This window comes from Micromonospora sp. NPDC047620, from assembly GCF_043205005.1.
Lineage (GTDB): Bacteria > Actinomycetota > Actinomycetes > Mycobacteriales > Micromonosporaceae > Micromonospora.
On record NZ_JBIDDG010000010.1, the window covers coordinates 227,992 to 268,550 of the forward strand.

General features: G+C 74.9%; 38 protein-coding genes and 1 pseudogene (1 of these 39 running past the window's edge). 20 read left to right on the top strand and 19 right to left on the bottom strand.

Annotation, left to right across the window (positions count from 1 at the left end; all coding sequences use genetic code 11):
* The 3 genes from ACGF5C_RS14955 to ACGF5C_RS14965 all read right to left on the bottom strand — a co-directional run.
* Positions 1-1,407 carry the 5' portion of a DNA polymerase Y family protein gene (locus tag ACGF5C_RS14955; RefSeq protein ID WP_393301573.1) on the bottom strand. 303 nt of this gene lie to the left of the window's left edge, so 1,407 of the gene's 1,710 nt are visible here — the first part of the coding sequence; its start codon is at positions 1,405-1,407; its stop codon lies beyond the left edge, outside the window.
* On the bottom strand, positions 1,404-2,243 hold the full coding sequence (locus tag ACGF5C_RS14960; protein WP_393301576.1) for a hypothetical protein: 840 nt from the start codon (positions 2,241-2,243) through the stop codon (positions 1,404-1,406). The genes ACGF5C_RS14955 and ACGF5C_RS14960 overlap by 4 nt, the downstream gene beginning before the upstream one ends.
* Before the next feature lie 91 nt (positions 2,244-2,334).
* Positions 2,335-2,784: an SAV_6107 family HEPN domain-containing protein gene (locus ACGF5C_RS14965; RefSeq protein ID WP_350712116.1), complete on the bottom strand. Its 450-nt coding sequence runs from the start codon at positions 2,782-2,784 to the stop codon at positions 2,335-2,337.
* Positions 2,785-3,385: 601 nt separating this feature from the next.
* Between ACGF5C_RS14965 and ACGF5C_RS14970 the strand changes: the two genes are divergently transcribed.
* The 7 genes from ACGF5C_RS14970 (at position 3,386) to ACGF5C_RS15000 (ending at position 10,079) form a co-directional block, all read left to right on the top strand.
* Positions 3,386-4,354 (top strand): DMT family transporter, encoded by a 969-nt coding sequence (locus tag ACGF5C_RS14970; RefSeq protein ID WP_393301579.1) that lies wholly within the window; start codon positions 3,386-3,388, stop codon positions 4,352-4,354.
* 212 nt (positions 4,355-4,566) lie between these two features.
* Entirely contained in the window at positions 4,567-5,055 is a 489-nt protein-coding gene (locus tag ACGF5C_RS14975) for a YbaK/EbsC family protein (RefSeq protein ID WP_393301582.1), read from the top strand.
* A 180-nt stretch (positions 5,056-5,235) separates the two neighbouring features.
* Positions 5,236-6,000 (top strand): monooxygenase, encoded by a 765-nt coding sequence (locus tag ACGF5C_RS14980; RefSeq protein ID WP_393301689.1) that lies wholly within the window; start codon positions 5,236-5,238, stop codon positions 5,998-6,000.
* A complete protein-coding gene (locus tag ACGF5C_RS14985; RefSeq protein ID WP_393301585.1) occupies positions 5,997-6,581 on the top strand; it encodes a GNAT family N-acetyltransferase in 585 nt (194 codons plus the stop codon). The genes ACGF5C_RS14980 and ACGF5C_RS14985 overlap by 4 nt, the downstream gene beginning before the upstream one ends.
* Positions 6,578-7,456, top strand: coding sequence for a carotenoid biosynthesis protein (locus tag ACGF5C_RS14990; RefSeq protein ID WP_393301589.1), 879 nt, complete (start codon positions 6,578-6,580; stop codon positions 7,454-7,456). The genes ACGF5C_RS14985 and ACGF5C_RS14990 overlap by 4 nt, the downstream gene beginning before the upstream one ends.
* Complete coding sequence (locus ACGF5C_RS14995; RefSeq protein ID WP_393301592.1) at positions 7,453-8,580, top strand: glycosyltransferase; 1,128 nt, start codon at positions 7,453-7,455, stop codon at positions 8,578-8,580. The genes ACGF5C_RS14990 and ACGF5C_RS14995 overlap by 4 nt, the downstream gene beginning before the upstream one ends.
* An 11-nt stretch (positions 8,581-8,591) precedes the next feature.
* A complete protein-coding gene (locus ACGF5C_RS15000) occupies positions 8,592-10,079 on the top strand; it encodes a phytoene desaturase family protein (protein ID WP_393301595.1) in 1,488 nt (495 codons plus the stop codon).
* Positions 10,080-10,189: 110 nt separating this feature from the next.
* Here ACGF5C_RS15000 and ACGF5C_RS15005 read toward each other — a convergent pair whose 3' ends face one another.
* The gene (locus tag ACGF5C_RS15005) at positions 10,190-10,879 is read right to left on the bottom strand and encodes a CDP-alcohol phosphatidyltransferase family protein (protein ID WP_350685695.1); all 690 of its coding nucleotides are present in this window, start codon (positions 10,877-10,879) and stop codon (positions 10,190-10,192) included.
* A gap of 44 nt (positions 10,880-10,923) precedes the next feature.
* Positions 10,924-11,841 (bottom strand): methylenetetrahydrofolate reductase [NAD(P)H], encoded by a 918-nt coding sequence (metF, locus tag ACGF5C_RS15010; RefSeq protein WP_357451360.1) that lies wholly within the window; start codon positions 11,839-11,841, stop codon positions 10,924-10,926.
* A gap of 425 nt (positions 11,842-12,266) precedes the next feature.
* Between metF and ACGF5C_RS15015 the strand changes: the two genes are divergently transcribed.
* Together ACGF5C_RS15015 and ACGF5C_RS15020 are read left to right on the top strand one after the other, a co-directional pair.
* Positions 12,267-13,754, top strand: a complete 1,488-nt coding sequence (locus tag ACGF5C_RS15015) for a transcriptional regulator (protein ID WP_393301599.1) — start codon at positions 12,267-12,269, stop codon at positions 13,752-13,754.
* 24 nt (positions 13,755-13,778) lie between these two features.
* Entirely contained in the window at positions 13,779-14,861 is a 1,083-nt protein-coding gene (locus tag ACGF5C_RS15020) for a polyprenyl synthetase family protein (RefSeq protein ID WP_393301602.1), read from the top strand.
* A 182-nt stretch (positions 14,862-15,043) separates the two neighbouring features.
* Here ACGF5C_RS15020 and ACGF5C_RS15025 read toward each other — a convergent pair whose 3' ends face one another.
* The gene (locus ACGF5C_RS15025) at positions 15,044-15,436 is read right to left on the bottom strand and encodes an Rv2175c family DNA-binding protein (RefSeq protein ID WP_393301605.1); all 393 of its coding nucleotides are present in this window, start codon (positions 15,434-15,436) and stop codon (positions 15,044-15,046) included.
* A gap of 164 nt (positions 15,437-15,600) precedes the next feature.
* Between ACGF5C_RS15025 and pknB the strand changes: the two genes are divergently transcribed.
* Together pknB and ACGF5C_RS15035 are read left to right on the top strand one after the other, a co-directional pair.
* Complete coding sequence (gene pknB / locus ACGF5C_RS15030) at positions 15,601-17,592, top strand: Stk1 family PASTA domain-containing Ser/Thr kinase (RefSeq protein ID WP_393301608.1); 1,992 nt, start codon at positions 15,601-15,603, stop codon at positions 17,590-17,592.
* A gap of 20 nt (positions 17,593-17,612) precedes the next feature.
* Complete coding sequence (locus ACGF5C_RS15035) at positions 17,613-18,527, top strand: deoxyribonuclease IV (RefSeq protein WP_393301692.1); 915 nt, start codon at positions 17,613-17,615, stop codon at positions 18,525-18,527.
* 151 nt (positions 18,528-18,678) lie between these two features.
* Here ACGF5C_RS15035 and ACGF5C_RS15040 read toward each other — a convergent pair whose 3' ends face one another.
* The 4 genes from ACGF5C_RS15040 to ACGF5C_RS15055 all read right to left on the bottom strand — a co-directional run bounded on the left by ACGF5C_RS15040 (position 18,679) and on the right by ACGF5C_RS15055 (position 23,538).
* Positions 18,679-19,710, bottom strand: coding sequence for a threonine aldolase family protein (locus ACGF5C_RS15040; protein ID WP_393301611.1), 1,032 nt, complete (start codon positions 19,708-19,710; stop codon positions 18,679-18,681).
* Complete coding sequence (locus ACGF5C_RS15045; RefSeq protein ID WP_393301614.1) at positions 19,703-21,109, bottom strand: class II 3-deoxy-7-phosphoheptulonate synthase; 1,407 nt, start codon at positions 21,107-21,109, stop codon at positions 19,703-19,705. The genes ACGF5C_RS15040 and ACGF5C_RS15045 overlap by 8 nt, the downstream gene beginning before the upstream one ends.
* 87 nt (positions 21,110-21,196) lie before the next feature.
* Positions 21,197-21,679, bottom strand: coding sequence for a hypothetical protein (locus tag ACGF5C_RS15050; RefSeq protein WP_357693233.1), 483 nt, complete (start codon positions 21,677-21,679; stop codon positions 21,197-21,199).
* A 236-nt stretch (positions 21,680-21,915) separates the two neighbouring features.
* Positions 21,916-23,538, bottom strand: coding sequence for a glycosyl hydrolase family 18 protein (locus ACGF5C_RS15055; protein ID WP_393301618.1), 1,623 nt, complete (start codon positions 23,536-23,538; stop codon positions 21,916-21,918).
* A gap of 233 nt (positions 23,539-23,771) precedes the next feature.
* Here ACGF5C_RS15055 and ACGF5C_RS15060 point away from each other — a divergent pair, with 233 nt between their 5' ends.
* The 3 genes and pseudogenes from ACGF5C_RS15060 to ACGF5C_RS15070 all read left to right on the top strand — a co-directional run.
* A complete protein-coding gene (locus ACGF5C_RS15060; protein WP_393301621.1) occupies positions 23,772-24,266 on the top strand; it encodes a glutathione peroxidase in 495 nt (164 codons plus the stop codon).
* Positions 24,267-24,470: 204 nt separating this feature from the next.
* Positions 24,471-25,145, top strand: coding sequence for an NADPH-dependent F420 reductase (locus ACGF5C_RS15065; RefSeq protein ID WP_393262834.1), 675 nt, complete (start codon positions 24,471-24,473; stop codon positions 25,143-25,145).
* Between the two features lie 123 nt (positions 25,146-25,268).
* A pseudogene (locus ACGF5C_RS15070) lies at positions 25,269-25,322 on the top strand (hypothetical protein); the annotation flags it as partial.
* 113 nt (positions 25,323-25,435) lie between these two features.
* Here ACGF5C_RS15070 and ACGF5C_RS15075 read toward each other — a convergent pair.
* On the bottom strand, positions 25,436-25,663 hold the full coding sequence (locus ACGF5C_RS15075; RefSeq protein WP_393301701.1) for a hypothetical protein: 228 nt from the start codon (positions 25,661-25,663) through the stop codon (positions 25,436-25,438).
* A gap of 68 nt (positions 25,664-25,731) precedes the next feature.
* Here ACGF5C_RS15075 and ACGF5C_RS15080 point away from each other — a divergent pair, with 68 nt between their 5' ends.
* On the top strand, positions 25,732-27,024 hold the full coding sequence (locus ACGF5C_RS15080; protein WP_393301624.1) for an exo-beta-N-acetylmuramidase NamZ domain-containing protein: 1,293 nt from the start codon (positions 25,732-25,734) through the stop codon (positions 27,022-27,024).
* Between the two features lie 244 nt (positions 27,025-27,268).
* The gene (locus ACGF5C_RS15085; RefSeq protein ID WP_393301627.1) at positions 27,269-27,865 is read left to right on the top strand and encodes a flavoprotein; all 597 of its coding nucleotides are present in this window, start codon (positions 27,269-27,271) and stop codon (positions 27,863-27,865) included.
* Positions 27,866-27,932: 67 nt separating this feature from the next.
* Here the strand turns inward: ACGF5C_RS15085 and ACGF5C_RS15090 are convergent, their stop codons facing one another.
* Positions 27,933-28,892, bottom strand: a complete 960-nt coding sequence (locus ACGF5C_RS15090; RefSeq protein WP_393301630.1) for a helix-turn-helix transcriptional regulator — start codon at positions 28,890-28,892, stop codon at positions 27,933-27,935.
* 61 nt (positions 28,893-28,953) lie between these two features.
* Between ACGF5C_RS15090 and ACGF5C_RS15095 the strand changes: the two genes are divergently transcribed.
* Positions 28,954-29,538, top strand: a complete 585-nt coding sequence (locus tag ACGF5C_RS15095; RefSeq protein WP_393301633.1) for a DinB family protein — start codon at positions 28,954-28,956, stop codon at positions 29,536-29,538.
* A 1-nt stretch (position 29,539) separates the two neighbouring features.
* The gene (locus ACGF5C_RS15100; protein WP_393301635.1) at positions 29,540-29,977 is read left to right on the top strand and encodes a VOC family protein; all 438 of its coding nucleotides are present in this window, start codon (positions 29,540-29,542) and stop codon (positions 29,975-29,977) included.
* Positions 29,978-30,096: 119 nt separating this feature from the next.
* On the opposite strand, the gene proC is transcribed toward ACGF5C_RS15100, so the two are convergent.
* From proC to ACGF5C_RS15120, 4 genes are all read right to left on the bottom strand, one after another.
* On the bottom strand, positions 30,097-30,915 hold the full coding sequence (gene proC / locus ACGF5C_RS15105) for a pyrroline-5-carboxylate reductase (RefSeq protein ID WP_350683692.1): 819 nt from the start codon (positions 30,913-30,915) through the stop codon (positions 30,097-30,099).
* Between the two features lie 73 nt (positions 30,916-30,988).
* Positions 30,989-32,017, bottom strand: a complete 1,029-nt coding sequence (locus ACGF5C_RS15110; RefSeq protein WP_393301695.1) for a 6-phosphofructokinase — start codon at positions 32,015-32,017, stop codon at positions 30,989-30,991.
* Between the two features lie 99 nt (positions 32,018-32,116).
* Positions 32,117-32,512 (bottom strand): pyridoxamine 5'-phosphate oxidase family protein, encoded by a 396-nt coding sequence (locus ACGF5C_RS15115; protein ID WP_393301638.1) that lies wholly within the window; start codon positions 32,510-32,512, stop codon positions 32,117-32,119.
* A gap of 121 nt (positions 32,513-32,633) precedes the next feature.
* Positions 32,634-33,128, bottom strand: a complete 495-nt coding sequence (locus tag ACGF5C_RS15120; protein WP_393301698.1) for a polyadenylate-specific 3'-exoribonuclease AS — start codon at positions 33,126-33,128, stop codon at positions 32,634-32,636.
* A 384-nt stretch (positions 33,129-33,512) separates the two neighbouring features.
* Here ACGF5C_RS15120 and ACGF5C_RS15125 point away from each other — a divergent pair, with 384 nt between their 5' ends.
* On the top strand, positions 33,513-34,205 hold the full coding sequence (locus tag ACGF5C_RS15125; protein WP_350707996.1) for a Crp/Fnr family transcriptional regulator: 693 nt from the start codon (positions 33,513-33,515) through the stop codon (positions 34,203-34,205).
* 88 nt (positions 34,206-34,293) lie between these two features.
* Here the strand turns inward: ACGF5C_RS15125 and ACGF5C_RS15130 are convergent, their stop codons facing one another.
* Positions 34,294-34,497, bottom strand: coding sequence for a hypothetical protein (locus ACGF5C_RS15130; protein ID WP_393301641.1), 204 nt, complete (start codon positions 34,495-34,497; stop codon positions 34,294-34,296).
* A gap of 176 nt (positions 34,498-34,673) precedes the next feature.
* On the opposite strand from ACGF5C_RS15130, the gene ACGF5C_RS15135 reads away from it, so the two are divergent.
* Positions 34,674-38,225, top strand: coding sequence for an ATP-binding protein (locus ACGF5C_RS15135; RefSeq protein WP_393301644.1), 3,552 nt, complete (start codon positions 34,674-34,676; stop codon positions 38,223-38,225).
* Between the two features lie 25 nt (positions 38,226-38,250).
* Here the strand turns inward: ACGF5C_RS15135 and ACGF5C_RS15140 are convergent, their stop codons facing one another.
* Both ACGF5C_RS15140 and ACGF5C_RS15145 read right to left on the bottom strand, forming a co-directional pair.
* A complete protein-coding gene (locus tag ACGF5C_RS15140) occupies positions 38,251-38,958 on the bottom strand; it encodes a lysophospholipid acyltransferase family protein (RefSeq protein ID WP_393301646.1) in 708 nt (235 codons plus the stop codon).
* 345 nt (positions 38,959-39,303) lie between these two features.
* Complete coding sequence (locus tag ACGF5C_RS15145; protein ID WP_393301649.1) at positions 39,304-40,368, bottom strand: hypothetical protein; 1,065 nt, start codon at positions 40,366-40,368, stop codon at positions 39,304-39,306.
* Positions 40,369-40,559: the final 191 nt, after the last annotated feature.

Sequence of the window (40,559 nt, forward strand, 5' to 3'; positions counted from 1 at the left end):
CGGCAGCCGGCCCGGCCACGGCGGCTCGCCCGACCGCGCCGACGGCCGGCCCGACAGCGGCGACCGGCCCGACAGAGGCGACGGCCGGTCCGGCAGGGAGTCGGCGGTTTGCGGTTCCACGACCTGCGACGACTGACCCGGCCGGTCCGACGGCCCGTCCGGCAGGGGCGGTGGGCCGGGGCGGGCCGGCAGGCGTTCGTCCCCCCACGGCACCAGGCGCACCTGGTCGGCGGGCGAACGGCCGCCGCCGAGCACCGCGGTGACCACGGCCTCGGGGCCGAGAATGCCCTGCACCCTGCTCAACGCCCGGTGCGCCCGCTCCCGCTCCTCGCCGGCCTCCCCCCACAGGCCGGGTTGCAGGCCGGCCTGGGCGATCACCCCGGCGGGGACCAACCGCAGCCGGATGATGCCCGCCGTCGGCCGGGCCGGGCGGGCGCCGCCCCGGCCGGCGCCACCGGACAGCCAGCCGTCGAGCTGCCAACGCACCCGGTCCGCGATGGCGGCCGAGCTGAGCAGCCCGTCGTGCCGCCAGACCCGGTGCAGCTCCTGGCCGTGCGCGGTGACTGCCTCGATGCCGAGTCGGGTGCAGGCCAGCCCGTGCGCGGCGAGCCGGTCGTGCAGCCGCTCGGCCAGCGCCCGGGCGGCGAAGGCCGCCGTGTCGACCCGGTCGAGCGGCTCGTCGTGGTCGGCGGTGACCGCGAGGTCGGCCGGGGGCTGCCGGACGGCGAGCGGACGGTGGTCCCGCCCGGCGGCCAGCCGGTGGGCGAGCGCGCCGTCGAAGCCGAACCGGGCCAGCACGTCGCCGGCGGGCAGCGCGGCGAAGTCGCCCAGAGTGCGTACGCCGAGCCGGCGCAGCAGGTCGGTCAGGGCCGGCCGGCCGAGCGCCTCGACCGGCAGGTCGGCGAGGAACCGCGGTGTCGCGCCGGGCGGGACGACCTGCCCGGCGCGGGCGGCCAGCCCGGCGGCGAAGACCCCGTCGGCGATGCCGACCTGGCTCTCCACCGCGCACGCCTGGGCGACGTGCTCGACGATCCGCTCGGCGGCCGTCTCCTCTCCCCCCAGGTAGCGGCTCGGCCCCCGGGCCGCCACCGCACACGCGCCGGGACGCACCACCTCGACGCCCGCGACCAGCTCCTCGACCGCGGCGACCACCGGCTCGAACGCCCGGGCGTCCCGCCCCGGGTCGTACTCGACGACGGTGAGCTGCGGGCAGCGCCCCTGCGCCTCCCGTTTGCGCAGCCCCCGGCGCACCCCCTCGGCGCGCGCCCGTTCCGAGCAGGCGACCACCCGGTTGGCGTGCAGCACGGCGACCGGGCCGGTGGCGGGCACCCCGTCGACGATCTCGGCGGCGAGCACCGGCCAGTCCGGGCACCAGAGCAGCAGGGTCCGTACCGGCGCACCGGTCATGCCGGACCGACCAGGGTGAGCGGGCCGCGCCGGGAGGTGTCGGCGGACGAGACGGCCGGCGGGGCGGACGCGGCGGCCGGCGGGGCGGACACGGTGGACGCGGTGACCGGGCGGAGCCGGCCGGCGGCCGACCGGCCGGTGACGGACCCGGCGGCAGAGCCGGGGGCGGAGCGGGGAATGACCCGGGTGAGCCCGTCCCCGGGCAGCCACATCTTGATCTCCTTGGGGCGGGCGGCGGCCCCGCGCCCACGCGCCGAGACGGTGACCTCGCGGCGGCGCAGCCGGCCCCGGCCCGTCCCGAGCCCCTCCCAGGCTCCCCGGACCACCTGGAGGGTCACGTCCGCGCCGTCCCACCGCCCGTACGGGACGAGGACGCTGCCCCGTTGCCGGGCCCGGGCGGCCAGCCGGTTGGCGACCGAGGCGGAGACCGTCGCCGGCACGGCGGTGACCACGACGTCCACCCCGTCGATCAGCGCGGCGATGACGGTGGCCCACTCCGGGCCCGGGTGGGGCACCAGGGCGAGCCGGTCCAGGGCGATGCCGAGCTCGGCGGCCGCGCCCGCCCCGAACGTCGGCACCCCCACCACGGCGCACCACGAACCGGCCCGGGACGCCTCGGCGAGCAGCGCCAGGAGCAGGGAGGTGCCACCGCTGCGCCGGGGTTGACCGGTGGCGACCGCGATCGTGCTGCCGCGCCGCAGCCCCCGGTTGGGCAGCAGCCCGGTCAGCTCCGGGGCCACCGGCAGCACCCGGTGACCGCCCGCCGGATCAGGCGCGCTCGCCGGACGCACCAGGGCGGCCAGTGCGGTGGAACCGACCACCATCCGGCCCGCCATCGGACCTACCCCCCGTCGTGCTGTCGATCGGATGTGCGCGTGGCGACCGGGCCGCCCGGCTCCCCCCGCCGGGCGGCCCGGTCGCCACGGATCAGGCGGCGAGGCCGTCGAGCGCCGGTTGGTGGGCCACGCCGAGCGCGGCCTCCACCACCGCGACGAACTGTTCGGCGGCGCGCAGCAGGTCGTCGGCCTCCCGGGCGGTCACGACCCGCGGGATGCCGGCCTCGGCGGCGGCACGCTTGCCGGCGCCGAGAGCGAAGAACCGGGCCCACTCGTCGAGCTCGGGGGCGACACCGGAGAGCAGGACCCAGACGCTGGTGATCCGGTTGCGCCGGGCCGGGGCGGGACGCGCCCGGGCGGCGAGCAGGGCCGCCGCCGCGCGCAGCGCGGCCAGGTGGGCGGCCGCGTAGCGGAGGCCGTCGGGGCGGGTCTGAGCGGCCTCGGCCAGCCCGTGGCGAGCCACCGCGAGAAGCTGGGCGGGGGTGCGGTGCGGCAGCACGTGCGCCGGCACCGTCGGTGCCTGAGCCGGGTTGGTCGGCATGGACTGTCTCCTCCACGTGGCCGAGCCGCCCCTGAGGGCGGAGCTGGTCCGCCGGCGGGACGCCGGGTCGAGTGGTGCGGAGGAAGACGCACCGGATGGGGGCCGGCCGGGTGTGGACGCTTCCCCACACCACACCCGGCCGGCACAACCGGCGGGTTCGTCGCCCGCCGCCCGGGGGTCGTGGGCGGCGGGCGACGCTCCTGCCTGACGGGCCGGGCTCGCGACTGCCCGGGACCCAGGTGCGGCCCGCGGAGCCGCACCGCCCGGGACCGGCGCCGCGAAACACCACCCCGGGCTGTTTGGAACGGGCGTTCGAGGCAATCGAACACTCGTTCTAACTACTGCTGACAGTACACCCTCCCTCCGACGAAAATGCAACGTGTGACGCGCGGGAGTCGGCCGGCGCCCCCCACGCGCCACACCCTGTCGACGGCAGCTCCCGGCGCCCGCCGGCGCGGCCACGGCGGCGTACCACGCCAAGCCGGGCGGGGCGACCGAGGATCCGGGGCACGCCGGCCGAGCGGCGCACCGGCGGCGATGCGACCGACGTAACGACCGGTGACCCTTACGGCCCTGACGAGGGCGGCGGTAGCCTCCGCTCGTGACAACCCCCCGCCCCGCCCTCGGGGTCGCCATGGTGCTCGGCTCGGGAGCGCTGTTCGCCGTCAACGGCACGGTCTCCAAGCTGGTGCTCCGCGCCGGCCTGGACGCACCGCAGCTCACCCTGCTGCGCGCCGTCGGCGCCGTCACCGGGCTGCTGGCCCTGAGCCTGCTGCTGCGCCCGGGGGCGCGCCGGCTCCGGGTCACCCCCCGCCAACTGCCGCTGCTGATCGGGTACGGGCTGACCGGCTTCTTCGCCGTGCCGATGCTCTACTTCGTCGCCATCTCCCGGCTGCCGGTCGGGATCGGGCTGCTGTTCGAGTACACCGCCCCGCTGCTGGTCGCCCTCTGGGCCCGGTTCGGCCAGCGCCACCGCGTACGCCCGCGGCTCTGGGCCGGCCTGGCGCTGAGCCTGCTCGGCCTCGGCTGCGTGGCCGAGGTGTGGGGCGAGCTGAAGCTGGACGGCCTCGGCGTGCTCGCCGGTCTCGGCGCCGCGGTCTTCCTCGCCGGCTACTACGTGCTCGGCTCGCACGGCGTGACGCGACGGGACACGCTGTCGCTGTGCACCTGGGCCTTCGGCGCCTCCGCCGTGGCGGGACTGCTCACCCGCGCCGTCACCGTGGGCGCCGGCGGCTGGGAGCCGCTGACCGCCGACACCGACCGGGGCGTGCCGGTGGCGCTGCTCTGCGGGTACGTGGTGGTGCTCGGCTCGATCGTGCCGTACCTGCTGGTCGCCGGGGCGATGCGGCACCTCCCGGCGACCAGCGTCGGGATCGTCGGCATGGTCGAGCCGGTGATCGCCTCGGCGGTCGCCTGGGTCGTCCTCGGCGCCGGCGAGGCGCTCAACACCGCCCAGCTCGCCGGCGGGCTCCTGGTGCTGGTCGGCGTCGCGCTGGCCGAGACGGCCCGGGTCGCCGCGCCCCGGGCCACCGCGCCGCCCGCGCCGGACGCCGTCGCCGTCCCCCGCTGAGCCGACCGGAGCGGCCGGCCCGCCATCCCGGCCGACACCGACCGGAGCGGCCGGCCAACGACCCCGGCCGGCCAACGACCCCGGCCGGCCAACGACCCTGGCCGGCCCGCGACCCCGGCCGGCCCGCGACGCCGTGCCGGCCGCGCCCCTGCGCGAAGGGAGTCGGCGTGGCCGGGTGAGCCGGCGGCGGGCGCACCGGGAAGAATGGCGGCATGCAGCCACACCCGAACGTACGGGCGGTGCAGGACGTGCTCGACGCCGCAGGCGCGCGGGACGGGTCCGGCGCGCCGAGCGCCGTCCGCCTGCTGCCCGACGCGGTCCACACCGCCGCAGCCGCCGCCGAGTCGCTCGGCGTCGGGGTCGGCCAGATCGCCAACTCACTCGTCTTCGAGGCGGACGGCGCGCCGCTGCTGGTGCTCACCTCCGGCGCACACCGGGTGGACACCGCCGGCCTGGCCGCGTCCATCGGGATCACCCGGCTGCGCCGAGCCACCCCGGACTTCGTCCGCGCGCACACCGGGCAGGTGATCGGCGGGGTCGCCCCGGTCGGCCACCCGCACCCACTGCGCACCCTGGTCGACACCGCCCTCGAGCGGTACGACGAGATCTGGGCGGCCGGTGGCGTCCCGCAGGCGGTCTTCCCCACCACGTACCGGGAACTGCTGCGGGTCACCGGCGGTACGCCGGCCGAGGTGGCGTGAGCGAGCGGAGCGAGCGAACCATCGGGCTCAGCAGCGTGGCGCCTCGCGCCGCCGGCGAGCGGAGCGAGGCGGTGGCGTGAGCGAGCGGAGCGAGCGAACCATCGGGCTCAGCAGCGTGGCGCCTCGCGCCGCCGGCGAGCGGAGCGAGGCGGTGGCGTGAGCGAGCGGAGCGAGCGAACCATCGGGCCCAGCAGCGGCACCGACGGCGTGGACGGCGTCCCGGGGCTGGTCACCCTGCACGTGTGGCGCACCTCCCGCGCCGCGCTGCCCCGGGCGCTGACCCGGATGGCGGTCGACCCCCGCCGACTGCGCGCGCTGCCCGGCGTACGGTTCGGCAAGCTGCTCGGCACCGGGACCGGCACCGGCTTCGGACCAGGCGACGCCGACCTGACCCGGTGGGCGGCGCTGACCGTGTGGGACTCCCGCGCCGCGTCCGCCCGCTTCGACGACTCGCCGGTGGGGCGCGCCTGGGCGCGTCTGTCCCGCGCGGCCGTCCGGGTCGACCTGCGCCCGCTGAGCAGCCGGGGCGAGTGGTCGGGCCGCCGGCCGTTCGGGGAGCCGCCCGGCGGCCGGGTCACCGGCCCGGTGCTGGCCCTGACCCGGGCCCGGCTGCGCCCCCGGCGGGCGGTCACCTTCTGGCGGGCGATCCCCCCGGTGGCCGCCGCGTTGCACGCCGCGCCCGGCCTGCTGGCCCGGTTCGGCGTCGGCGAGGCCCCGCTGGGCTGGCAGGGCACGGTGAGCGTGTGGCGTGACCCGGCGGACCTCGTGGCGTTCGCGTACCGTCACCCGGAGCACCGCGCCGCGATCATGCGGACCCCCACCGAGGGGTGGTACGCGGAGGAACTCTTCGCACGGTTCGAGGTGCGCGACGTGGTCGGTGACCGGGCGGTGCTGGGGTGGGTCGCGGACGGCGGCCCGGGAGCGGTGGAGGGTGCACGGTCATGAGGTTGGTGCGGTGGACGCCGGACGATCTCGTCCGACGACTGGACGACGTGGTGGCCGTCTACGGCGAGGCGATGGGGTACCGCACCGACCTGCTGGAGGCGCGGCGCGGCTACATCGCCACCCACGTACGCCGGCCCGGCTTCCGCGCCGTCGCCAGTCTGACCAGCGAGGGTCACCTGGCCGGCTTCGGCTACGGCTACCTCGGCGCCCCCGGGCAGTGGTGGCACGACCAGGTGTGGCGGGCGCTGCACACCCCGGCCCGGCAGCGCTGGCTGACCGACTGCTTCGAGGTGGTGGAGCTGCACGTCCGGCCGCCCGCGCAGGGGCACGGTCTGGGTGCGGGGCAGCTACGGGCCCTGCTCACCCTGGCGGAGGGGACGACCACCCTGCTCTCCACGCCGGAGGCCGACGAGCAGCGGTCCCGGGCCTGGCGGCTGTACCGCCGGTTCGGCTTCGTCGACGTCCTGCGCCACTTCCACTTCCCCGGCGACGAGCGCCCGTTCGGCGTGCTCGGCCGGGACCTGCCGCTGGAGCCGCCGGCGCCCGCCCCGCCCGGCCGGGCCGGTCGGGCCGCACCGTGACCCGGCGGCTGTCCTGGGCGCTGCTGGCCGTGCTGGTGCTGGCGCAGATCTGCTACCCGCTGACCACCGGGGAGACCCGGGCCCGGCTGACCGTCGCCACCGTCGTGCTCGGCTACCTGCTCTCGGTCGGCCACGCGCTGCTCAGCCGGGGCCCCCGTACGGCGGCGGCGCTGGTCGTGGTGGCCACCGTCGGCGGATTCGCCATCGAGGCGCTCGGCGTGGCCACCGGCTTCCCGTTCGGCAGCTACGACTACTCCGGCGAGCTGGGGCCGAAGCTGGCCGGCGTGCCGCTGATCATCCCGCTGGCCTGGACGTGGATGGCCTGGCCGGCCTGGCTGGCCGCCACCCGGCTGACCGGCGGCGACGCCGGAGACCTGCCAGGGCACCGGGGTGACGCCGGGGGCCGACCAAGACGCCGGGGCGACCGCTTCCCCGTCCGGCGGATCGCGCTGGCCGCCGTCGGGCTGGCCGCCTGGGACCTCTTCCTCGACCCGCAGATGGTGGCCGAGGGGTACTGGGTCTGGCGGGACGCCACCCCCGCGCTGCCCGGCCTGCCCGGCATCCCGGTGAGCAACCACCTGGGCTGGCTGCTCTTCGCCGTGCTGATGATGGGCGCGCTGCGCCCGCTGGCCGGGCCCGCCGTCGCCGGCACCGACGGGCGGGACCACCCGATGTTCGCGCTCTGGCTGTGGACGTACTTCTCCAGCGTGCTGGCCCACGCGGTCTTCCTCGACCTGCCCGCCTCGGCGCTGTGGGGGGCGGCCGGCATGTCGGTGGCCGCCGTGCCGCTGGCGGTGACGCTGGTCCGCTCCCGCCGCGACGACCGGATTCAGCCCTGTCAGCCGCAGCGTTCCGGCGTCGACGCGACGGCATGACCGCCGTCCTCGCGCTGCTGCTCGGCGTCGCCGCGTTGACCGCGCACACCCTGGTCAACGCCGGCCGCTGGCTGCGCCGCCCGCCCGACCGGCCGGCGCCGGTCACCGAGCCCGTGGCGGTGCTGCTGCCGCTGCGCGACGAGGCCGGGCGGGTCGCCCCCTGCCTGCGCGCGCTACTCGCCCAGCGGGGCGTGCCGGCGCTGCGCGTCGTGGTGCTCGACGACGGGTCGACCGACGGCACGGCGGAGGTGGTCCGCGCGGTGGCCGGTGACGATCCCCGGGTCACCCTGCTCGACGGGGTCGCACCGCCGCCGGGCTGGCTGGGCAAGCCGCACGCCTGCTGGCAGCTGGCCGCCCGCGCCGACCCCGCGGCGACCGTCCTGGTCTTCGTCGACGCCGACGTGGTGCTCGCCCCGGACGCGGTCGCGGCGGCGGTCACCGAGCTGCGCGCCGCGCGGGTGACGCTGCTGTCTCCGTACCCCCGGATCCTGGTGGCGACGGCGGCCGACCGGCTGGTCCAGCCGCTGCTGCAGTGGCTGTGGCTGACCTTCCTGCCGCTGCGGGCGATGGAGCGCTCGCCGCGGCCGTCGCTGGCCGCCGCGGGCGGGCAGTTCCTGGTGGTGGACCGGGCGGGCTACGACGCGGCCGGAGGGCACGCCGCAGTCGCGGACAGGATCCTGGAGGACATCGAGCTGGCCCGCGCGGTCAAGCGGGCCGGCGGCCGGATCGCCCTCGCCGACGGCTCCCGGCTGGCCGCCTGCCGCATGTACGAGGACTGGCCGCAGCTGCGCGACGGCTACACGAAGTCGCTCTGGGCGACCTTCGGCCATCCGGGGGCCGCCGCCGCGGTGGTGGTCCTGCTGCTCCTGCTCTACACCGCTCCCCCGCTGCTGGCGGCGGGCGCCCTGGCCGCCGGCACGCCGGCGGTGGCCGCCGCGGCGCTGGGCGCCTACCTGCTCGGGGTGGCCGGGCGGGTGGTCAGCGCCCGGGCGACCGGCGGGCGGTGGTGGCCCGACGCGCTGGCACACCCCGTGTCGGTCGTGGTCCTCGGCTGGCTGACCCTGCGGTCGTACCATCTGCGGAAGCGGCGACGCCTGTCCTGGCGCGGCCGCCCCGTCACCTAGGGAGGCGCGGCATGGCGCGGATCGTGGTCGTCGGCGCCGGGGTGGGCGGGCTGGCCACCGCCGCCCGGCTGGCCGCCACCGGGCACCAGGTCACCGTGCTCGAACGCGCGGACACGGTGGGCGGCAAGCTCGGCCGGTACGTCCACGACACCCCGGCCGGCCCGTTCCACTTCGACACCGGGCCGAGCCTGCTCACCCTGCCCGACGTCTTCCACGACCTGTTCGAGGCGACCGGCGCGAAGCTCGACGAGTACCTGGACCTGGTGCCGGTGGACCCGATCGTGCGGCACGTCTTCCCCGGCGGCGGCCCGGCCCTCGACTCGTGCGCCGACCCGGCCGAGTTCGCCGCCCGGATCGGCGCGGCCTTCGGCGACCGGGCCGCGGCGGACTGGCAGCGGCTGTGGCGCCGGGCCGCGCGGGTCTGGCAGGCGTCGCACCAGGACATCCTGCGCCGCCCGATCGGCTCCCCGCTGGACCTGGCCGCGCTGGCCTGGCGGCTGGGCGACCTGGCCGCCATCGGCCCCGGCCGGACGCTGCGCGGGCTGGGCCGGCGGCACCTGTCCGACCCCCGGCTGCGGATGCTGCTCGACCGGTACGCCACCTACACCGGCGCCGACCCGCGCCGCGCGCCGGCCGCGCTGGTCGCCGTGCCGTACGCCGAACTGGCCTTCGGCGGCTGGTACCTGCGTGGCGGGCTGGGCACGCTCGCCGACGCGCTGCTGACCCGCTGCCTGGACCTCGGCGTGGTCGTGCAGACCGGCGCCACGGTCACCCGGATCGACGCGGCGGGCGGCCGGGTGCACGGCGTACGCCTGCGCGGCGTCACCGCGCCGGTCCCCGCCGACGTGGTGGTGGCCAACGTCGACGCGCTGACCCTCTACCGGGACCTGCTGCCCAGCCCGCGCCGGCTGGCCGGGCTGACCGACCGCAGCCTGGCCGGTTTCGTGCTGCTGCTCGGCGTCGCCGGGGGCTCGGGTCTGGCCCACCACAACGTGTTCTTCCCCCGCGACTACGACGCCGAGTTCGACGCGGTCTTCGGCCATCCGGGGCGCGGCGTGCGCGCCCGACCGGCGGCGGACCCCACCGTCTTCGTCACCGTGGCCGACGACCCGATGGTCCGGCCGGCCGGCCACGAGGCGTGGTTCGTGCTGGTCAACGCGCCCCGGCACGGCACCGCCGCCGGCGCGGTCGACTGGCGCCGGTCCGGCCTCGCCGAGGCGTACGCCGACCGGGTCCTCGACGTGCTGGCCGAGCGCGGCGTCGACGTGCGGGACCGGCTGGTGTTCCGGGAGGTCCGCACCCCGGCCGACCTGGCCGACGCGACGGGCGCCCCGGGCGGGTCGATCTACGGCACCGCCGGCGGCCTGCTCCGCCCGGCCAACCGGGGCCCGGCGCACGGGCTGTGGCTGGTCGGCGGCTCCAGCCACCCCGGGGGCGGCCTGCCGATGGTGACGCTCTCCGCCCAGATCGTCGCCGACGAGATCGGCCCCGCCTGGTAACCGGCCGCTGGTGTAAGGAAGGGCACCTTGTTAACGCCTGAGGTAGAGGAAGGGGCCCTTCCTAACGCTCCGGGTGGCCGGTCCAGTCCTGTACACGGGTTGGCGCACGGTCAGCCGGCGTCGATCAGGGCGCGGCGGACGGCGGAGAGGAGCTGGCCCAGCCCGAAGCCGGCCAGCAACACCCAGACGGCGGTCGCCATGGTGATGGTGCCGGCCGCCAGGTCCGGCTCGATCAGCCCGGTCAGCCCGGCCAGCAGCAGCCCGACCAGGGCGACCGAGACCCGGGTGGGGCGCTCCCCCACGGTCACCGCGCCGATCTCCCGCATGCCGGCGGAGACCGCGCGGGCGCGCACGTACTCGTGCAGCCAGGAGAGCGCGCCAGCGGTCGCGACGAGCGCCCCGGGCGCCCCGATCAGCCAGAACGCGGCCAGCCAGGCGACCTCGCCGAGCCGGTCGGCCAGCGAGTCGTAGACGTAGCCGAGCCGGGTGGTGCGGTTCGTGGCCACCGCCACCGCGCCGTCGACGCTGTCCGCCACCGCGGCGAGCAGCACGAACAGCGCCCCGAGGAAGGGGCCGTCCTGCGGCCGTACGGCGAACAGCGGCACGCAGGCGCAGAGCAGCACGCCGACCACGGTGACCGGCGTCGGGCCGACCCGCAGCCGGCCCAGCACGAACCCGACGTGGTAGGCGAACCGCAGCCAGGCGCGGACGACCGGGGCCGCCGCCCGCGGGTCGAAGCCCCCGTGCAGCCGGGCCCAGGCCGTGGCGTACTCGTCCCAGTTCAGCTGTGTGCCCACCACCGATCAACCGTCGCAGCGGCGCTCAGGTGTCGCGGCATGTGCGGTCACACCCGCGCGCCGACCTGGAGGTTGTGCCAGACCTCGCGGGTCGCCGTGGAGCGGTTGAGGGTGATGAAGTGGATCCCCGGCACGCCCTCGTCGAGCAGCCGCCGGCACATCTCGCTGGCCTGCTCGATGCCGAGCCGGCGCACCGCCTCCGGGTCGTCGGCGATCGCCGAGAACCGCTCGGCCAGGGCCGGTGGGAAGGGCGCCCCGGAGAGCTGCACGGAACGCTCGATCGTGCCGATCTGGGTCACCGGCATCACGCCGGCCAGGATCGGGGTGTCGCAGCCGGCCGCAGCGACCCGGTCGCGCAGCCGCAGGTAGTCGTCGGCGTCGAAGAACATCTGGGTGATCGCGAACTCGGCGCCGGCCCGGCACTTGCGGACGAAGTGCTCCGTGTCGCTGGCCACGTCGGGCGAGCGCGGGTGCTTGTACGGGAACGCCGCCACCCCCACGCTGAAGTCGCCGGCGTCGCGCACCAGGCGGACCAGGTCCTCGGCGTAGAGCACGCCCTCGGGGTGGCGGACCCACTCGCCGCCCGGGTTGCCCGGCGGGTCGCCCCGCACGGCGAGCACGTTGCGCACCCCGACCCCGGCGAGCCGGCCGATGACGTGGCGTAGCTCGGCGACGGAGTGGTCGACCGCGGTCAGGTGGGCCATCGGCAGCAGGGTGGTCTCGGTGGCGATCCGCTCGGTGACCGCGACCGTGGTGTCGCGGGTCGACCCGCCCGCGCCGTAGGTGATCGAGACGAACGAGGGACGCAGCGACTCCAGCTCGCGGATCGCCTGCCACAGCAGCCGCTCGCCCTGCTCGGTCTTGGGCGGGAAGAACTCGAACGAGAAGGTCGGCTGGTGGTCACGGATCAGCTCCCCGATCGCCGGCTGCGGATTGGGGAGGACCGAAGGAAGACCGAGCGCCACCCCACGACTCTAGCGGGCGGGGCACGCCGCGCCGGAGACCTTCCCACAGCGGGGGATGCCGGCGGCGCGCGGGTCGACGCGCCCCCACCGCACCGGGACCGAGCGGCCGGCGCCGGTCGACGCCCCGCCCTGCGGCTCGGGGGCCGAACGGTCCGCGCGGGGGCGGTGCCCGAGCCGCAGGGCGCCGACTACGTCCCGGACCCGCCTGCCGGGAGACAGGTCGCCGGCGCGGGGCGGACCCGGGTCCGCCCGGCCGGGGCCGGAAAGCGTCGTACCCCCGGAGTAGTCATGGTGCAGCGCGGGGCGGGCCGGCCGGAGGTCGACCTGTCGGGGGCACGCGCGGGGGTCAGCCTTCCACCGGTGACGCACGGGTCCCGTCCGGGGCCTGCGCCGCCGCCCGCGCCGACGCCCCGCCCGGAGGACCGATGACGCCGTCCCCACCCACTCCGCAGCTGCTCGGGCCGCTGCTCGCCCAGCTCCGGCTGGCCCGGGGCTGGAGCCAGTTGCGGCTCGCGGTCGAGCTCTGCGCCGCCTCCGGGGTGCCGACGCTCAGCCGGCACGAGGTCTCCCGGTGGGAACGGCAGCTGCGCGTCCCCGGCGAGTTCTGGCTCGGCTGGCTCGCCGTCGTCCTCGCGGTGCCGCTCGGCCTGCTGGCCGACGCCGCGGCCCGCACCCGGCGCCTCGGTCCGCCGCCGTCCTTCGGCGGGTCCCGGTCCCGGGCGGCGCTGCTCGCCCTGGCCCAGCGCTGGCTGGTCGACCCGCGCGCCGCGCTGCTGCCCGGCGCGCCCGCCCGACCGACCGACGACCCGGGCGACGCCGAGACCTGCCCGGCCGACTCCGGGCAGCCGACCGACGACCGGGACCCCCCGGTCGGGTCCGGCGCACCGCCTCGGGTCCCGGCCCGGCCGGCGGCTCCGGTGGTGGCCGACCGTCCCTGGCCCCACCCGGCCCGACCGCCTGCCCGGCCGGTGCGGCTGGCGGAGCTGCGCCGGCTCGACGACCTCGCCGGCGGGGCCGACCTGGCCGGGCTCGGGGCGTACCGGCTGGGGCGGGCGGTGCGGGCGCTGGCGGGGTGCGGGCCGGCCGCGCGCCGCCGGCTGCTGCCCGAGCTGGCCGAGTCGGCCCAGCTCGCCGGCTGGCTCGCCGCCGATGCCGGGGACGCGGCCGGCGCGCTGGACGCCTACCGGTTGGCGTTGCGCGCCGCCGCGACCGCCGGTGACCCGGCGCTCGCCGGGCACGTGCTCGGCTCGGCCAGCCACCTGCTCGCCGGCGTGGGCGACCCGGAGGGCGCACTGGTGCTGGCCCGCACGGCGTACGCCGGGGCGCGGCCGTGGGCCACCCCCGGCCTGCGTGCCCTGCTGCTGCACCGGGTGGCGCTGGCCGCGGCGACCGGGGGTCGGGCCGGGGCGGCGCGGCAGGCGCTCGAGGCGGCCCGCCGCGTGACCGGCGCGCCGGAGCCGGGTCGGGAGCCGCCGTGGCTCTACTGGCTCGACGGCCTGGAGCTGGCGGCGATGGCCGGGCGCACTCTGGTCGCGCTGGGCCGGCCGCGCCCGGCCGAGGCGCCGCTGCACGCCGTCCGGCAGCCCGGTCGCCCGCGCACCTCGGCGATCTACGGCGGCTGGCTGGCCCGCGGCTATCTCCAGCTCGGCGAGGTGGAACGGGCCTGCGCCGTGGCCGGCGAGGCGCTGCTCGACGCGGTCCGCGCCGGGTCGCCCCGGGCGCTGGGCAACCTGGCCGAGGTGCGGCGGCGGCTGGCCGGGCACGGCGACGAGCCGGCCGTCCGGCGCTACCGGGCGCTGGTCGCGACGGCCGGCCCGTACCTGCCCCGCCCTGGGTCGCCGCCCGGACCGGGCGGCCGGCGGGGTCCGGCGACGCGCTCGGCGCGCCGGGCCCCCGGCGGTGCGGCGGGGTAGAGCCCGACCGGCTAGCGTCGTGGGGTGACCCACGCTGCTCCCGTTTCCCCGGTCGACCGTGCCGGGCTGCGTCAACGGATCGACAAGGCCCTGGCCGAGTTCCTGGCCGGCCAGCGCACCTGGATGACCGGCGTCGACGACGCCCTGATGCCGCTCGCCGAGGCGATCGAGGCGTTCGTGCTGGGCGGCGGCAAGCGGCTGCGGCCGGCGTTCGCCTACTGGGGCTACCGGGGCGCCGGCGGGGTGGACTCCGACCAGGTCGTCACCGCTCTCGCGGCGCTGGAGTTCGTGCAGGCCAGCGCGCTGATTCACGACGACCTGATGGACCGCTCCGACACCCGGCGCGGGGAGCCGGCGGTGCACCGCCGGTTCGCGGCCCGGCACCAGGCGGCCGGCTGGGGCGGCGACGCGAACGGCTTCGGCGACGCCGCGGCCATCCTGCTGGGCGATCTCTGCCTGGTCTGGTCGGACGAGCTGCTGCACTCCTCCGGGCTGGACCCGCGCACGGTCGCCCGCGCACGGCCCGTCTTCGACGAGATGCGCACGGAGGTCACCGTCGGCCAGTACCTCGACGTGCTGACCCAGGCCACGGGCGACACCTCGCTGGAGCGGGCCGGCAAGGTCGCCCGCTACAAGTCGGCGAAGTACACGGTCGAGCGGCCGGTGCTGCTCGGCGCCGCGCTGGCCGACGCGCCGGCCCAGGTCCTGGCGGCGTACTCCGGGTACGGGCTGCCGTTGGGCGAGGCGTTCCAGCTCCGCGACGACGTGCTGGGGGTGTTCGGCGACCCGGCCCAGACCGGCAAACCCGCCGGCGACGACCTGCGCGAGGGCAAGCGGACCTATCTGGTGGCGGCGGCCCTGGAGGCGACGGACGAGGCGGGGCGCGAGCTGCTGCTCGGCGGGCTCGGCGATCCCGGGCTGGACGAGACCGGGGTCGCCCGGCTGCGAGAGATGATCAGCGACAGCGGCGCGCTGGCGCGTACCGAGCAGCGGATCGCCGCGCTGACCGACACCGCGCTGGCCGCGCTGGCCACGGTCGACCTGGAGACCGAGGCCCGGCAGTCCCTGGTCGACCTGGCTATCGCCGCCACCCGCCGCACAGACTGACCACGCCCCACCCACCCACGCCACCCACCCCGCCCCCGGCCCACCCCGCGCCGCGATCTTGCACGTTCGGTCCGCGCTTTATCCCGTGTGCCCAGAAATGCCGGGGCACAAAGTGCAAGATCGCGGGGATGAAGGGCGGGGAGGGGGGCGGGAGGGGCGGGGAGGGCGGGAAGAGGGAGGGGTTAGAAGCCGAGGGCTTGGGCGCGGCGCTTGATCTCGCGGGCCTGGTCGCCGGCGAGCGCCTTCGCCGGGTTGGCGCCGGGGAGGGTCTCGTCCGGCTCGTAGAGCCAGCGCAGCGCGGCCTCGTCGTCGTAGCCGGCGTCGGCCAACAGGTTGAGCACGCCGGGCAGGTGCTTGAGCACGGTCTTGTTGGCCACCAGGTCGGTCGGGATCCGGCGGACGCCGTCGCGGCGCACTGCGATCAGCTCACGGTCCCGGATCATCTGGTGGACCTTGCTGATCGACACGTCGAGGCGCTCGGCCACGTCCGGCAGGGTCAGCCAGTCGGCGGCGTCGGCGGGGCCGGCGGTCTCGGGGGCGGGCACGGCCCGGTCGGCGGGTACGGAGTCGGTCACCCGACCACCCTGCCATGCCCCGGCTGGCCGGGACCAACGGCACCCCGATGAGGCGGCTGAGCAGGTCGGACGGGCGGCGCGAGCGCGACGGGAAGGCTTCCGTCGTGGCCCGGCTGTACCATCCTGTTCAACCTTCACCCTCCGGGCACATAGACTCCCTGCCGATGGACACACAGGTCGCCGACACGTTGCTGGGCTCGCTGATCGACGGGCGCTACCGCATCCGCGGTCGCGTGGCTCGTGGCGGCATGGCGACCGTGTACACCGCCACCGACGAGCGCCTCGAGCGCACCGTGGCGGTCAAGATCATTCATCCGTCCCAGGCGCCCGATACCCAGGCCCGGGCGGCGGGCTTCGTGGAGCGGTTCACCGACGAGGCGAAGACGATCGCCCGGCTGACCCACCCGAACGTGGTCGCGGTCTACGACCAGGGCACCCACGCCGGCCTGCCCTACCTGGTGATGGAGTACGTCCGCGGCCGTACCCTGCGCGACGTGCTCGCCGAGCGGCGCCGGCTCGACGCCGACGAGGCGCTTGCCATCGCCGAGCAGATGCTCGCCGCGATCGCCGCCGCGCACCGGGCCGGGCTGGTGCACCGCGACGTGAAGCCGGAGAACGTGCTGGTCGCCGAGGCACCCACCGGCAGCACGGGCAACCTCGTCGACAGCGTGGTCAAGGTCGCCGACTTCGGGCTGGCCCGGGCCGTCGAGGCGAGCGCCGACGACGAGAACGGCAACCAACTGATGGCCACGGTCGCGTACGTCGCCCCGGAGCTGGTCACCGAGGGGCACGCCGACCCCCGCACCGACGTCTACTCCGCCGGCATCGTGCTGTTCGAGATGCTCACCGGCCGGGTGCCGTACGACGGGGACCGGCCGGTCGACGTCGCCTGGCAGCACGTCGACCGGGACGTCCCGGCGCCGTCGACGCTGGTGCCCGGCCTGCCCAAGGTGCTGGACGACCTGGTCGCCCGGGCCACCCGACGTGATCCGGGCGCCCGGCCGACCGACGCGGGCGCGCTGCTGGCCGAGGTGCAGGTGGCCCGGGACGACCTGGGCAACGCGAACACGCGTACCGCCGTGTTGCGCCGGGTGACCGACGAGCCGGCGGTGGCCCAGCCGACGATGGTGGTCGCGGCGGTCCAGCCGGCCGAGCGGCCGGCCTGGGCCCGGCTGCCCGAGGGCGGCGCTCCGCGGGCGGGCCGTCGCCGGGCCGCGGCCGAGGAGGGCGAGAGCACGTGGTCGCGGCTGTCCGCGCTGCGCGCCCGGATGATGGGCGACCCGCGGGGCCGGATGGCGGTCATCGCCGCCGTGGTGGTGCTGGGCCTGGTGGCCGCCGGGGGCGGCTGGTGGTTCGGAGTCGGCCGCTACACGGTGGCGCCGCAGCTGGTGACCCTGAGCAAGGCCGACGCGGAGGCGCAGGCCGCCCGCGCCGGCTTCACCCTCGCCTACGCCGAGCCGCGCTACGACGAGAAGGTCCCGAAGGACGCGGTCCTGGCGCAGGATCCGGTCTCCGCCGCCCGCATCGTCAAGGGCGGCACGATCACGCTGACCCTCTCGCTGGGGCCGGAGCGTTTCCCGGTGCCCGACGTGGTCGGCAAGGAGTTCGAGCTGGCCGAGGCGGACCTGCTCGACGCGAAGCTGGTGGTGGCGAAGGGCACCGCCCGCTACGACGACAACCTGCCCGCGGGCGTCGTGGTGGACACCAACCCGAAGGTGGGCACCGAGGTCAAGCCGGGCGACAAGGTCACCGTGATCCTGAGCAAGGGCAAGGCCCCGATCTCGGTGCCGAACCTCGTCGGCAAGAGCCTCGCCGAGGCCCGGACGATCCTCGCCCAGCTGGGCCTGGTGCTGGTGGAGCCGCCCACCTACAAGGACTCCGACAAGCCCAGGGACGAGGTCCTCGGGCAGAGCCCGGCGGACGGCACCGGGGTGGAGCGGGGCGCCAAGGTCAAGCTGGAGATCAGCAAGGGCCCGCCGCTGGTCCCCGTGCCCCGGGTCATCGACCTGCCGTGCCAGCAGGCCAAGCAGGTGCTGGAGAGCCAGCAGTTCCCGGTGGTGATCCAGTTCAACCCGAACGGCATCACCCGCTTCCAGAACCCGCCGGAGAACACGCAGGTGCCGCCGGGCACCCAGGTCACCATCGGGTGCCTGTGACGATGCCGGAACACCACGAGATGACGACGCAGGACGCGACGACGGCGCAGGACGGGACGACGGCGCAGGACGGGGCGGCGCAGCACCGGCCGGTCGGCTCGCACACGCCCACCTCCGGCGGCCTGGCGAAGGCGGCCCTGCCGTACGCCGACGCGGCCGGCTCGCAGGTCGTGCAGGTCTACGTCTCCAACTCGCGGGGCTGGGCGCTGCCGGCCGGCGACCCGGCCCAGGACGCGCTGTTCCGCGACGGCTGCGGCGAGCGGGGCCTGCCGGTCTTCATCCACGCGTCGCTGCTGGTCAACCTCGGCTCCCCCACGGCCAACACGGTCGAGCGCTCGGCGGAGACGCTGGCCCACGCGCTGCGCCGGGGCCGGGCGATCGGCGCCGAGGGCGTGGTCTTCCACGCCGGCAGCGCGGTCGACGAGAGTCACGCCGACGCGGCGATGCGGCAGGTCCGCGAGACGCTGCTGCCGCTGCTCGACGAGGCGGAGGCGGCGGGCGGCCCGCGGCTGCTGGTCGAGCCGAGCGCGGGCGGCGGCCGGTCGCTGGCCTCCCGGGTGGAACAGCTCGGGCCCTACCTCGACGCGGTGGACAGGCATCCCTGGCTCGGGGTCTGCTTCGACACCTGCCACGCCTGGGCCGCGGGGCACGACCTGGCCGCCGAGGGCGGCATGACCGCGACGCTGGACACGTTGGTGGCGACGGTCGGGGCCGGGCGGCTGCGGCTGGTGCACGCGAACGACTCGAAGGACCTGTGCGGCTCGACCCGGGACCGGCACGAGAACATCGGCAAGGGCACCATCGGCGAGCCGGCGTTCGCCGAACTGATGGCGCACCCGGCCACCGCCGGCGTCCCGGTCGTGGTGGAGACCCCGACGGAGAAGCACGTCGGCCACGCCGCCGACATCGCCACCCTCAAACGCCTGCACCCCTGAGACGTCGCCCGTCCGCCCGGGTCCGACGGGCCGGAGCTGGGCGGAGTTCGGCCTGCGGCGGCCCGGGGCGCCGCGATCCCCCAGGCGCCCGGGCATCCCGGACGCGCCGTGGCCTGCGTGACGGCTCGGCCCCGCGTGCCCGCGCCGGGCGTCAGCCCCGCAGGATCCGGGTGACGACCTCGACGGCCCGGTCGATGCCGGCGTCGTCGACGTCCATGTGGGTGACCAGGCGGGCAACGCGGGGGCCGAGCACCGACACCAGGACGCCCTCGGCGCGGGCGGCGGCGGCCAGGGCGGGCGCGTCCAGCGACGCCTTCGTCAGGTCCAGCGGCACCAGGTTGGTCCGGACCGTGCCGGCCAGCACCCCGAACGGGGCGATCGCCTCGGCGAGCCGGGCCGCCTTCGCGTGGTCGGCGGCGAGCCGGTCGACGTGGTGGGCCAGCGCGTACCGGCCGGCGGCGGCGAGGATGCCGGCCTGCCGCATGCCACCGCCCATCCGCTTACGGATGAACCGGGCCCGCTCGATCTGCTCGGCGCTGCCGACGACCAGCGAGCCGACCGGCGCGCCGAGCCCCTTGGAGAGGCAGACCGACAGGGTGTCGAAGAGGGCGCCGTACTCGGCCAGCGACACGCCGTCGGCGACGTGCGCGTGCCAGATCCGGGCGCCGTCGCAGTGCAGCGCCACCTGCGCGTCGTCGGCGACCCGGCGCAGCTCGCGCAGGGTGGCCAGCGGGATCACCCCGCCGCCGCCCCGGTTGTGGGTCTGCTCCACCGCGATCGCGCGGGTGGGCACCGCCCAGTAGCCGTCCGGGCGGATCATGGCGGCGACCGTGTCCGGGTCGATGTCCGCGCCGACCGCCGGCCACGTCCGCGAGGAGATTCCGCCGTACGCGGCGGCGGTCCCGACCTCGTACGTCACCACGTGGGCGTCGGCGTCGCAGAGCAGTTCGTTGCCGGGCGGCACCAACAGTTGCAGGGCGATCTGGTTGGCCATCGACCCGGTCGGGGCGAACAGCGCCGCCTCGTGCCCGAAGAGCGCGGCGACCTCGGCCTCCAGCGCGTTGACCGCCGGGTCCTCGCCGTAGACGTCGTCGCCGACCTCGGCGGTGGCCATCGCCTCCCGCATCCCCGGCGTGGGCCGGGTCACGGTGTCCGAACGCAGGTCGACGATCTCGTCAGCCACGCAGCATCTCCGCCACCAGGAAGGCCAGCTCCAGCGACTGCTGGGTGTTCAGTCGCGGGTCGCAGGCGGTCTCGTACCGGTCGGGCAGGTCGAGGTCCTCGATGCCCTGGGCGCCGCCGAGGCACTCGGTGACGTCCTCACCGGTCAGCTCGACGTGCAGGCCGCCGGGGTGGGTCTCCAGGCCCCGGTGCACCTCGAAGTAGCCGAGCACCTCGTCGACGATGCGGTCGAAGTGCCGCGTCTTGTAGCCGTTGGACGACTCGTGCGTGTTGCCGTGCATCGGGTCGCACTGCCAGACCACCTTGGCGCCGGCGGCGGTCACCTTGGCGACGATCGGCGGCAGCGCGTCGCGGACCTTGTGGTTGCCCATCCGGCTGATCAGGGTGAGCCGGCCGGGGATGTTGTCCGGGTTGAGCTTCTCGCAGAGCTCGATCGCCTCGTCGGGGGTGGTGGTGGGGCCGAGCTTGACCCCGATCGGGTTGGCGATGCGGGAGATGAAGTCGATGTGCGCGCCGTCGATCTGCCGGGTGCGCTCGCCGATCCACAGGAAGTGCCCCGACAGGCCGTACGCCCGGCGGTCGGAGACCCGGGTGAGCGCCCGGTCGTACTCCAGGGCGAGGGCCTCGTGGGAGCAGTAGAGGGTGACGGTGCGCAGGGCCTCGTCGTCGGTCATCCCGCAGGCGCGGATGAACGCCAGCGCCCGGTCGATCTCCCGGGCGATCGCCTCGTAGCGCTCGCCGGCCGGCGAGTTCTTCACGAAGCCCTTGTTCCAGTCGTGCACCGCGTGCAGGTCGGCCAGCCCGCCGGCCAGGTAGGCGCGGAGCATGTTCATCGCGGCGGCCGAGTTCGCGTACGCCCGGATCATGCGCTGCGGGTCGGCGGCCCGCGCCTCCGGCGTGGCCTCCAGCGAGTTGATCATGTCGCCGCGGTAGGCCGGCAGCCCGCGCGCGTCGGTCGGCAGCGACCGGGGCTTGGTGTACTGCCCGGCGACCCGGGCGACCTTGACCACGGGCAGCGAGGCGCCGTAGGTGAGGACGATCGCCATCTGGAGCAGGGTGCGGGCGTTGGCCAGCAGGTGGCTCTCGGTGTTGTCGGCGAAGGTCTCCGCGCAGTCACCGCCCTGGAGCAGGAACGCCTTGCCCTCGCAGACCAGCGCGAGCCGCTGGCGGAGCTGGTCGACCTCGTAGGGCGCCACCACCGAGGGCACGGTGTCGAGCACCTTGCAGACCTCGGCGACCCCGGCCGGGTCCGGCCACGGCGGGGTCTGGACGCGGGGCAGCTCCCGCCAGCGGTCCAGGCCGAGGGCCGCGTCCTCGGCGGAGTCGATGGTCGGGCGGCTGGTCTGCAGCCCCGGGCTGCCCACCGCGGGATGGCTCAGCTGATGCCACTCATGGCGCATGACAGAAAGCGTACGGCGACCGCCCGGGCGACCGCCCGGCGGAGGGCAGGGTTCCGGCAGGTGAGAGATGACTCACCGGAGCGCAGGTCAGGGCGTCGCGGCCGGGGCCGGGGAGTGGCCGCCCGGCGCCTCGGCGGCGATGCACCAGTCGGCGCCGTCGCGGGTGACCGTGAACAGCAGCGGCCGGGCGACCGTGCGGGAGCCGGCCTTGACCGAGACCGTGGTGCTGACCTCCTGGCCCTGGGGGCCCGGGCGGATGTCGGTGATCTCGGCCTGGGGGACGGTGAAGTGGTCGGCGAAGTCGCCGTTCGGGCCGGTCGCGGCGGCGTCGAAGCCCTCCTGGAGGACGGCGCAGAGCTGGCTGCGGCCGGCCGCGACGTCCTTGGCGGTCATCGCGTCGAGGTACGCCTGCACCCGCTCCCGCGACTTGGCGGCGGCCTCCTCGGCCGGGGCCCGCCCGGGCTTGGTCGCCGGGTCCTCCTCCTTGCCGATGCCGCAGCCGAGCAGGGCGAAGGGCAGGGTTCCGAGCAGCACGGCGCCCGCCGCCAGCCTCCCGTGCGTCGCGCGCATCGCCACCTCCGTCGCCGTGGACATCGAGCCCGTTGAGCGGCGAGTCTGTCACATCGACCGACGTGCCTGGCGGTCCGCCGCGCCCGAACCGGTCCGGGGCCGCCGCTCCCCGCCGGGCGGCGGGGCCGGTCGCCGGCGCCCGAGGGCGCGGGGCGGGTGCCAGGGGGCACGGCCGGGCGGGGAGGGACCGGTACGTCGTCCCTCCCCGCCGTGTGGGTGGTGCGTCGGCCTGCGGCCTAGCCGAGACCGCCCTTGATGGCGCCGATCAGCTCGCCGTTGCCGGTGTCACCGGAGAGCTCCCAGAAGAACGCGCCACCGAGGCCCTGGTTCTTCGCGTACGTCATCTTGCCGTTGATGGTCGACGGGGTGTCGTAGCTCCACCAGTTGCTGCCGCACTTGGCGTACGCGGTGCCGCCGACGGTGCCCGTCGCCGGGCAGCTGTTCTTGAGCACCTTGTAGTCCTCGATGCCCTGCTCGTAGGTGCCCGGGGCGGGTCCGGTGGCGCTGCCGCCCGGAGCCGCCTGGGTCACCCCGGTCCAGCCCCGGCCGTAGAAGCCGATGCCGAGCAGCAGCTTGTTGGACGGGATGCCCTTGCTCTTGAGCTTCTGGACGGCCGCGTCGGACCAGAAGCCCTGCTGCGGGATGCCGGGGTAGGAGTAGAGCGGGGAGTGCGGGGCCGTGGGACCCTGGGCCGCCCACGCGCCGAAGAAGTCGTACGTCATCGGCATGATCCAGTTCAGGTGCGGTGCGGCGCCGGCGTAGTCGGTGGCGTCGATCTTGCCGCCGTCGCTGCCGTCCGCCGTGATCGCGGCGGTGACCAGCGCCGACGAGCCGAACTTGGTACGCAGCGCGCCGACCACGTTCTTGAAGGCGTTCGGGCCGCTGGCGTCGCAGGTGAGGCCGCAGGCGTTCGGGTACTCCCAGTCGACGTCGATGCCGTCGAAGACGTCCGCCCAGCGCGGGTCCTCGACCAGGTTGTGGCAGGACTCCGCGAAGGCGGCCGGGTTCTGCGCCGCCTGGGTGAAGCCGCCGGACCAGGTCCAGCCGCCGAAGGACCAGATCACCTTGAGGTTCGGGTACATCTTCTTGAGCTTGCGCAGCTGGTTGAAGCTGCCACGCAGCGGCTGGTCCCAGGTGTCGGCGACGCCGTCGACGCTGTCCGCCGCGGTGTACGCCTTCTCGTAGTCGGCGTAGCTGTCGCCGATCGTGCAGCGGCCGCCGGTGGTGTTGCCGAAGGCGTACAGGATGTGGGTCAGCTTGGCGGCCGAGCCGCTGGTGTGGATGTTCTTGACGTGGTAGTTGCGGGCGTAGACGCCCCACTGCGCGAAGTAGCCGACGACCTTCTTGCCGCCCGGGTCCGGCGGCGGAGTGGTGGGCGGCGGGGTGGTCGGCGGCGGCGTGGTGGGCGGCGCCGTGGTCGGCGGGGTGGTGGTGGGCGGCGCGGTGGTGGGCGGGGTGCCGCCGTCGCACGCCACGCCGTTGATCGTGCAGTTCAGCGGCGCCCTGTACGCGCCGGTGCCGTTGTAGCCCCAGCTGAAGGTGGCGCCGGGCGCGAGCGGGCCGGCCCAGCTCTTCTTGACCGCGACGTAGTGGTCGCCGGTGCGCGTGACGTCCGCGTCCCAGGAGCTGCTGATGCTGGTGCCCGACGGCAGGTCGAACTCGATGCGCCAGGTGCTCACCGAGGAACTCGACCCGTTGGTGACGGTCACCCGTGTCTCGTGACCGGTCCCCCAGTCCTGCACCTTGGCGAAGGCGGCGGTCACGCTGCCGGCGCCGAACGCGCTGGCCATCGGGACCGTGGCGGCCGTCACCGCCATGACGGCGCCGACCCAGAGGGCCCGGCGGAGCGATCTCTTCATGTGGCGTCTCCCCAAACAGTTAGGAAACTTTCCAAAATGATGCTGCGACGCTACTCACGTCGTCATCACTTCGTCAAGATGTACATGTATCGATTTCCACTGGGAGCGCGGTCGCGCAGGTCGGTGCCACCCACCCCCGCTTCAGCGCCGACTTCCGCCCGGCCCCGCGGCGCGCGCCCGGATGGACAGGACGCTCGCCGCGGCCGCCCGGCGGCGGCGCGTAACCTCGGCCCATGACCGTCTTCGACACCCACATCGACGCCCTGACCGGCGGCCCGGCGGACCTCGCGCAGCACCGCGGACGCGCGCTGCTGGTGGTCAACGTCGCCTCCCGCTGCGGCCTCACCCCGCAGTACGCCGGCCTCCAGGCGCTGCACGACGAGTACGCCGACCGCGGCCTGGTGGTGCTCGGCGTGCCCTGCAACCAGTTCGCCGGCCAGGAGCCGGGCACGGCCGAGGAGATCAGCGACTTCTGCCAGGTCAACTACGGGGTGACCTTCCCGCTGACCGAGAAGGTCGACGTCAACGGCCCCGACCGCCACCCCCTCTACGCCGCGCTGGTGGGCACGGCCGACGCCGAGGGGCACACGGGCGACGTGCGGTGGAACTTCGAGAAGTTCCTGGTCGCGCCGGACGGCACGGTCGCGGCCCGGTTCGCGCCGACCGTCCAGCCCGACGCGGCCGAGCTGCGCGCCGCGATCGAGAAGGTGCTGCCCCCGGCGGCCTGACCACCACCCGGCGCCGGCTCGGGCTCCCCCGTGGACGGAACGTGCCGCTACGTGTCCGCCGGACCACGGTCGGCGGTACGTTGGGCGTACGGGCCACCCATCGCCGCCGCCGGCCGCGCCCCCTGCCGTCAGCGCGGCGACGGCGGGAATTGTCGACCGCACCGGTAGGGAATACGGCCGCAACGAACGGAGTTGGGGACCGGCATGACAACTGTGGGACTGATCGGCAGTGGACACATCGGCGGGACGGTGGCGCGGCTGGCGGTGGCCGCCGGCTACGACGTGGTGCTGAGCAACTCGCGCGGCCCGGAGACCCTCAAGGACCTCGTCGACGAGTTGGGTGCGCGCGCCCGGGCGGCCACCCCGGCGGAGGCGGCGGAGGCCGGCGACCTGGTGGTCGTCACCATCCCACTCAAGGCGTACCGGGACGTGCCGGTCGAGCCGCTGGTCGGCAAGGTCGTGCTGGACACCAACAACTACTACCCGGAGCGGGACGGCACCTTCCCCGAGCTCGACGCCGGCTCGGTCACCAGCAGCGAGCTGCTACAGCGGCACCTGCCACGGTCGCGGGTGGTCAAGGTCTTCAACAACATCTTCTTCAAGCACCTCCACGCGCTGGCCCGGCCCGCCGGCGCCGCCGACCGCAGCGCGTTGCCGGTCGGCGGCGACGACGCGGGCGCGAAGGCCGACGCCACGGCCTTCCTCGACCGGATCGGCTACGACGCCGTCGACGCCGGGACGCTCGCCGAGAGTTGGCGCTACCAGCCGGACACGCCGGCGTACGGGACCATCTACTCGGCCGACCCGGCGAACTGGGAGCGCGAGGCGCCGGCCGACGCCGCCACGGTGCGCGCCGCCCTGGCCGCCGCCACCCGCTGAGCACGCCGCGGCGGTGAACGGACGCCGGCCGGCACCGACCAATAGGCGGTGCCGGCCGGCACCGCGGGCACGCGACCTGCCGACGGAGTCGGCATGTCCACCGCCTCCTGGGCCGTGAGCGGCATGGCCTGCGGGCACTGCGCGGCCTTCGTCACCGAGAAGATCCAGCGCCTGCGGGGCGTCACCGCCGTGGCGGTGGACGTCGAGGCCGGCACGGTCACGGTGACCAGCGACAAAATTTCTCGCCGTCGCCGAAGTGCGCGCCGCCGTCGAGGAGGCGGGCTACGAACTCACCGGCCCACTTCCGGAGTAGCCCGCCCGCCAACCCGCCGGAGGCACGGCGGCCGGCGATCGGCCCGCAGCCGGATCAGCTCGTCGACGCGCGGGCGCAGCGTGGCGATCAGGTGGCGGGCCTGGGCGAGGGTGAACACCGGGCCAGCATGGAGCACCACGTCCGGGCGGCCGGCCGGAAGCCGCCGCGCCCGTGGCTCCGCGCGGTCCGCACCGCCTCCCGCCATGTAGCTAACCTTCCTTGACGGGGCATCAATGCGTAGCTAAGTTTCGACGCAACCGACGGGAGGTCGACATGGAGCGCAGGAAGTTCCTGGCCGGTGCGGGTGCGGTGACCGCGGGCGCGGTCGCGGCGGCGGCCCCGGGCACGCCTGGCAACGCGGTGCCCGGCATCCGCCGCGTGGAGACCGGCCTCGACGTCCTCGTCGGGTCCGACTTCGCGGACCTCGCCGGCCAGCGGGTCGGCGTGATCTCCAACCCCACCGGGGTGGACGCGTCCTACCGCCACCTGGTCGACCTGATGCACGCCTCGGGCGCGGTACGGCTGGCCGCGGCGTTCGGCCCCGAGCACGGCTTCCGTGGCTCGGCGCAGGCCGGCGGCAGCGAGGGCACCGGCATCGACGCCCGCACCGGGATCACCGTCTACGACGCGTACGGGGCCTCCCAGTCCAAGTGGGAGACCATGTTCACCGAGGCCGGCGTCGACACCGTCGTCTTCGACATCCAGGACGTGGGCGTCCGCTTCTACACGTACATCTGGACGATGTACACCTCGATGGTGGCCGCCGCCCGCGTCGGCAAGCGGTACGTCGTGCTGGACCGGCCGAACCCGGTCGGCGGCCGGGCCTACGGGCCGATGATGACGCCCGCCTACACCTCCGGCGTGGGCCTCAAGGAGATCGTCCAGCAGCACGGGATGACCGTGGGCGAGCTTGCCGGGTTCTTCAACGCGGAGTTCCTGCCCGCCGCGGCGGGGCGGCCCGTCGACCTGCACGTGGTCCGGTGCCGGCACTGGAAGCGCGACAAGCTGGCCGCCGACACCGACCTGCCCTGGGTGATGCCCAGCCCGAACATGCCCACCCCGGACACCGCGCTGGTCTATCCCGGCACCGGCCTGTTCGAGGGCGTCGCCTCGCTCACCGAGGGCCGGGGCACCTGCAGGCCGTTCGAGCTGATCGGCGGCCTGGCCGGCGACTTCGACTACCACTGGTCCGACCGGCTCAACGCGCGCGACCTGCCCGGCGTCGAGTTCCGCGAGGCGTACTTCACGCCGACGGCGGCCGGGCAGAAGCCGGCACTGCTCAACAAGCTCTGCGCCGGGGTGGAGGTGAAGGTCGTCGACCGGGCGACGTACGACCCGATCCGGACGGCGGTCGCGATGCTGGTGGAGGCGCGCAAGTACCCGGCGTTCGCGTGGCGGAGCGACTCGTGGGACGCCGTGCGACCGTACTGGGTGGACAAGCTGACCGGATCGCCGCGGCTGCGCACGATGATCGACGCGGGCGCCGACGTGGCCGACGTGGTCGGTGCCTGGGCCGACGAGCTGGCCGAGTTCGACCGGCGGCGGGCGCCCCACCTGCTCTACTAGGGACGTCCGGCTGACCCGGCGCTCAGCTGTTCGGCGACTCGCCGCCGCCGGTCCGGCCGGTTCACCGGAAACGGGCTCACGTCGGTGACCGGCTCGATACCCTCGGCTCTCGGGATCCCCCACGGACATCCGGAGCCACTCGATCGGCGAGATCGCCGGTGACGCAGGCGATCGACGTCCCGCCGCACGACCGGCGGCATCTCGCCACGACTGGCGCGGGACACGTCACGCCGATAGGAGCGTCATGCCCGGGAAGTCACGATCGCCTGTCCTGCACCTCGTGGTCTGCGGCGCCGAGCCCGCCGCCGAACTCGCCCCGTTCGTCGCGGCCTGCCAGGAGCTGAGCTGGGAGGTCCACGTCATCGCCGCCCCGGACGCGACGGCCGCGATCGACCGGGCCGCGCTCGCCGACCTCACCCGCCACCCGGTCCACGAGGAGGAGCAGCCGGAGGCGCTGTACCCGCTGCCGCCGGCCGACGCCTACGCGGTCGCGCCGGCCAGCTTCGACCTGGTCAACAAGTGGGCGTACGGCCTCAACGACAACCGGGCCCTGCGGCTGCTCAACGAGGCGACCGCCGTCGGCCTGCCGGTCCTCGTCGTGCCCGCCCCGGAGCCGGCGCTCGCCCGGCACCCCGCCTTCCTGGAGAGCCTGGCGCGGCTGCGGCACTGGGGCGTGACGGTCACCGGGCCCGCCGAGGCGGCCGACGAGGTCAGCGACCCCTTCCCGTGGCACGCCGCCGAGCAGGTGGTCTCCGCCTGGACGCGGTTCGCCCGGGTCCCCGCGCAGGCCGGCGCGGGCCGGGCGCACCGCGCCGACGACCTGGCGTTGCGGTCCGGCTGATCCACCACGGACCCGTGAGGTGGGTGCCGACGCCCTCCGCCCACAGGAAAGGCCGTCAAGCCCGGCGTCAGCCGGTCCCGGCCATCGCGGTGAGGCGGCGAGCGAGCAGGGCGACGGCCTCCCGCAGCTCCGGAGGCTCCAGCACCTCCGCCGCGAAGCCCAGCCGGGCCACGTGCACGGCGAGCCAGTCCAGGTTCTCCCCGCCGACGACGAGCACGCACCACCCGTCGCGATCGTCCTCGACGCGCCCCACCTGGGGCGGCACCAACTCCCGCACCCGGTCGGGCCGGGCGTGCACCCGCACCCGGGCGACATACCGGTACGGCGCCTCGGTCACGGACCGCTGCACGTAGGCGACCGGGTCCGGATGCTCCCTCGCCCGGAAGCGCCAGGTCGTCGCCACCACCTCGCGCATCCGGTCCAGCCGGAAGGTGCGCCAGTCGTCGCGGTCGACGTCCCGGGCCATCAGGTACCAGCGGCGGCCGGTGGTGACCATCCGCACCGGCTCGACCGTGCGCTCACGCTCCCCGCCGTCGCGGCCGGCGTAGCGGAACCTCACCCGTACCGCGTCGCGGCAGGCCCGCGCGAGCGTCAGCAGCAGCTCCGCGTCGATCTCGACCCCGGGGCCGACCAGGATCTCGGTGGCGCCGTGCACCGCCCGCACCTCGGCGCGCAGCCGGGGTGGCATCACCTGGTCGAGCTTCGCGAGCGCCCGCAACGCGGCCTCGCCCGCCCCGGCGACCGTGCCGCCCGACGCCAGCCGCAGGGACACCGCCGTCGCGATCGCCTCCTCGTCGTCGAGAAGCAGCGGCGGCAGCCGGGTGCCCGCGCCGAGTTGGTAGCCGCCGCCGACGCCCGCCGTCGCGTGCACGGGGTAGCCGAGCGCGCGCAGCCGCTCCACGTCGCGGCGCACCGAGCGGTCGGTGACCCCCAGCTCGGCGGCGAGCTCGGCGGCCGTCCAGGACGGCCGGCGCTGCAGCAACGCCAGCAACCGCAGCACCCGCTCGGTCGTCGCCTCGACGGTCACCCGTTCATCGTTCCACAGATCGCGGAACGATCCTGTCCGCTATCTACGGGAGGCTGGAACCATGACCGACCAGACCTGGAATCTCCTGCTCCGAGATCAGCTCGCCTGGCACTGGACCCGCCAGCTGCGCGATCGTCTCGACGGACTCACCGACGACGAGTACTTCTGGGAGCCGGTGCCCGGCTGCTGGAGCGTGCGCCCGCGCGGGACCGGCGCCGCCCCGGTGCAGGCCGGGTCCGGCACGATGACCATCGACTTCGCGGTGCCGCAGCCCGACCCGCCACCGGTCACGACGATCGCCTGGAGACTCGGGCACGTGATCGTCGGCGTGCTCGCGGCGCGCAACGCCGCGCACTTCGGTCACGCGCCCACCGACTACCAGTCGTTCGAGTACGCCGCGACCGCGACCGCGGCGCTCGCCCAGCTCGACGCGGAGTACGCCACCTGGCTGGCCAGGGTCGAGTCCCTCGGCGAAACCGGCCTCGCCCGCCCGTGCGGGGCGGCCGAGGGGCCGTACGCGGAGCGTCCCCTGGCAGCGCTGGTGCTGCACGTCAACCGCGAGCTGATCCACCATCTGGCCGAGGTGTGCCTGCTCCGCGACCTCTACCTGCACAATGACCAGCAGACTCGACGGGAGGCGAGCTGAGATGGCCCGCGACGTTCAGATCACTTTCGACTGCGCCGACCCGGCCGGGTTGGCGGCGTTCTGGGCCGACGCCCTCGGTTACCAGTTGCAGGCCCCGCCCGGGGGCTTCGAGTCGTGGGAGCAGGCCCTCGACGCGATGGGCGTGCCGCCCGAGAACCGCAACGACGCCTCCGGGCTGGTCGACCCCGAGGGCTCCCGGCCGCGGCTGTTCTTCCAACGGGTGCCGGAGGGGAAGCAGGCCAAGAACCGCGTGCACCTCGACGTGCGCGCCGCCCCCGGGCTCGTCGGCGACGCTCGGATGGCGGCCCTGGAGGCGGAGGCCGAGCGGCTCGTCTCCCGCGGCGCCACCCGGCTCAGGCGCCACGAGCCCGATCCCCCGCTCGGCAGCGGTCACATCGTGATGGCCGACCCCGAGGGCAACGAGTTCTGCCTCGACTGACCAGCAGCGCGGCGGGGCCGGCGACATCGGCGCGGTCCGGACCGCGTCGACCCGGTCGTACCGGCCACCGGCCGACAGACGTGTCGGAGTCCCGACCCGCGAGGTCGGACCACGACGGGTCAGTCGGCCTGGGCGGCCAGTTCCCGGGCCCGGTCCCGGGCGGCCTCCAGCGCGGCGAGCAGCGCCGCGCGTACGCCGTGCTTCTCCAGCTCGCGCACGGCGGAGATGGTGGTGCCGGCCGGCGAGGTGACCGCCTCGCGCAGCTTCACCGGGTGCTCGCCGGAGTCGCGCAGCATCACCGCGGAGCCGATCGCGGTCTGCACGATCAGCTCGTGCGCGACCTGCCGGGGCAGGCCGAGCAGGATGCCCGCGTCGATCATCGCCTCGACCAGGAGGTAGAAGTACGCCGGCCCGGAGCCGGACAGCGCGGTCACCGCGTCCTGCTGCGACTCGGGCACCCGGATGGTCGAGCCGAGCGGCTTGAACATCTCCTCGGCCAGCGCGAGGTGCGCCCCGGTGGCGTGCGCGCCGGCGGAGATCGCGGTCATCGCCTGGTCGACCAGGGCGGGGGTGTTGGTCATCACCCGCACCACGGGGGTGCCGTCGGGCAGTCGCCGGTTGAAGAAGCTGGTCGGCAGGCCGGCGCAGAGCGAGATCACGAGCTTGTCGGCGGGCACCTTCGGCCCGATCTCCTCCAGCAGCGCCGCCGCGTCCTGCGGTTTGACCGAGACGGCGAGCACCTCGGCCTCGTCCACCGCGGCCAGGTTGTCGACCACCCGTACGCCGTAGCGGGCGGTCAGCTCCTCGGCGCGGGCGGGCCGGCGGGCGGTGGCCAGCAGCCGGTCCACCGGCCATCCCGAGCGCAGCAGCCCGGAGAGCATCAGCTCACCGATCTTGCCCGCCCCGATCACCGCGACCGTGTGCACCCCGGACGACATCGCGGGCGTACCCCCTCCTGTCGTGGTCGACGGCGCGGCGGCCCCGCGGCCCGCCGCGCCGTCGACTCCTCGATCAGCTGCCGAAGAAGACCTCGGCCTCGGCGTACCGCTCCAGCGGCACGGTCTTCAGCTCGCGGGTGGCCTCGGCGAGCGGAACGCGGACGATGTCCGTGCTCTGCATGGCGACCATCTTGCCCCAGTCGCCCTCGTGCGCCGCGTCGATCGCGTGCAGGCCGAGCCGGGTGGCGAGCACCCGGTCGAACGCGGTCGGGGTGCCGCCGCGCTGGATGTGCCCGAGCACGACCGTGCGGGCCTCCTTGCCGGTCTTGGCCTCCAGCTGCTCGGCGAGCCACTGGCCGATGCCGCCGAGGCGGACGTGACCGAACGCGTCGAGCTCCTGGTTGTGCAACACCATCTGGCCGTCCAGCGGCTGGGCGCCCTCGGCGACCACGACGATCGGGGCGTACTGGTGCTGGAAGCGCTTCTCGACGTAGCCGGCGACCTGCTCGACGTCGAACTGCCGCTCCGGCAGCAGGATCACGTTGGCGCCGCCGGCCAGGCCGGCGTGCAGGGCGATCCAGCCGGCGTGCCGGCCCATCACCTCGACGACGAGGGTGCGGTGGTGGCTCTCGGCGGTGGTGTGCAACCGGTCGATGGCCTCCATCGCGATGTTGACCGCGGTGTCGAAGCCGAAGGTGTAGTCGGTGGCGCCGAGGTCGTTGTCGATCGTCTTCGGCACGCCGATCACGTGGACGCCGAGCTCGTGCAGCTTGGTGGCCACGCCGAGGGTGTCCTCGCCGCCGATCGCGATGAGCGCGTCGACGCCCTGCGCGGCGAGGTTGTCCTTGATCCGCTCGACACCGTTCTCGATCTTGAACGGGTTCGTCCGGGACGAACCGAGGATGGTGCCGCCGCGCGGCAGGATGCCGCGGACCTCCGCGATGCCCAGCGGGCGGGACAGGCCCTTTAGGGGGCCCTTCCAGCCGTCCCGGAAACCCACGAACTCGTGGCCGTAGCTGGCGACGCCCTTGCGGACCACCGCCCGGATGACCGCGTTGAGACCTGGGCAGTCGCCGCCGCCGGTGAGCACGCCGATACGCATGATCTGCTCATCCTCCTGGAGCATCAGGTGAAGCCCGATTTGCCCCAGGATATGTGTCGGATCAGACCATCGGCGCCGTTGCCGGCCCGGGGCGGGCCGTCAGTGCGCACTGTAGTCGGCGCGGGTGCACGCCGGCACCTCGCCCCGGGCCGTCCCACCCGCCGGTCGGCCTACCGGCCAGTAGCCGACCTCCTGGCTCTCCCCCGCCTTCGGCGGCTTCCCGGTGACCGCCGCCCTGGCGTGGCCGAACAGGTTGACCACCGCGCCGGACGGCGAGTCCCAGTACTCCGCGGAGCCGGCGCGCACCTTGATCAGCGTGATCCCGGGGGTGTCCAGCCCGCCCGGGAACCAGGCCCTGAGCAGGGGGTTCCACAACTGCTCCGCCTTGGCCCGGTCGTAGCCCTCCCGCGCGGTGCCGGAGATCGAGACCCAGGCGTTGCGCTTCGAGTCGGAGAACGCGACGTTGACCTCCGGGTTGACCCGGATCTGCCGCACCTTGGCGGAGTCGGCGGACGCGAAGAACCAACAGGTCCCCGTCGAACTCCGCCTCCTGCAGGCCCATCGGCCGGCTCACCATGCGGCCGTCCACGTGCCCGGACAGAACGGACCAAACCTACTAACCGGTCATCGCACGCCAGCGCGCCAGGTTGTGCCGGGCGTCGACCAGCGCGTCGTGCCGGGCCGACGCGGCGTCCGGCAGCGGCGGCCGACCCCGGTCGTCCCAGAGCTGCCGCAGCTCCTTGGTGAACCGGGGGATCTCCCGGGGCAGCGCCGGCATCGCCCCCCACAGCTGCGCGAGGACCACGTGGTCGTACGCGGCGTACCAGGCCCAGAGCTCCAACTGCTCGCCCGGCCGGTCCCTGACCGGCTCGACGAGGAAGTCGTACAGCTCGTCGCGGATGCGCTCCCGCGACCGCCAGGCGCGGTCCGCCGGGGACGGCAGCTTGTCGAGCACGTTGCGGCGCACCCAGGGCACGGCCCGCGAGTCGTCGAACTCGGTCGACACGGCGTAGAACTCGCGGCCGTACTCGTCGACGACGCCGATCGACACCAGGTCGACGATGCGGCCGTCCTCGATGAACTCGCAGTCGTAGAAGTAGCGGTAGACCATCACCGCCATCCTCGCCCACGCCGGCCCCGTGCCGGCGACCGGGGTTGCCGCGCCCGGCCGCCGGCGGCACCGGGGCCCGCCGGCCGGCGGGCGCGAGGGTGGTCCCGCCCCCCGCGTCCGCCGACCGTGGTCGCCGGTGCGACCGGATCCGCCCCCGCCCCCCGGCGGTCCGTCCGGGAACCGGATCCGGCTCCCACGATGCCGGTCGCCGCAGCTCCGGAGTGTCACGGAAGTGATTTGAGGGGTGTACAGCAAGCGACAGGACAGTCATGATCTGATGTGTACCGCTACCGGACGCCGAACCGGTGTCAGTTCACCTCGTCGAGGGCCTTCAGGTTCACCCGGTGAGCGAGTTGTGGTCCTGGACCGGGGAGGGGTTGGGCCGTGGAGATGCGCCTGCCGGAGCCGGGTGACGCCCTCACGGGAGTGGAGATGTTCGCCGGGCTCGAGCCGGAGGTCCGGCAACGGGTCATCGCGGCGGCGGTCCCCCGGACGTACCGCAAGGGTCAGTTGCTGTTCGTGGAGAACGACCCCGGCGAGTCGCTGATCGTGCTGCGCCGGGGCGCGGTGGCGGTCTTCCGCACCGCGCCGACCGGCGAGCGCGCGGTGCTGTCGGTCATCCGCCCGCCCGACGTGCTGGGCGAGGTCTCCCTGCTCGACGCGTCCACCCGCTCGGCCTCGGCCGAGGCGATCGAGGACTGCGCGGCGCTCGCGCTGTCGCGGGGCGCGTTCATGGAGCTGGTGCACTCCAACCCGCGCATCCTCGACGCGGTGATGCGCTCGCTGGGCGGGCTGATCCGCCGGCTCACCGAGCAGAACGCCGACCACGTCTTCCTGGACCTGCCCGGCCGGGTGGCCAAGACCCTGGTGCGGCTGGCCGGCGAGAGCCAGGCCCCGATGATCACGATCGAGCTCAACCAGAGCCAGCTCGCCGAGATGGCCGGCGGCTCGCGGCAAAGCGTCAACCAGGCGATCGGGTCGTTCGCCAACCGCGGCTGGCTGCGCACCGAGGGCCGCCGGATCGTGGTCACCGACGTCGCGGCGCTGCGCCGCCGCGCCGGCATGAACGACCGCTGAGGCGTACGCGCCCAGCTCGCCTCACCGCCCCGCCAACGCGGAAAGGGGCCGAATCGGTTGCTCCGGCCCCTTTCGCTGGTGCGGGGCGTCAGGGCGTGGCGCTGCCCGGCCCGGCCCAGTTGGTCGTGCTGCCCGGACCGGCCCACTCCGTGCCGTCCTTGCTGCCGCCGCCGGACTGCTCGCTGACGATCCCCTGCGCCTGGAGCGTCGCCAGCGTGGCGGCGTCCACGTCGACGGAGTCGCCCGCGAAGTGGCTCACCCCGTTGCTGTCGGTCCAGTCGCTCTGCAGCATCACGTACACCATCGGGCGTCCCCCTGTGGTCGTTGTTCGACAAATCAGCCGCCTGACTGTAGCCGCAGGACCGGCCGGTGGACTGTCCACAAGCCAACAGCCCGGTACCCGACAGCTGGGGCGGCGGCGATACTGGCACCGGGACGGCGCCGACCCCGGTGCCGGCGGGACCGCCAGTGGAGGGTGTCATCGCCACGCAGTGTGACCGCTGTGGACGCACGGCCGCCGCCGGCGACCGCTTCTGCGGCGGCTGCGGCAACGAGCTCGGCGCGGTGTGTCCGCACTGCCTGCGCCCGCTCGCCCGGGACGTGGCGTTCTGCACCTCCTGCGGCGCGCCCCGGCCGGGCACCGACCGGCGGGCGGCGCCCCCGCAGGAGGACCGCCGCCGGGTCAGCGTGCTCTTCGTCGACCTGATCGACTTCACCCCGTACGTCGAACGGGCCGACCCGGAGCTGGTCCGCGGCATGCAGACGGGGTTCTTCTCGGCCGCCCGCCGGGTCGTCGGGCAGTACGGCGGCGTGGTGGAGAAGTACATCGGCGACGCGGTGATGGCCCTGTTCGGCGCGCCGGTGGCGACCGAGACCGACGCGCTGCGCTGCGTCCGGGCCGGCCTGGAGCTGCAACGGGTGCTGACCCGGTTCACCCCCACCGGCGCGGACGCGCTGCGCTTCCGGGTCGGCGTGGCCACCGGCGAGGCGCTGGTGGACGTGGCCGCCGCCCGCGACGGCGGTCAGGCGATCGTCGCCGGCGACGTGGTCAACACGGCCTCCCGGATGCAGTCCGTCGCGCCCCCCGGCGGGGTGCTGGTCTGCGGCACCACCTACGCGCTCACCCGGGACACCATCCGCTACTCCGAGCAGCCGCCGGTCATGCTGCGCGGGCGGTCCACGACGACCGAGGTATGGCTGGCCCTCTCCCCCGTGCGCCGGCAGCCGACCGACCGGCAGCCGGACACGACGCCGCTCATCGACCGGGAACACGAGCTGGGGATGCTGGTCAACGCCCTGCACCGGTCGCTGCGCGACCGGCGCCCCCAGGTGGTGACCGTCTTCGGCCGGGCCGGGCTCGGCAAGAGCCGGCTGGTGCGCGAGCTGTACCGGCACGTGGACCGGCTGGTCGACGAGCCGCTGACCTGGCGTACCGGGCGGTGCCCGCCGTTCGGCGAGAACGTGACGTTCGCGGCGCTGGCCGACATCGTCAAGGCCGAAGCCGGCATCCTGGACACCGACCCCGCGTCGACGGCCGCCCAGCGGCTCGCCTCGGCCGTCGGCGAGCTGGTCGGCCCCGGTGAGCGGGAACGCCTCGTGGACGCGCTGCGACCGCTGGTCGGCCTGCCGGGCACCCCACTGCCGGCCGAGGAGACCGAGTCGGCGTGGCGGCGCTTCCTGCTGGCGCTGGCCGCGCGCCGGCCGACCGTGCTGGTCTTCGAGGACCTGCACTGGGCCGACGACGCGATGCTGCGCTTCGTGGAGCTGCTCGGCGCCGCCGCCCGGGACGTGCCGCTGCTGCTGCTCTGCACCGCCCGGCCGGAGCTGGTCGACCGGGACCCGAGCTGGGCGGGGACGATCACGGGCTCGGTGACCATCACCCTGCCGCCGCTGCGGGACACCGGCATCGCCTCGCTGTACGCCCACATGTTCGGCCAGGCGGCGTTCTCCGCCGACATGCTGACGCCGCTGGTGGAGGTGGCCGGCGGCAACCCCCTCTACGCCCACGAGTACGTGCGGATGCTCATCGAGCAGGGCGCGCTGCGCCAGTCCGGGCGGGGCTGGTCGCTGGAGAAGCACCTCGACCTGCCCATGCCGGAGAGCGTGCACGCCGTCATCGCCAACCGGATCGACCTGCTCGACACCAAGGAGCGCACGGTGCTGCTGGCCGCCGCCGTGGTGGGCGTGCAGTTCTGGCCGGGCGCGGTGGCCGCCGCCCTCGGGCAGCCCGTCGAGTCGGTGGAACGCGCGCTGCGCCGGCTGGAGCAGCGCGACTTCGTGCACGAGCAGGCCGCCTCGACCATGGCGGGGCAGCCGGAGTACCGCTTCCGGCACGTGCTGGTGCGCGACGTGTGCTATCAGCGGCTGCCCCGCACCGAGCGGGTGGCGCGGCACGAGCGCACGGCGGAGTGGCTGGACACGCTGTCGCAGAGCCGGGACACCGACCTGGCGGAGGTGCTCGCCCACCACCGCTGGGCGGCACACGAGATCGCCCGGACGCTGGGCATGGACACCGCCCGCTACGCCGGCACCGCCCGCGCGGCGCTGCACCGGGCGGCCCGGCGGGCGTACGCGCTGCACAGCCTCGACGTGGCGGCGAGCCACGCGGGCCGGGCGCTCGGGCTGGCCGACGAGTCCGACCCGGTCGGCCGCCTCCAGTTGGAGCTGCTCAGCACGGAGATCTCGTTCTACCGGGACGGCAACGCCTTCCTCTCCGGCGGCGGCTCCGAGCAGGTGCAGGCGCTCGCCGACCGGCTGCTGTCGCACGGCGACGACGCCTGCGCGGCGCGCGCCTGGACGCTGCTCGGCCAGGCCGCGTGGCTGCGCGCCGACCGGGCCGCCGCGCTGGCCTGCCTGGACCGGGCCGTCCAGCTCTTCGCCCCGCTGCCCGACAGCCCGCAGAAGGCGGACGCCTACGCCGAGCTGGGCCGGCTGCACATGCTCAACTACGAGCGGGACCCGGCGGTGGCCGCGGCGGACCGGGCGGCGGAGATCGGCGAGCGGCTGGGGCTGACCGAGACCCGCACCAACGCCCGGATCACCTCCGCCACCGCCCGCTACCAGGCGGGCGACCGGTCGGGCCTGGACGAGCTGCACTTCATCGTCGAGGTCAGCCGTGCCGGTCAGCTGATCGCCCTGCCCCGCGCCATCCAGAACCTGGCGTACGCAGTCCGGGAGGAGGGCGACTGGCTCCGTTCGGACGCGCTGCTCTCGTCGTCGCCGGCGCGTACGGCCAGCGGGCAGACGCTGACCACCAGCTACTCGGCGGAGGCGATGCGGGCCTGGTTCGACGGCGACTTCGGCCGGCTGCTCACCGCGGCCGAGGCGTTCGTGGACACCCCCACGGGAAGCTGGGACATGCAGGTCCGGGGCCTGCGCTCCTGCCTGCTGGTCCTGCGGGGCGAGCCGGTGCCGCCGGCCCGGTCCCCGGCCGACCCCGCCACCGACGACGTCGCCGCCGCGCTCGACGCCGCCCGGCGCAGCGGCTTCCACCGGCTGCACTGGACCATGCTGGCGATGGGCGCGCTCTGCCGGGCGTTGCAGGGGCGCCGGGACGAGGCGGCGGCGCTGATCGACGAGCTGGCCACCTCCTGGTCGGCGGTGCCCGCCCTGGCCAGCGGCGAGTGGATCGCGGCGGCCGCCTACGCGGCCAGCCTCGCCGGGCGGGACACGGCCGCCCGGGTGCGCGCGATGCTGGACCGGGTGGGCCACCGTACGCCCTGGTCGGAGGCGGCGCTGCGGACGGTGACCGGGGCGCTGGCCGCCGCGGACGGAGACCACCGGCGGGCCGCCGAGCTGCACCTGGCGGGCGCCGAGATCTACGCCGGCATCCCGGACGTGACCGACCGGATGCTGGCCCTCACCTTCGCGGCCTTGGAGCTGGAGCGGGCCGGCGAGCCGACGGCGGGCCGCCCGGAACTGGCCGAGCTGCGCGCCTTCGCGCTGCGCAACGACGCGCCGGGTCTGCTGGACCTGCCCCGCCCACCGGCGGCTCCCGCCGATCCCGCCCTGGCCTGCTGACCCGCCGCCGCGCGGCGCCTGCGCGTCAGGCGGCGACCGGTTCCCGGGGGGTGGGGTCGGCCGGCTGGGTCTTCAGCTTCTGGGCGTACGTGTCGACGTACTCGCGGCCGGAGAGCTCCATCAACTCGTACATGATCTCGTCGGTGACCGCGCGCTCGACGAACCGGTCACCCGTCATGCCGGCGTAACGCGAGAAGTCCAGCGGCGCGCCGAACCGGATCCGCACCCGGGCGATCTTGGGGATCAGCTTGCCGGGCGGCTGGATCTCGTCGGCGTTGAGCATCGCCATCGGGATCACCGGGGCGCCGCTCTCCAGTGCCAACCGGGCCACCCCGGTCTTGCCGCGGTAGAGCCGCCCGTCCGGCGAGCGGGTGCCCTCGGGGTAGATGCCGGCGATCCCGCCGGCGCGCAGCACCTGCAACTGGGTGTCCAGCGCCGCCCTGGCCGCCCGGCCGCCGGAGCGGTCGACGGGGATGGTGCCGGAGCCGACGAAGAACATCTTCGTCAGCCAGCCCTTGATGCCCTTGCCGGTGAAGTATTCGGCTTTGGCGATGAATGTCACTTTTCGCTTGACGATCAACGGCGTGAAGATCGAGTCGGAGAACGACAGGTGGTTGCTGGCGAGGATCACCGGACCCGCGTCGGGCACGTGGTGCAGCCCCTCGACCTGTGGGCGGAAGATCAGCCTCAGCCACGGGCCGAGGATGACGTACTTCATCAGCCAGTACAGCACCGGTGTCCTTCTTCTGGAGGGGGGGGGTCGCGACACCCGCGCCGCCGGGGCGGACCGGGTCGCCGGGCGGGGCCCGGCGACCCGCGCGGGCGCTCCCGGCGGGCAGGCGACGTCAGGGATGAGCCTACGAACGGGAGCGGCGCGCCACAACGCACTCCCGGAACCGGGTCCCGACGTGTCACGATTCAGCCAGCGTTGGCCGTACGGCCCCATCCGGCTCCGTACGGCCCAACCCGTCTGACCTCGTCTCCGTCGCTGCGCGGTCCGGCTCCGTGCGGGTCCGTCGCCGGTCATCCGGGTCCGTCCTCTAGCACCGGCCCTAGCAGCTAGGGCCGAGGCCTCACGTCAGCCCAGGCCCTGCCCGTAAAGGTCGAACCCGATCTTCGTGACCTGGGCCAGGTGCTGCAGGTTCGCTGGAGCACCTTCCAGCAGATCCCGGCCCCGGCCGAGCAGCGACCGTACCCAGCCCTTGTTCGGCTCGTCCTTTGCGGCCTCCCGCTCCAACTCCGAGGCGACCATCTCGTACTGCGGCTGCTGGTCTTCCGGGAGCAGCCGACCGAACTCCCGCAGCGCCTCCGCGAAGACGACCAGCACCTGACCGTCGTTCGTGTTGGTCTGGTTCTGGGCAACGTCCCGGTTCGCCACCGCGAGCTGGCCGCTGTTGTTCCCCATGATCGTGACGCTGACGCCCGCGCCGTCGCCCCGGTTCAGGTACTTCACCACTCCCCCATACTGCTCGACACACTCAATCCCGGCCGGCTCGGTGGCCGGGGCCTCGTCGGTCCCGCCCAGCAGCCGCCGCTCCCGTAGGAACCGGACCGCCTCCACCAGGTCGGCCGCGCTAAACTGCACGCCGTTGAACCAGCCGTACGGGCTGTTGACGATCTCGGCGATCTCGGTCGACTCGCCGTTCGCGTCCCGCTCGTAGACCCAACGCAGAACGGCGTCCCGGCAGGCGATGCGACGGGTCCGGTTGTCCTTGCGGCGCTCGATCCGCGCCACCGCTTCGCGCTGGCCCGATTCGGAAAGCCACACGGGCAGACCCATCCCGCCGCTGCCGAAAGTCCTCGCCCCGTCATTGAGCAGCCCAGCCTCTTCGAGCGCAGCCACCGCCACCTCGACGTGCGGCTCGACCAACGGCGCGAACTCCTCGACCCCCACCACGGTCATCATCTCGGCCACCGACGGGACGCTCGACGGGTTGTCCTTGGAATAGGCGTGACCCCAGTCCAGCAGCCAACCCGCGACCAACTCCAGCTCCGAACCGGTGACGGCACCACCCCCCGCGCTGCCGCCTGCCTTTGCCTCCGCGTTGACCGGAACCCGTACGGGGGTCTTCGCCACCTCCCGCTCAATCTCCCGCATCATCTGCCGGATCCCCTGCTTATTGATCTTGAACCCGCTCGCCATGCGGTCCCCCCGGATCGCTAGTGGTCACATCGACCAGCACGGTACTCCCGAGGGCGACACGAAAGGCCGCAACACGAACGACGCTCCAAGTTGGGCTTAGAGCGACCGGCGATAGGTGTTACCTGAGCCTGCGGGTGGTGGGGCGTGTGTCCCAGCGGTAGAGGGTGCGGGCGCGGTAGATGAGTTGACGG

Coding starts and splice junctions, on each gene's coding strand:
- ACGF5C_RS15095 (WP_393301633.1), top strand. CDS start 28,954: ATGACCGACCAGACCTGGAATCTCCTGCTCCGAGATCAGCTCGCCTGG.
- ACGF5C_RS15055 (WP_393301618.1), bottom strand. CDS start 23,538: ATGAAGAGATCGCTCCGCCGGGCCCTCTGGGTCGGCGCCGTCATGGCG.
- pknB (WP_393301608.1), top strand. CDS start 15,601: ATGGACACACAGGTCGCCGACACGTTGCTGGGCTCGCTGATCGACGGG.
- ACGF5C_RS14995 (WP_393301592.1), top strand. CDS start 7,453: ATGACCGCCGTCCTCGCGCTGCTGCTCGGCGTCGCCGCGTTGACCGCG.
- proC (WP_350683692.1), bottom strand. CDS start 30,915: ATGTCGTCCGGGGTGCACACGGTCGCGGTGATCGGGGCGGGCAAGATC.
- ACGF5C_RS15065 (WP_393262834.1), top strand. CDS start 24,471: ATGACAACTGTGGGACTGATCGGCAGTGGACACATCGGCGGGACGGTG.
- ACGF5C_RS15050 (WP_357693233.1), bottom strand. CDS start 21,679: ATGCGCGCGACGCACGGGAGGCTGGCGGCGGGCGCCGTGCTGCTCGGA.
- ACGF5C_RS15085 (WP_393301627.1), top strand. CDS start 27,269: ATGCCCGGGAAGTCACGATCGCCTGTCCTGCACCTCGTGGTCTGCGGC.
- ACGF5C_RS15100 (WP_393301635.1), top strand. CDS start 29,540: ATGGCCCGCGACGTTCAGATCACTTTCGACTGCGCCGACCCGGCCGGG.
- ACGF5C_RS15035 (WP_393301692.1), top strand. CDS start 17,613: ATGACGACGCAGGACGCGACGACGGCGCAGGACGGGACGACGGCGCAG.
- ACGF5C_RS15130 (WP_393301641.1), bottom strand. CDS start 34,497: ATGCTGCAGAGCGACTGGACCGACAGCAACGGGGTGAGCCACTTCGCG.
- ACGF5C_RS15110 (WP_393301695.1), bottom strand. CDS start 32,017: ATGCGTATCGGCGTGCTCACCGGCGGCGGCGACTGCCCAGGTCTCAAC.
- ACGF5C_RS14965 (WP_350712116.1), bottom strand. CDS start 2,784: ATGCCGACCAACCCGGCTCAGGCACCGACGGTGCCGGCGCACGTGCTG.
- ACGF5C_RS15145 (WP_393301649.1), bottom strand. CDS start 40,368: ATGGCGAGCGGGTTCAAGATCAATAAGCAGGGGATCCGGCAGATGATG.
- ACGF5C_RS15045 (WP_393301614.1), bottom strand. CDS start 21,109: ATGCGCCATGAGTGGCATCAGCTGAGCCATCCCGCGGTGGGCAGCCCG.
- ACGF5C_RS14985 (WP_393301585.1), top strand. CDS start 5,997: ATGAGGTTGGTGCGGTGGACGCCGGACGATCTCGTCCGACGACTGGAC.
- ACGF5C_RS15075 (WP_393301701.1), bottom strand. CDS start 25,663: ATGGCGGGAGGCGGTGCGGACCGCGCGGAGCCACGGGCGCGGCGGCTT.
- ACGF5C_RS15060 (WP_393301621.1), top strand. CDS start 23,772: ATGACCGTCTTCGACACCCACATCGACGCCCTGACCGGCGGCCCGGCG.
- ACGF5C_RS15080 (WP_393301624.1), top strand. CDS start 25,732: ATGGAGCGCAGGAAGTTCCTGGCCGGTGCGGGTGCGGTGACCGCGGGC.
- ACGF5C_RS15015 (WP_393301599.1), top strand. CDS start 12,267: ATGACGCCGTCCCCACCCACTCCGCAGCTGCTCGGGCCGCTGCTCGCC.
- ACGF5C_RS15000 (WP_393301595.1), top strand. CDS start 8,592: ATGGCGCGGATCGTGGTCGTCGGCGCCGGGGTGGGCGGGCTGGCCACC.
- ACGF5C_RS14960 (WP_393301576.1), bottom strand. CDS start 2,243: ATGGCGGGCCGGATGGTGGTCGGTTCCACCGCACTGGCCGCCCTGGTG.
- ACGF5C_RS14975 (WP_393301582.1), top strand. CDS start 4,567: ATGCAGCCACACCCGAACGTACGGGCGGTGCAGGACGTGCTCGACGCC.
- ACGF5C_RS15120 (WP_393301698.1), bottom strand. CDS start 33,128: ATGGTCTACCGCTACTTCTACGACTGCGAGTTCATCGAGGACGGCCGC.